Origin of the sequence: Exiguobacterium sp. ZOR0005 (assembly GCF_000798975.1) — a bacterium.
GTDB lineage: Bacteria > Bacillota > Bacilli > Exiguobacteriales > Exiguobacteriaceae > Exiguobacterium > Exiguobacterium aurantiacum.
Genome location: NZ_JTLB01000025.1, coordinates 1 through 57671 on the forward strand (window position 1 = coordinate 1; position 57671 = coordinate 57671).

57 protein-coding genes and 1 pseudogene are annotated in these 57671 nt (G+C 53.1%); 32 read left to right on the forward strand and 26 right to left on the reverse strand.

What is annotated here, in order from left to right; all coding sequences use genetic code 11:
* Together L971_RS11500 and L971_RS11505 are read right to left on the reverse strand one after the other, a co-directional pair.
* Window positions 1–2866: dynamin family protein (locus L971_RS11500; protein WP_369793383.1), on the reverse strand; the 2866-nt coding region annotated here is incomplete at its 3' end.
* 13 nt (window positions 2867–2879) lie between these two features.
* A complete protein-coding gene (locus L971_RS11505; RefSeq protein WP_047375923.1) occupies window positions 2880–3503 on the reverse strand; it encodes an NAD(P)-dependent oxidoreductase in 624 nt (207 codons plus the stop codon).
* A 223-nt stretch (window positions 3504–3726) separates the two neighbouring features.
* Here L971_RS11505 and L971_RS11510 point away from each other — a divergent pair, with 223 nt between their 5' ends.
* From L971_RS11510 to L971_RS11585, 16 genes are all read left to right on the forward strand, one after another.
* Entirely contained in the window at window positions 3727–4770 is a 1044-nt protein-coding gene (locus L971_RS11510; RefSeq protein ID WP_231557606.1) for an aromatic acid exporter family protein, read from the forward strand.
* Between the two features lie 59 nt (window positions 4771–4829).
* Window positions 4830–5501 (forward strand): WGR domain-containing protein, encoded by a 672-nt coding sequence (locus L971_RS11515; protein WP_052200377.1) that lies wholly within the window; start codon window positions 4830–4832, stop codon window positions 5499–5501.
* A 74-nt stretch (window positions 5502–5575) separates the two neighbouring features.
* The gene (locus L971_RS11520) at window positions 5576–6082 is read left to right on the forward strand and encodes a PH domain-containing protein (protein ID WP_047375925.1); all 507 of its coding nucleotides are present in this window, start codon (window positions 5576–5578) and stop codon (window positions 6080–6082) included.
* Window positions 6079–7584 carry a PH domain-containing protein gene (locus L971_RS11525; protein WP_047375927.1) on the forward strand — a complete coding sequence of 502 codons (1506 nt, stop codon included), beginning with the start codon at window positions 6079–6081 and terminating at the stop codon, window positions 7582–7584. The genes L971_RS11520 and L971_RS11525 overlap by 4 nt, the downstream gene beginning before the upstream one ends.
* Before the next feature lie 622 nt (window positions 7585–8206).
* Window positions 8207–9469, forward strand: coding sequence for an NCS2 family permease (locus tag L971_RS11530; protein WP_024370381.1), 1263 nt, complete (start codon window positions 8207–8209; stop codon window positions 9467–9469).
* Window positions 9470–9580: 111 nt separating this feature from the next.
* The gene (locus L971_RS11535) at window positions 9581–10624 is read left to right on the forward strand and encodes a DUF2332 domain-containing protein (protein ID WP_047375929.1); all 1044 of its coding nucleotides are present in this window, start codon (window positions 9581–9583) and stop codon (window positions 10622–10624) included.
* Entirely contained in the window at window positions 10621–11118 is a 498-nt protein-coding gene (locus tag L971_RS11540) for a hypothetical protein (protein WP_047375931.1), read from the forward strand. Before L971_RS11535 ends, L971_RS11540 begins: the two co-directional genes overlap by 4 nt.
* Window positions 11119–11172: 54 nt before the next feature.
* Window positions 11173–11661, forward strand: a complete 489-nt coding sequence (locus L971_RS11545) for a DinB family protein (RefSeq protein ID WP_047375934.1) — start codon at window positions 11173–11175, stop codon at window positions 11659–11661.
* Complete coding sequence (locus tag L971_RS11550) at window positions 11658–12149, forward strand: DUF3916 domain-containing protein (protein ID WP_081977087.1); 492 nt, start codon at window positions 11658–11660, stop codon at window positions 12147–12149. Before L971_RS11545 ends, L971_RS11550 begins: the two co-directional genes overlap by 4 nt.
* Window positions 12150–12475: 326 nt before the next feature.
* On the forward strand, window positions 12476–13084 hold the full coding sequence (locus tag L971_RS11555; RefSeq protein ID WP_231557601.1) for a hypothetical protein: 609 nt from the start codon (window positions 12476–12478) through the stop codon (window positions 13082–13084).
* On the forward strand, window positions 13081–14004 hold the full coding sequence (locus L971_RS11560) for a MoxR family ATPase (RefSeq protein WP_047375938.1): 924 nt from the start codon (window positions 13081–13083) through the stop codon (window positions 14002–14004). Before L971_RS11555 ends, L971_RS11560 begins: the two co-directional genes overlap by 4 nt.
* A gap of 2 nt (window positions 14005–14006) precedes the next feature.
* The gene (locus tag L971_RS11565) at window positions 14007–15068 is read left to right on the forward strand and encodes a DUF58 domain-containing protein (RefSeq protein WP_231557602.1); all 1062 of its coding nucleotides are present in this window, start codon (window positions 14007–14009) and stop codon (window positions 15066–15068) included.
* A 13-nt stretch (window positions 15069–15081) separates the two neighbouring features.
* Entirely contained in the window at window positions 15082–15786 is a 705-nt protein-coding gene (locus tag L971_RS11570; RefSeq protein ID WP_047375940.1) for a hypothetical protein, read from the forward strand.
* Entirely contained in the window at window positions 15783–17156 is a 1374-nt protein-coding gene (locus tag L971_RS14985; protein ID WP_231557603.1) for a barstar family protein, read from the forward strand. The genes L971_RS11570 and L971_RS14985 overlap by 4 nt, the downstream gene beginning before the upstream one ends.
* A gap of 26 nt (window positions 17157–17182) precedes the next feature.
* Entirely contained in the window at window positions 17183–17644 is a 462-nt protein-coding gene (locus L971_RS11580) for an NUDIX hydrolase (protein WP_052200380.1), read from the forward strand.
* A gap of 27 nt (window positions 17645–17671) precedes the next feature.
* Complete coding sequence (locus L971_RS11585; RefSeq protein WP_047375942.1) at window positions 17672–18226, forward strand: suppressor of fused domain protein; 555 nt, start codon at window positions 17672–17674, stop codon at window positions 18224–18226.
* Between the two features lie 45 nt (window positions 18227–18271).
* Here the strand turns inward: L971_RS11585 and L971_RS11590 are convergent, their stop codons facing one another.
* The gene (locus tag L971_RS11590) at window positions 18272–18982 is read right to left on the reverse strand and encodes a GntR family transcriptional regulator (RefSeq protein ID WP_047375945.1); all 711 of its coding nucleotides are present in this window, start codon (window positions 18980–18982) and stop codon (window positions 18272–18274) included.
* A gap of 161 nt (window positions 18983–19143) precedes the next feature.
* On the opposite strand from L971_RS11590, the gene L971_RS11595 reads away from it, so the two are divergent.
* From L971_RS11595 to L971_RS11615, 5 genes and pseudogenes are all read left to right on the forward strand, one after another.
* Complete coding sequence (locus tag L971_RS11595) at window positions 19144–21033, forward strand: beta-glucoside-specific PTS transporter subunit IIABC (RefSeq protein WP_047375947.1); 1890 nt, start codon at window positions 19144–19146, stop codon at window positions 21031–21033.
* Window positions 21034–21045: 12 nt separating this feature from the next.
* The gene (gene bglA / locus L971_RS11600) at window positions 21046–22500 is read left to right on the forward strand and encodes a 6-phospho-beta-glucosidase BglA (protein ID WP_024370395.1); all 1455 of its coding nucleotides are present in this window, start codon (window positions 21046–21048) and stop codon (window positions 22498–22500) included.
* Window positions 22501–22584: 84 nt separating this feature from the next.
* Window positions 22585–23364: a hypothetical protein gene (locus tag L971_RS11605; protein ID WP_047375949.1), complete on the forward strand. Its 780-nt coding sequence runs from the start codon at window positions 22585–22587 to the stop codon at window positions 23362–23364.
* Window positions 23365–23704: 340 nt separating this feature from the next.
* On the forward strand, window positions 23705–24103 hold the full coding sequence (tnpA, locus tag L971_RS11610; RefSeq protein WP_047375951.1) for an IS200/IS605 family transposase: 399 nt from the start codon (window positions 23705–23707) through the stop codon (window positions 24101–24103).
* Between the two features lie 5 nt (window positions 24104–24108).
* Window positions 24109–25157, forward strand: a pseudogene (locus L971_RS11615) (RNA-guided endonuclease TnpB family protein).
* A gap of 148 nt (window positions 25158–25305) precedes the next feature.
* On the opposite strand, the gene L971_RS11620 reads toward L971_RS11615, so the two are convergent.
* A complete protein-coding gene (locus L971_RS11620) occupies window positions 25306–25521 on the reverse strand; it encodes a hypothetical protein (RefSeq protein ID WP_024371885.1) in 216 nt (71 codons plus the stop codon).
* Between the two features lie 243 nt (window positions 25522–25764).
* On the opposite strand from L971_RS11620, the gene L971_RS11625 reads away from it, so the two are divergent.
* On the forward strand, window positions 25765–25980 hold the full coding sequence (locus tag L971_RS11625) for an excalibur calcium-binding domain-containing protein (protein ID WP_369793386.1): 216 nt from the start codon (window positions 25765–25767) through the stop codon (window positions 25978–25980).
* A 32-nt stretch (window positions 25981–26012) separates the two neighbouring features.
* Here the strand turns inward: L971_RS11625 and L971_RS11630 are convergent, their stop codons facing one another.
* Window positions 26013–26843 (reverse strand): alpha/beta fold hydrolase, encoded by an 831-nt coding sequence (locus tag L971_RS11630; RefSeq protein ID WP_047375953.1) that lies wholly within the window; start codon window positions 26841–26843, stop codon window positions 26013–26015.
* A gap of 193 nt (window positions 26844–27036) precedes the next feature.
* Between L971_RS11630 and L971_RS11635 the strand changes: the two genes are divergently transcribed.
* The gene (locus L971_RS11635) at window positions 27037–27795 is read left to right on the forward strand and encodes a glucose 1-dehydrogenase (RefSeq protein WP_047375956.1); all 759 of its coding nucleotides are present in this window, start codon (window positions 27037–27039) and stop codon (window positions 27793–27795) included.
* A 33-nt stretch (window positions 27796–27828) separates the two neighbouring features.
* On the opposite strand, the gene L971_RS14865 is transcribed toward L971_RS11635, so the two are convergent.
* Both L971_RS14865 and L971_RS11645 read right to left on the reverse strand, forming a co-directional pair.
* Complete coding sequence (locus tag L971_RS14865) at window positions 27829–28644, reverse strand: AraC family transcriptional regulator (protein ID WP_052200381.1); 816 nt, start codon at window positions 28642–28644, stop codon at window positions 27829–27831.
* A 144-nt stretch (window positions 28645–28788) separates the two neighbouring features.
* Window positions 28789–29049, reverse strand: a complete 261-nt coding sequence (locus L971_RS11645) for a DUF1294 domain-containing protein (protein ID WP_024371890.1) — start codon at window positions 29047–29049, stop codon at window positions 28789–28791.
* Window positions 29050–29257: 208 nt separating this feature from the next.
* On the opposite strand from L971_RS11645, the gene L971_RS11650 reads away from it, so the two are divergent.
* Together L971_RS11650 and cls are read left to right on the forward strand one after the other, a co-directional pair.
* Complete coding sequence (locus L971_RS11650) at window positions 29258–30040, forward strand: LysM peptidoglycan-binding and 3D domain-containing protein (RefSeq protein WP_034816633.1); 783 nt, start codon at window positions 29258–29260, stop codon at window positions 30038–30040.
* A 122-nt stretch (window positions 30041–30162) separates the two neighbouring features.
* Window positions 30163–31629: a cardiolipin synthase gene (gene cls, locus L971_RS11655; RefSeq protein WP_029335024.1), complete on the forward strand. Its 1467-nt coding sequence runs from the start codon at window positions 30163–30165 to the stop codon at window positions 31627–31629.
* A gap of 37 nt (window positions 31630–31666) precedes the next feature.
* On the opposite strand, the gene L971_RS11660 is transcribed toward cls, so the two are convergent.
* The 5 genes from L971_RS11660 to L971_RS11680 all read right to left on the reverse strand — a co-directional run bounded on the left by L971_RS11660 (window position 31667) and on the right by L971_RS11680 (window position 36220).
* Entirely contained in the window at window positions 31667–32644 is a 978-nt protein-coding gene (locus L971_RS11660; RefSeq protein WP_047375959.1) for a hypothetical protein, read from the reverse strand.
* A complete protein-coding gene (locus tag L971_RS11665) occupies window positions 32641–33669 on the reverse strand; it encodes a DUF58 domain-containing protein (protein WP_024371894.1) in 1029 nt (342 codons plus the stop codon). The genes L971_RS11660 and L971_RS11665 overlap by 4 nt, the downstream gene beginning before the upstream one ends.
* 1 nt (window position 33670) lies before the next feature.
* Complete coding sequence (locus tag L971_RS11670) at window positions 33671–34579, reverse strand: MoxR family ATPase (protein ID WP_029335021.1); 909 nt, start codon at window positions 34577–34579, stop codon at window positions 33671–33673.
* Window positions 34580–34673: 94 nt separating this feature from the next.
* Window positions 34674–35369 carry an amino acid ABC transporter permease gene (locus tag L971_RS11675; protein ID WP_024371896.1) on the reverse strand — a complete coding sequence of 232 codons (696 nt, stop codon included), beginning with the start codon at window positions 35367–35369 and terminating at the stop codon, window positions 34674–34676.
* Between the two features lie 2 nt (window positions 35370–35371).
* The gene (locus L971_RS11680) at window positions 35372–36220 is read right to left on the reverse strand and encodes a transporter substrate-binding domain-containing protein (protein ID WP_024371897.1); all 849 of its coding nucleotides are present in this window, start codon (window positions 36218–36220) and stop codon (window positions 35372–35374) included.
* 599 nt (window positions 36221–36819) lie between these two features.
* Between L971_RS11680 and L971_RS11685 the strand changes: the two genes are divergently transcribed.
* The gene (locus L971_RS11685) at window positions 36820–37215 is read left to right on the forward strand and encodes a hypothetical protein (protein ID WP_047375961.1); all 396 of its coding nucleotides are present in this window, start codon (window positions 36820–36822) and stop codon (window positions 37213–37215) included.
* A gap of 61 nt (window positions 37216–37276) precedes the next feature.
* The gene (locus tag L971_RS11690) at window positions 37277–37819 is read left to right on the forward strand and encodes a GNAT family N-acetyltransferase (protein ID WP_047375963.1); all 543 of its coding nucleotides are present in this window, start codon (window positions 37277–37279) and stop codon (window positions 37817–37819) included.
* A gap of 156 nt (window positions 37820–37975) precedes the next feature.
* Here the strand turns inward: L971_RS11690 and L971_RS11695 are convergent, their stop codons facing one another.
* Genes L971_RS11695 through L971_RS11705 form a run of 3 tightly spaced genes read right to left on the reverse strand, consistent with a single transcriptional unit; the run spans window position 37976 to window position 39786 of the window.
* Complete coding sequence (locus L971_RS11695; protein ID WP_231557604.1) at window positions 37976–38428, reverse strand: N-acetyltransferase; 453 nt, start codon at window positions 38426–38428, stop codon at window positions 37976–37978.
* Window positions 38429–38443: 15 nt separating this feature from the next.
* A complete protein-coding gene (locus tag L971_RS11700; protein ID WP_047375965.1) occupies window positions 38444–39160 on the reverse strand; it encodes an MBL fold metallo-hydrolase in 717 nt (238 codons plus the stop codon).
* Window positions 39161–39174: 14 nt separating this feature from the next.
* A complete protein-coding gene (locus L971_RS11705; RefSeq protein WP_047375967.1) occupies window positions 39175–39786 on the reverse strand; it encodes an NUDIX hydrolase in 612 nt (203 codons plus the stop codon).
* Window positions 39787–39952: 166 nt separating this feature from the next.
* Here L971_RS11705 and L971_RS11710 point away from each other — a divergent pair, with 166 nt between their 5' ends.
* Window positions 39953–40237 (forward strand): hypothetical protein, encoded by a 285-nt coding sequence (locus L971_RS11710; protein ID WP_024371903.1) that lies wholly within the window; start codon window positions 39953–39955, stop codon window positions 40235–40237.
* A gap of 68 nt (window positions 40238–40305) precedes the next feature.
* Here L971_RS11710 and L971_RS11715 read toward each other — a convergent pair whose 3' ends face one another.
* The 4 genes from L971_RS11715 to L971_RS11730 form a co-directional block, all read right to left on the reverse strand.
* Entirely contained in the window at window positions 40306–40974 is a 669-nt protein-coding gene (locus tag L971_RS11715; protein WP_047375970.1) for a hypothetical protein, read from the reverse strand.
* 108 nt (window positions 40975–41082) lie between these two features.
* Window positions 41083–43488, reverse strand: coding sequence for a DNA topoisomerase IV subunit A (parC, locus tag L971_RS11720; protein WP_047375972.1), 2406 nt, complete (start codon window positions 43486–43488; stop codon window positions 41083–41085).
* A 2-nt stretch (window positions 43489–43490) separates the two neighbouring features.
* Window positions 43491–45458: a DNA topoisomerase IV subunit B gene (parE, locus tag L971_RS11725; RefSeq protein WP_047376024.1), complete on the reverse strand. Its 1968-nt coding sequence runs from the start codon at window positions 45456–45458 to the stop codon at window positions 43491–43493.
* A gap of 129 nt (window positions 45459–45587) precedes the next feature.
* Window positions 45588–45992, reverse strand: coding sequence for a CoA-binding protein (locus L971_RS11730; protein WP_047375974.1), 405 nt, complete (start codon window positions 45990–45992; stop codon window positions 45588–45590).
* Between the two features lie 352 nt (window positions 45993–46344).
* Between L971_RS11730 and L971_RS11735 the strand changes: the two genes are divergently transcribed.
* Both L971_RS11735 and L971_RS11740 read left to right on the forward strand, forming a co-directional pair.
* Window positions 46345–47406: a GGDEF domain-containing protein gene (locus L971_RS11735; RefSeq protein WP_047375976.1), complete on the forward strand. Its 1062-nt coding sequence runs from the start codon at window positions 46345–46347 to the stop codon at window positions 47404–47406.
* A gap of 14 nt (window positions 47407–47420) precedes the next feature.
* Window positions 47421–48431, forward strand: a complete 1011-nt coding sequence (locus L971_RS11740) for a tyrosine-type recombinase/integrase (protein ID WP_024371909.1) — start codon at window positions 47421–47423, stop codon at window positions 48429–48431.
* A gap of 60 nt (window positions 48432–48491) precedes the next feature.
* Here the strand turns inward: L971_RS11740 and L971_RS11745 are convergent, their stop codons facing one another.
* The 3 genes from L971_RS11745 to L971_RS11755 all read right to left on the reverse strand — a co-directional run bounded on the left by L971_RS11745 (window position 48492) and on the right by L971_RS11755 (window position 52094).
* The gene (locus tag L971_RS11745; protein ID WP_047375977.1) at window positions 48492–49631 is read right to left on the reverse strand and encodes a hypothetical protein; all 1140 of its coding nucleotides are present in this window, start codon (window positions 49629–49631) and stop codon (window positions 48492–48494) included.
* Window positions 49628–50839 carry a hypothetical protein gene (locus tag L971_RS11750; protein ID WP_047375978.1) on the reverse strand — a complete coding sequence of 404 codons (1212 nt, stop codon included), beginning with the start codon at window positions 50837–50839 and terminating at the stop codon, window positions 49628–49630. Before L971_RS11750 ends, L971_RS11745 begins: the two co-directional genes overlap by 4 nt.
* A gap of 64 nt (window positions 50840–50903) precedes the next feature.
* On the reverse strand, window positions 50904–52094 hold the full coding sequence (locus L971_RS11755; RefSeq protein ID WP_052200383.1) for a MalY/PatB family protein: 1191 nt from the start codon (window positions 52092–52094) through the stop codon (window positions 50904–50906).
* A gap of 118 nt (window positions 52095–52212) precedes the next feature.
* Between L971_RS11755 and L971_RS11760 the strand changes: the two genes are divergently transcribed.
* Window positions 52213–52869 (forward strand): M48 family metallopeptidase, encoded by a 657-nt coding sequence (locus L971_RS11760; RefSeq protein WP_047375979.1) that lies wholly within the window; start codon window positions 52213–52215, stop codon window positions 52867–52869.
* Window positions 52870–52909: 40 nt separating this feature from the next.
* Here the strand turns inward: L971_RS11760 and L971_RS11765 are convergent, their stop codons facing one another.
* From L971_RS11765 to L971_RS11780, 4 genes are all read right to left on the reverse strand, one after another.
* Window positions 52910–53815: a methyl-accepting chemotaxis protein gene (locus L971_RS11765; RefSeq protein ID WP_047375981.1), complete on the reverse strand. Its 906-nt coding sequence runs from the start codon at window positions 53813–53815 to the stop codon at window positions 52910–52912.
* A 247-nt stretch (window positions 53816–54062) separates the two neighbouring features.
* Entirely contained in the window at window positions 54063–55307 is a 1245-nt protein-coding gene (locus tag L971_RS11770) for a hypothetical protein (RefSeq protein ID WP_047375983.1), read from the reverse strand.
* Window positions 55308–55318: 11 nt separating this feature from the next.
* The gene (locus L971_RS11775) at window positions 55319–56605 is read right to left on the reverse strand and encodes a hypothetical protein (RefSeq protein WP_047375986.1); all 1287 of its coding nucleotides are present in this window, start codon (window positions 56603–56605) and stop codon (window positions 55319–55321) included.
* A gap of 92 nt (window positions 56606–56697) precedes the next feature.
* Window positions 56698–57081 carry a DUF302 domain-containing protein gene (locus tag L971_RS11780; protein WP_047375989.1) on the reverse strand — a complete coding sequence of 128 codons (384 nt, stop codon included), beginning with the start codon at window positions 57079–57081 and terminating at the stop codon, window positions 56698–56700.
* 172 nt (window positions 57082–57253) lie between these two features.
* On the opposite strand from L971_RS11780, the gene L971_RS11785 reads away from it, so the two are divergent.
* Window positions 57254–57649, forward strand: coding sequence for a Spx/MgsR family RNA polymerase-binding regulatory protein (locus tag L971_RS11785; RefSeq protein ID WP_024371918.1), 396 nt, complete (start codon window positions 57254–57256; stop codon window positions 57647–57649).
* Window positions 57650–57671 lie beyond the last annotated feature (22 nt).

A 57671-nucleotide genomic window follows, 5' to 3' on the forward strand; every position in this document is an offset into this window, starting at 1 on the left:
GGACGAGGGCGCGTTCTAGACTCGCCTTCGATCCGTCCACTTCGACCGGGTGGAACGTCTCCTTGACGAAGTCCGACAAGCGCAGGAGCGACCGCGTCTCGAGGTGGGCGAGCAGTTCCTTCGCTTCCCGGGCGAACGGTGCGTCAAGCGACGTGACCGGGAGCGCTTGTCCGTCCTGTAACCGTTCGAGCCGCTCGCGGCGTCTTGCTTTGACGCTCGCATCGGCGTCCGCTTCCCGGATGACCTCATCGAACGAGGCGAGGAGCGCGGCCGTCTCTTCCTTGATGCGAAGCGCGTTCGCTCGGCGGAGGTCGTGGTCGACGAACTGAGCGAGCCGTTCTGCGAAGCGGTCGAACCCAACGTCCTTTCCATGGATGGCGTTTCGGCTCGAGATTGGTAACACGGAAGGGTGTCTCACGCCGAGCTTCGTCAATTGCTGGGCCACGTAGTCGGACACGGCATCCCGTTCTGTCTCGTCCGCTGCTAAGTCAGAGGCGTTGACGAGGAAGAACATCTGATGGTCGCCCGTCCCTTGGACACGTCCGAGCTGGATGACGAGTTCACGGTCGGCTTCGGTGAAGGCGTGGTTGTAATACGTCACGAACAAGACGGCATCGGCGTCACGCATATAACCGAATTGGACCTCGCTATGTCGGTTGAACTGCGAGTCGGCGCCCGGCGTGTCGACGAAGATGATGCCGCGCTCGGCCCAAGGGGAATCGACGTACAGCTCAATCTCTTTGACGATGCAGCTCTTCGTCTCTTCCGTGACGAACGAGGCGAACGTGTCGTAATCGACCGTCTCCGTCGTCCCGAGATGGTGGAGTGGGGCGTGTTTCAAAGCGTTCACGAACGGATGGTCGAGCGCGAGCGAATCGAGTGTCGTCCCGTAACCGTCGAGTTCCGTCTCGAGCTCGTCACGCGATTTGAACGTGATCGTGGCGCTCTTGTGCGTTCGTCCGTTCGGCGGGACGATCTTCGTGATCGAGGCGGTGAGCGGGTTCGGTGACGTCGGCAACACCGTCTCGCCGAGTAGAGCGTTCAACGTCGACGATTTACCGGAAGAGAACGCACCGAAGATGGCGAGCGTGAATGTCTCGGCTTCGGCTCGTTCGAGTTTGCGTCGGAGCGACCTCACTCGGGACGTGAATAACGGATGACTTTCTAATATTTCACATACCGCATATTCATATGAAAAATCAGACAAAAAAGCGGTCAAATTATCATCCAAGACTGTCGTCAGTGCAACTTCTTTCTGTTGCTGGGCGACTTGTTGCTTCGGTAAATGCTCGACATCGACATAGTGACGGACTTCGAGCGCCTCGATGCGTTCCGGCGTCAAGGATTGTTCCGTATAGGCTTGAAGTGCAGTCTGTCGTTCTAGCAGGCGACGTCTCGTACCGAGCGTGTCCAACATGTCGTAAAGCGAGTTTTGTTCGGTCGTGATTTGGTCAAGCCGATCCGCACCGTCTGTCTCGAGATACGTTTCGACCGACGCCACCCACGGGTCGGACGCTTTCGTCACCCAGGCGGCGAGGGCGGACTCGATGTCGCGGCTGAACTGAAGGACCGTATCCCCGCTGAGCGAGGCACCGCTTTTCACTTGGTCGGTGATGAGTGTGGCCGGCGCTTCTGGCAACGCATCCGGTCGGGCAAGTGCCGTTTCAGGTAACTTCAAGTCACGGATGATGTCTTCCGCGTATTTGATTAGGTGCGGTCGCAAGTTCGTGTCGAGCAGGCGATTGAATTCTTTGACGGCAATCTCTTCACGACGCGACCGTTCTTGCCGCGTCTTGTCTTTCGAGAAGAAGAGGCCGACCTTGAACGTCGGGGAGCAGCTTTCCAAATAGTCCCGCAGCAGTTCGCGGAACTCATAGTTCATGATCGGGGCGCTGGCGACGATCGGGGCCTGGTGGCGGAAGAACTCGCGGCGGAACGCACTGAGCCAGACGTGTTTTTTCTCGAGTCGCTGCAGGCGGGCCTGAATCTCGGTCGGGTGTTTCTCCACAGTCGGTAACTGCTCGAGTGAACGGGCGTACGTCTGTTCCGAACGCTCGAGGAGCGTGTTCGTCAACTGCTCGGCACTTTCAAAACGGTCATTCCTTGCTGTGGCGATGACGCGTTCGACGTATGATTGCAGCCGTGTCACTTCGTTTTCCACATGGTCGAGTTCACGGAGCGAGATATAGAACACGTCATCCGGCTCGATATTGTGGTGCGCGAACGCTGCCGCGAGCGTCTGCTTGAACGACGAGAACGACAGCTCGCTCTCCTCATGCTTGTCGATTTGGTTGATGATGATTGAATACGGACGACCCTCGGCGCTGAACTGCTTCATGAGCTGGATATTCTGTTCCGATTGGACGTGGTTGTAGTCCATCATGAAAAACAAATGGTCCGCGAGGAAGAGCGAGCGTTCTGTCGCCTGACGGTGGCGTTCGTCCGTCGAATCAATGCCCGGTGTGTCCATCAAGACGACGTCGTCGCCGAACGGGAAACGGGGTAGGGCGTATTCGACTTCTTTGATTTCTTCAATCTTGCAAAAGTCACTCAGACGTTCGAGTTCATCTGTCCCGAGCTGAATCCAGTCCGTATCGTTGACCGCGACCGAGGCGCCGGTCGCACCGCTTCGAAGTGTGACGATGTTGGCGCTCGTCGGAATCGGGCTCGTCGGTAAGACGCCGTCCCCGAGCCAGTTGTTGAGCAGTGTCGATTTTCCGGCAGAGAAGTGACCGCAGACGGCGATCCAAATCTCGTCACGGGTCACTTTGCGGAGTGCCGTCCGGGCGAGACGGGCCAGTTCGGTCTCGTCTTGCGTCTCAAACAGGTCGGTCAATTGCGCGAGGCGCATGTGTTGTTCGTTCAACTTCTTCATCCCCTCATCGTGACTCCGTCGTGATCCCGACGCGATGCCCTATATAGTTGTTTTCTTCCCACGCCTTGACGACGAGATCGGCGACGTCATCGCGTGAAATCGGGCCAGAATGAAGCGTCCCGAGTTCGTCTGGTGTGATGACGATGTCCCCATCTGACGGCTCGTCAATCAATTGCGTCGGGCAGACGACCGTATAGTCGAGATCTGAGTCGCGGAGTAACTCATACGCATGGGCGTGGTCCTCGGCCGCCGTCGTCATCGTCCGTTTCGACTCTCGTGTTTGGAAACGATACGCATCCGTGTCGTGTGCCTTTAAAATCCCGGCGGTCCCGACCGTGACGATGCGTGTGACCCCAACCTCTCGCATCGCCTCAATCACGAGTGGGGTGAAGCGCGACAAGACATTTTGTTTGTCGGTGCCGAGTGCTGAAAAAACGACGTCCGCATGCTGCACCGTCTCCTTGACTGCGGTCAGGTCGGTCGCATCCCCTAATATGACGGTGACGCCTTCTCGTGATTCGACTGGTCGGCGAGACACCAGTCTCACCTCATGACCGGCCTCTAACAATTTCTCGAGCAACCGCATCCCCGTGCGGCCGCTCCCTCCGAATAAAGCAATGGTTGACAAGTAAACCCCTCCCCATCAAGATGAAAGAAAATATCCACCGCCATCATACCACGGAAGCGCTCTCGAAACAGCGGTTAACGGCTTCGTTTGTTCGCATGTTTCAACCCGTGATAAGAAGGATACAAAAAAAAGAAGACGTGTACAAGGGAGGAAGACAGTTCGCTGTCGACACCGCATGAGATTTGGAGCTAGAACCATCAAAACCGGGATTTCGGTCGCCTTGGTGTTATTGATCGCCGAGGCGTTTCAGTTTCAACAAATCGTTGTACCGGCGCTCGCCGCCTCGCTCGCGTTACTTCCGTCCGTTTATCAGACGGGACTCCGGTTTTTAGAAGAGATGAAGGGGAACTTGATCGGGGCGCTACTTGCCGTCTTCTCGTTACTGTTGACGCCGAACCCGACCCCGATTGCCATCGGCGTCGTCATTATCATCGCCATCTCGATTCTTTTGTTCTTGAATCTCGAGTCGACGACACGGACCGTCATCTTGACGACGATCCTGATCATGGAAGGGGCGAGCCAATCGGACATGCCGATTTGGATGTTCGCCGGGGAACGATACTTACTCATCATGATGGGGATCACGGTCGCGCTTCTCGTCAACGCACTGTTGTTCCCGCCACGCTATGAACGGAAGCTCGAGGACGAGATCACGACGGTGTTCCAAATGGCCGTCCGCATCGCACGTCTATTCTCCGAGACGGACGGGGGACGTTCCTCGTTCGAGTCACTCGAAGAGACGAAGAAGAAACATCGCGGTTCGAAGACGACCTACGACTTCTTCGAGGAAGAGATTAAAGCGAATCGCTGGCTCGAGAAAAAGACGCCGATTTATCGCCGGGCCGTCTTGAAGTCGAAGATGATTGACACGAACAGTGCCGCCATCCACGTGCTCGACAAGCTGCATGACGATTTTCTGACGCTCGAACATTTGCCACCTCAGCTCGAAGAAGAACTGTTGCGACATGTACGCCATTTGCTCAGACGACATGAGCGCCTATTCTCAGCGTATGAACTCGAGAACGAGCATATCATCGATCGGGAAGAGGACCTCATCCATGAGAACTTCGACTTCGCCAAGCTGATGATTGAGAAGATGCGAGACGAAGAGGAAGACTTGATTTTGACCGTCGTCCCGCTCGTCGCGACGATGACGGACTGGGTCAAGGCGATGAACGAGCTTGAACGTTATCTTATCACCGAGATGAAGAAACATGGCGACAACTTGAAAGTAGAACCGCGCAAGAAGTGGTTCTTTGAAGACTAAACCGCTCTTGGGCGGTTTTTTTGTATACTTAAGCTATGTCGTTACATAAGGAGAACAAGATGCAGACCTACTTACAACACACCACAAAATTCTGGAACATCCGTGTCGGCACGGACGAGTTCGTCGTCCAATACGGAAAACGCGGCACAATCGGGAAAGTCCAGCTGAAATCGTTCGATACGGAAGAAGCGTGCAAGAAAGAAGCGGACAAGCTCGTCCGTCAAAAACTGAAAAAAGGGTACGTCGAGGTCGAGTACGACTGGGACACCCATCTTTACGTCGACGACCCGGAGATCGGGCCGCATCCGCTGACGGCCCACCCGGCGTTCATGCGACATTTCCAAGAAGACTTCTATTTGGATTGCACGGACGAATTCGCGCCGTTCGGGAGCGATGAAGGGGCCGACGTCCTCGACATGTTCGGAGAAGCGCTTCGGAAAGAACGAGACGTCGATTTTTTGGAAGGGGGGTATGCGATTCTATCGGACTGGCTTGAAGAAGACATCTCGACGCCCGAAGACTGGATGCAAAACGGGGACCGCTTCGCATGTGACGTCGTCATCCTCGCGAGTGCGTTCGCTTCAATCAAGCTGACCGGACGAATCACGGATGCGTTAAAACGTTCCGCTCACGAAGCGTTAACGACCATCGTCGACGAAGTCGAGCCTGAGTATGTGCACCGGTTTCAGTTAATCAACGAACAGCTTGCCGCTTTCACCGTGTCAGATTGAAACTTTTTTCAGAAAAACGGCGTATACTAAAGAGAGAGACGGACGAACGTCCGAACGGATAGGGGGAAACACCAATGTCAGAGAATGAAACAGCATCACCCATCAGCGGTACATTGCCAATCGAGGCGAGAACCGTATTCCGCTTATCGAGTGCCATCTTCTATGTGATCGGTTTGGTCATCACGGGTGCGCTCGTGTTCGCGGCCGTCTGGTTCGACTGGCCAGGTTGGCTCCAAGCCACAGCTTACGGGTTACTGGCGATTGCGGTCATCTATAGCCTAGTCGACATCATCGTCTTCCAGAAATGGAAACAGGAGCGCTTCACGTATCTCGTCCAACCTCTCGAGATCAGACTCCATCACGGCATCATCACGACACATGACGTCTTGATCCCGATGACGAAAGTGCAATACGTGCATGCGAAGCAAGGACCGCTTCTTCGAAAGTTCGGCCTTCAGACGATTACGATCGGCACAGCAGGCGGATCGCATGAGATTTATGCGATCGAAGAATCATTCGCGAAGACGCTCCGCGAGCAAATCGCCGTCTACGCCCGCATCGAAGAGGAGGATGTCGTATGACCGAAACGTCGCTCACGTGGCATCGGCTTCCGACACGGGTGCTCGTCCTGCGCATCGCCGACATGCTGAAGTCGTTCGCCATCCCGATCGTCATCTTGTTCGTCTTGAACAATGACTGGGAGACGACGTTTGGAATTATCCTTCGCGTCGGTGTACTCCTGTTTATCGGATTCGATTTGCTGCAAAAGTTTTTCGGATGGCGTAACTTCCGGTACGCCTTGGACGAGAAGACGATGTACGTCATCGAAGGGAACTGGATGAAGCAAGAGAAGTCGCTGCCGCTCTATAAGATTCAGAGCGTCCACTCGAACAGCCCGTTCTTTTATCGGTTGCTCGGCGTCGTTGAATTGACGTTCGATACGAACGCAAACAGTGATGACGCCTCGTTCAAACTCGCAGGCGTCTTCCCGGGTGAGGCGAAACGGCTCGAGGATGTGCTCGACCAGTCGAGACGTCGACGGCTTGACGCCTCGGCCGAATCGAGCGAAACGGAGGAAGGAAGCACGGAGAAGTCGGTGACGATCGAGAAACCGCCGGGCGTTCGGCTATATACACTATCGACCCGCGAGATTTTGATTGCCTCGCTCACATCGCTGTCCGTGTTCGCCATCTTCCCGGTCGCCTCGACGATCATCACGTACATCGACGACTTCATCAACCTCGATGGCACGTTCGACCAAATCGGGGACTGGGTCATCAGCGCCTCGGTGATTGCCATCGGCGTGCTCGTCCTCTCCATCTTGTTCTTGTCGGTCGTCATCGGGACGGTGATCAACTTCCTGAAGTATGGGAATTTCGTCCTCGAACGGAGGGGCGACCGCATCCGGGTCGAGAAAGGCTTACTGAACCGGTCGGCCAAAGAGATCCCGTATGAGAAGATTCAAGCGATTCGCATCAAGGAGACGTTCATCCGGCGCTGGTTCAACATCATCGGTGTCGAGCTCGTCGCGGCCGGGACGATGGACGAGTTGAAAGACGAGTCGTCGACTATACTCCCGTTCGTGAGACGCGACCGGGCGATGCGGGTCCTAAACGAACACTTCAGCCAGTTCGCCTGGGCCGACACGCTCCACCGTCTGCCGAAACGATCGCTTGGAATCAAGCTGATGCGCATCAGTTGGTTCGGCGTGATCGTCACCGGCATCGTCGTTTATTTCTTCCGCGAATACGCGTGGTGGCTCCTGCTGTTATGGACGCTCATCGTCGGCGGGCGTGTGCTCAGCTACTATACGACCCGCTATGCGCGGAACGGGGCGTTCATCCAACTGCGGACGGGCGCGTTCAATGTGCGCTCGTTCGTGACGGACAAACCGCGCATCGAACAGATTCACGTGACGCAGTCTTGGTTGCAACGACGCTTCGGTCTTTGTAACGTCGTCTTATCGACGCGCGGTGGTGTGTTGTCCATCGAGTCGATTGAGGATATCCCGAAACGTGAAGCGGACGCCATGCTTGACTGGTTCTCGCGCTACAACGGAGAAAACATGAAAACACCGGGCTGAAGATGGCCCGGTGTGTCCCATTTGTGCGATTCGATTCACAATTTTCGTGTTTCTGTTACTGAAAACCGGGAACAAATGTGGTATGATGCAAGTAGAAAGAGACCGGTGCTCGATACACCGGCCTCTGGCTTACAGGCTACCACTTCAAGAGTGGCCCAGCCGCCACAATGGTTAGTGAATCAGAAAGTGACCCATCTCATTGCGCCGAGGGGGTCATTTTTTTGTGCGTTCAGACGTTGCACGATTGGATGTTTGGTGGATTACCAAGTGAACGATAATCGGAGCGAGGATCGGGAGGATTACGTAATCACCGACCCAGGTCCATAGCTGTTCCATCCGCACCACCGCCTTCCTCCATTGTGGACTTGGCGGCTGACCCCACTATTGCTGCGTTAACCTGCTCCTTCATTATAGCAGATTCTCTTCAAAAAAGATGCTAAAAACAGGAACGTTTGTTCTTGTTTTATAAAATGAAGCTTTAGACGGAGCAGGTCTCACGGGTGGGTCGAAAGGTGGAATTGAGTCAACATTCGCTTGCATGTCAGAAGTCAGACAGGATATAATCAACCTCGTGTGTATAACCACATGGGTGGGTGAGGGTGCCAATAAAGGATTGATTCCTATGGCAAAACAAACAGAATGGAAAACAGAAACATACGGGGGCGTGCTGAACTTTCTGGCGACAGCATACATCCCGGCCGTGCACGCGGCAATCTTGACACAAGCCGGACTCCCGTTCGAGGGAGCGCTCGTCGGAGCGATTTTGACAAGCATCATCGGAACGTTCATCGCAGGGCTGTTCAACTTGCCACTGCTCCTGTTACCAGGGATGGGCATTAACGCGTTGTTCACGTACACGCTCGTCCTGCAGATGGGACTGAGCTGGCAAGGTGCGCTCGCCGTATCATTCGTCTCGGGGGCGCTCGTCGTCCTGCTGACGGTGACGAAGGTGGCGAGGAAACTCGCGAACGCGTTCCCACCGATCATTCATGACGGATTGACGGTCGGTCTCGGCCTGTTCCTCATCTTGATCGGGCTCGAGGCGGCGGGGATCGTCTCGGGCGGTGGCGGGGCGTTGCTTCACATCGGAGATCTCGGGGAACGGCCGGTGCAGGTCGCGTTCCTGACGCTTTTCGTCGCCATCCTTCTCTTTTTGAAGATGGGACCGAGCAGTTTCCTTTGGACCATCGCGTTCGGTGTCGGCTTGAGCGCCGTCATGGGCACGCTCGACTGGACCGGTGAGTTCGCGCTCACACCGTTCTTCGAGTCGTTCGGCACCGTGTTCGGGAGCGTCTCGTTCACCGAATCGATGTCGCCGCTCTTCCTCGTCGCCGTCGGCGTGTTGACGCTCGTCTTGCTGATTGAAAACATCAGCTTGATCCAGAATCAGACACGGGCGATCGGCAAAGATGCGGACGCACCGAAAGGGCTCGTCGCGCAAGGACTATCGACGATGGCCGGTGCCCTATTCGGCTCGAGCCCGACCGTCTCGACGGTCGAGGTCGCAGCCGGCATCTCGGTCGGGGCACGGGGCGGAATCGCCTCGTTCGTGACGTCAGGCCTTTATGTCGTCTCGCTCTTGTTGTTGCCGCTGTTCGCGATCATCCCGGTGACGGCGATCGCGCCAGTTTTGATCATCATCGGCATGATGATGTTCCAGAACGTGAAGCATCTCCCGCTCGACAATTGGGAGCATGCCTTCCCGGCGATTCTCGTCATCATCATGATCCCGTTCACGTATTCCATCGTCGACGGCATCGGGCTCGGCTTCATCGCCTATACGATGATCGTCTTGTTCAAGAAGGGCTATCGGTCGCTCAGTCCGGTCGTCGGTGTCTTGACCGTCTTGTTCCTCGTTTTCTTTTCTTTACCAGTCTGGCTGTAAGATAGGGCGGCATCGTGAATACGGTGCCGTTTTTTTGTATGGATAAAAAGGAGTCTCATGACTTACACGGGAAGTAGTATGCATGAAACACGTGTGAGGAGAGGATTTGATTTGACGACATCTAAATTGTCTCAAAAGTTTGCGACGTTTGCTGAGAGAGAATGCCGGGACTCGAGCCCGCTCTATGAATCGTTATCGCTTCACATCTCGCAGGACGACGAATTGCTTGAACTCTGTAACGTGGCGAGGGACGGTCAACCGGTCCCGAACTTATTGTTCGGTGCAGTCCATTACTTGCTGATGCAAGGGAACGACCACCCGCTAAAAGACTACTACCCGAGTATAGTGCGTGACGCTAAGCCCGTAACCGAATCGTTCGAGTCGTTCAAATCGTTTTGTCTCACGTATCGAAATGAAATCGAGTCTATCTTAAGTTCGAAACGCGTTCAGGCGAACGAAGTCCGAAGGTGTGCATACTTATATCCCGCTTTTGGTTACATTCATCATAAAACGAGAAAACCACTGGCATTGATTGAGATTGGGACAAGTGCCGGCTTACAACTGTTGTGGGACCAATATGCATATTCATATGGGACAGAGGAAGTGTTCGGAGAGGTGCAGTCCCGGCTACATATTCGTTCAGAATTCGTCGGAAAGCTGACACCGCCGCTCTCGTCAGCACCCGCTCCGGTCGTAGCACGTATCGGACTTGATTTGAACATCGTCGATTTAAATAATGAAGCAGAGCGGTTATGGCTCAAGTCGTTGATTTGGCCAGAGCATGAGGAACGTTTACAGATGTTCGAACGCGCGTCGAGTTATATCGGCGAGCAGCCGATTGACTTCATCGAAGGCGACGGGATCAGTCGATTGAGCGGCCTTGTCGGGAGTATTCCAGAAGGAAGCACCTTATGCATCTTCCACACGCACGTGGCCAACCAGATGACGATCGACATGAAAAAACACTTATTGAACGTGGTCGAAGAGATCGGCCAGACGAGAGACGTTTTTCATCTCTACAACAATATCCATGACAAAGACTTGCATCTGGACGAATACGTGAACGGTATCAAACGAGAGCAGACGATTGCGGAGACGGACGGGCACGGCAGATGGTTCAGATGGTTGTTAAAAGATGAGGCTGTATTGACATGAATACGATTATCGAGCGATTCGTTTCCATTCAAGAAGTCATGGATGCTCTCCGTTTACAAGTCGCCAACTATAATTGGTTGGTGACGGACCTCGACGCCGTAATCTCAAATGACTCGTTGAAGTATTTCGAAGAGATTCAAGAACTTGAGGAGGGAGCGGCCTACTGGATAAAAGGTGAACGTCTACTCGAACTTGTCCAACACACAAACCTATACGTCATTTGGGGAGTATTCACGGCGTTTGAACGAAAGACGTCCATCACGTTAAACGATCTAATCGTCCATCCGTTCGCAGACGGGAATAGTGATCTATGGATCGAGTCACCCCGTGTTCAGCATCCGGATGCTATGTGTGAATTAATCTTTTGGGACTCAACATTTGTTTTAATGCTGAGCCAAGTTGGGGACGTAAGCGAGCGATTCCGTCAAACATTCCCCGATTGGCGAAGTTTAGAGGAATATAATCGTACGGAAGGGTTATATGAAACGGAATAGATGAGATCGAATATGAGCGGATTCTTTACTTTATAAACCAAGGAGGACACTTTCATGACTAACACTTCAAACGTCATCGACGAGTTTGCATCCTATACCGCATGGCTAAACACGCTAACGGAATTGGATGAATCGGCGTGGGAGAAAACGATCGCGACCGACAAATGGTCAATCAAAGCAATCATCCTGCACATCGCCCATTGGGACAACCATCTGTTGAACGTCATCATCCCAGCCGTCAAGAACGGGGAAGGGATGATCTTCCCCGAGTTCGATTCGTTTAACGCGCGCGCGACCCAAAAAGCGAAACGTCTCTCTGGAGAAAAGGTGCTCCAGTTAGCCAAAGCGAGTCGGAGTTCACTTATAGAAGGGCTGACGTCACTTCGTCACGAGACGATGACGATGCACACGACGGCAAACGGGGCGACCCATTGCCCGCATCAAGGTGTTCCATACACACTTGCCTATATCGTCGCCGAGTTCACCGAACATGACCGCCACCATCAGCAGCAAGTCGACCGAGTTATAGGGATGAAACCGTGAAGAGAAGAACGAAAGTACGAGGTGTCAGACGAAGGTTGAAACGGTTGCGGTTGGATATCGCAGAACAGACCCATTCGTTTCCGACGACGTTCCATGGCGGGTATTGGCATAGCAAAATTCCGATCGATCAATCGTTCTTGCTGTCGATAAAGGAGAACAGCCGGATTCAACAAGCCGTCATCGAGGCGATGCTTGAAGGGGGAGCTCAGCTTGTGCGCCTCCGAGAACAGGAGAGTTACCGGGTCGTCGTCTTGATTGACCTGCCGACGCTCTGGCAGTCCGAACTTCTCGTATTCGAAAGCGACGCACGACTGAAGGCGTTCATGAAACGCGGTACGTCTGAGCAGACGTGGACGCGCTTGCCTATCGACTCTATGTGCTTACAACGGTTCAACCTTTCAACGGACGTCGAGGTACATCGGTTTCATGAGCGGATTCAAGACGAGGATGACACACATAGCGGGGAAGTATGGTTGCTCGTTCGATAAACGGGCAACTTTTTTATGAAAAAACTGAATATTCGATCAAACCCTATGCTATAATCCTTTCAAATCCATTTTCCATAATAAGGGTTAAGTGGAATCGATGAATGAAGGGAGCAGTGAGATCGAATGCAGTCGAATCAACAAATTCACAGACAAATCGATCCATGAGAAAGGCCAAAGCCCTTTTTGTATCCACGGTTTTGATTTCATTACTGGTTGTCGCACTCATTTCACTCTCAGGTCAAGTCGCGTATACATACTTCAAAGGATTGGACATTTCTGGGAGCCCTATCACGAGCTGGGTTACGGACTGTCACGACAAGCGAAAGTTGTTTGGGATTATCGAAGTGGTCGATACCGAGCGTTGGTGCGGAGGTGGCGCTGACGAAGATTCTGCGTCTAAGTCTTCTGGAAGCGGGCGCATTGTTGGACCATCGGATGAGGAAGGTGGTACACCGAGAGGAGATCCGGATGAGTTGTCTCCGTCATATGCGGAACCATCCAATGACGAAGCCGATCGCCTATCCCTGCTCCCATACATCCTCAGCGCACTCCTTCTGTTGATTGGCGCATGGTTGTGGCGCAGACAGCGTCTCAATAAAAAAGTGAATGGTTTCGTTCCGACAGAGGAAATGCCCCACTCAAAGCAAAACATAAATGAAAGGTTCGAGCAGCCCACACGCTCGATTCACCCGCTGCCGGATTCCCCGTTGCGGCAACATCTGATTCAATTCGAACAAGCGCTCCCGTCACAACAACGACGACGGCCGTTCGAGACGTTATCTGCCTGGGCGAACCGCATCCGGCTCGACGCCTCACTTTTGAGCTATTTAGAGACCCGTTATGACCAAGTCGAGATCACGCCACAACGGGAAGAAGCGTTCAAACAACAGCTTGATGCCCACTTACTTCGCTTAGAAAAGGAGCCACCCTTATGACGATCACACGCGTACTCGAACAGCTCGACCAAATCTATCTCGGAAAACCTGACATCACGCGCCTCTGTTGCACGGCGCTACTCGCGAACGGACACATCTTGCTAGAGGACGTCCCAGGCACGGGGAAGACGCTTCTCGCCAAAAGTATCGCAAAGAGCTTCGAGGCAGAGTTCACACGGATCCAGTTCACGGCCGACCTGCTTCCAAGTGATATCATCGGGGCTGACTTCTTCAACGTGCAGACGCAGGCGTTCGAGAATCGGACGGGTCCAATCTTCACGAATATCCTTTTGATTGACGAAGTCAACCGGGCCGTCCCCCGGACACAGTCGGCGTTACTTGAGGCGATGGAAGAGCGGCAAGTGTCGATTGGTGGGGTCACGTATCAACTGCCGGAACCGTTCTTCGTCATCGCGACACAAAATCCGATCGAGTCGGCAGGGACGTTCGCGTTGCCGGACGCACAACTCGACCGCTTCTTGATGTCGCTCCAAGTCGGCTATCCCGAGGCAAGGGAAGAGCGTCAACTGATTCTACAGACGATTTCGAAGACACGCCACGCCGTCCACGCCCTCATGTCGTCCGAGACGTTTTTAGCGGCACAGCGAGACGTCGAGGAGGTTCGCATCCATGAGGACGTCGTGACTTATTTGCTCGCCCTTATCCAAGAGACGCGGAACCATCCGCTCGTCGAAGTCGGGGCCAGCCCTCGTGCGACGCTTGCCCTCGTTAGAGCGTCTCAGGCGTATGCCTACATCGAGAATCGCCGCTTCGTGACGCCAGAGGATGTCCAAGCCGTCGCGACGCATGTCCTCGCGCATCGGTTGACGCTCACGCTCGAAGGAGACGTGAAATCGACGAAACGGGCCGTCCTCGCCGACATCTTGGAGCGCGTCGACGTTCCAGTCGAGAAGGTGTGAGGATGCGACAGGTCGAAGTCAGTACTCCGTCCCTTTTAGATGAAAAGCTTTGGCCAGCCTATACAGGGATACTCGTCTTCTTCGTTTGGTTCCCATACGTATGGCCGTTTGCTTACGTGGCTGGCGTGATTCTGGGGCTGATGCTCGCACGGAAATGGCTGACGAAACAAATCGTTGAGGCGACAGGCTTGTCGTTCCATCAAAAGGAGCAGTTGTTGTTCGTGAATGATCGCGTCTCGCTCAAGATGGACGTGACAGGCATCGAGCGACTTGAAACGCTCGGGATCCCGATTTCGGTCCGTTTGGTAACGGGACGCGGCTTGACGTTTGACGAAGATCAGTCCGTGCACACTTTACAACTTCGTCATGAATCGACCTATTTGCTTCCAATCCACGCGAAGCAACGCGGTCCCGTCCAAATCGATGAATGCACCCTTCAGTTCAAGCTCCCGTTTTGGCTCGGCACCATCTTCGTCACCGGTTTTACACTGCCGTCCTGGATTATCCTCCCGTGCATCACGAAACAGAACCGATTCGACTCACGCCTCGTCCGGATGGGAGACCGACTCGTCAAACATTCACCGCTCAATGACCCGTTGATGATGCAAAGCACAAAACGGTATGAGCAAGAGCCGGTCAAACAGATCGACTGGGTCGCGACAGCGAAGACAGGGAAGCTGCAGGCGAAAGTGTTTCAACGCCAAAACCTCGATACGTTCACACTCGCACTCGACTTGAGCGGTACGCTCGGGAATGGCCTCCACGCTCGTTACGAAGAGTTGATTCAACAAGCAGCTTATCTCGTGGCCTATTTGGTGAAAGAAGATTGTAAAGTCGAGCTGTTCATCAATCGGCTAGACGCCGATAATCAGATTGACCACCTGCGGATGAGTGATGGTCGTAAGCAGTTACGCCTCGCCCTCGTACGTTTGGCATGGATTTATGAATCCGATCGATTCGTCGCTTCGAAACGGTTCAATCAAATTATCGATCGACAGAAGCATCCGCATGCGGAAGTGATTCGGATTGACGTGTCACTGATGAACCGAATCGCTGTCGGTTGAAAGGAGTAAAGACATGTTCCGCCACCTCACGACATTCGCTTTAGCCGGGCTCTTCACGCTCGGTACGACGTCAGCCATTGCCGCGCCGACAGAACGGTCAGCAGAACAATTTGCTGAAACACATTTCGAGTCGATCGTCCTCGACCATATCGAAGGAGACGACCCGAGTAACTATCACTTGACGGAAAGTCGCACCATCTCGTTCGGTCCGCTGCACGAAGTGATGATGGCCGCACAATCCTGTTATTCGCCAGATGACGCGTGTACGTTCGTCTCAAGCAAAGAATACGTCTCGGCTGTCCTACAGGACGGAGAAGCAAGAAACGTCATCGGTACGTACGAGCAAGAGCCAGGCGTCTTTGCCTTCTCCACGCTCGGGTATGGCGACGAGTTGGCCATTGCCTTAGCTGATGTGTCCGGTACATTGGTCCATTCCGCGCGCGAGAACGCCTGGTTTGACTATGACGGGGAGACGTTGACCGCCTTGACGACCGATGCGAAACGGTTCATCGATGGAGACACGATTGCAATCGAGATGTATCAGAAACTCTTGGTCGAGACACATTCAAACGTTCAAGGTTCCGCGGAGGATGGTCTCGTGGGTGGGGCGGGGAAGGCTCAGGCGACAGAGTCAACATCGTATCGCATGCTTGGCCTCGCGTTGTTGGCGGGTCTCCCAATCGGTTATCTTTTATACAGGAGGCGAGGAAAAAGATGAATGTAAAACGTCCGTGGTTGCATGAGGTCGATGCGGCCACGGCTTTATTTGTGCGTCGACATGCAGTGCACACGGATGAGTTTGAACAAAAGACGGAACACTTATCAAGTTCAAGCGATGGGACGTTATGGAAAGTCGACCGTTATGAATTCGACCGCGTCTACGATCAAGCGCTTGATGACGTGTATCGCACGGTTCGTCGACAAGTTGCTGACATCTTCTCGTTTCATTCAGGTGATATACAAATCGATGAGGGTTTCACGGATGCAACGATGCTACGTTACCTCGTCTTGCATCCGTTCACCCGAGATGTCTACGTCGATGTCGCTCCATCTGGGGTCGTTGAGACGGTGTATGTCTGGATGCATCCGATCGAGGTGTGTCAACAGAGAGACCAAATCACTCGTGTGACGCTAGACGTCTCAAACATCGTGGAGGAAACCGAGTTACATAAACTATTAAGAGAACAGTTACAATTCCCTTCGCACTATGGCATGAACTGGGACGCATTTTGGGATGTGATTACCGATGAGAAAGGGTTGCCGGACATCGTGGAGTTGTACGGATGGACAGAGTTTGAGCAACGTTTGCCTGTGGCGGCGAACACGCTCGCAAAATGTTTTTTGGACTACGCGAACGAGCCGGACTTAAAACCGTGTCAAATCATCTATCATCAGATAGAGATGCTGATTTTACCGAGGCAGGCATTAAAAGAAGGAGAAGCAAATCGCCTAATTTTCCGACATCTCGCTGGCGCAACGTTCCCGTTACATGTGGAACGCAAGACGTCAGTACGGTTGCCGAAGCGACACCGTTTCTCGCTTGAACGCATAGAAGAGGAGTCTGTCCTATCAGGAATTGTTCGCAATCATGAGGAGATTGCCCCATGGTTGACACTTTCCATTGACGACCAGCGCCAAGACGTCGTCACGTTCTCACATGAAACGGATTGGCTCTTGAGCTATTACCGGGAGGGGTTGACACTCCAAGGGGAGAATATTGAATCCGTTGAATCAATTGACACAGCGGATTATGTGACGTTCTTTCACCACGTGACACGGGGGGCGTATCCAATCGAATTGACGTTCTGTTTCGGTGGTACAATTGCTCCAAGCGAAAAGGTGTATCGGTTGACGCTACATGACAAAGCATGGGAGAAATTGATTGAAGAAACGTTGTTACCTCAATTAGAGATTCCAAAAGCAAAAAGGTTTTGGCAGTCTTTTTCATCAACCACATCTCAACAGTCACTCGAGACGTTCTTAGGAGAATGTCATCCTCATATCTTTGGAAACTTCGTACTAGCGCATGATGCGGACGATGTATATCACTTTCTTGATCATGTGAACGGTTCAATCAAGCGGTTTTGAAATTCATATTGTAAAGGGGAAGTAGATTGAATTATATACAGGACATGCGGAACCTCATTGGAACTAATCTATTAATGACCGTCGGTTGTGGTGTCATCATCGAACACAATGATCAAATTCTGCTTCAACATCGTAAAGATCATGACGTTTGGGGAATCCCGGGTGGTGTGATGGAACCTGGTGAAACATTCAAGAGCGCTGCACAACGCGAAACGTTTGAAGAAACAGGTCTTACAGTCAATCAACTAAGCTTGTTTGGGCTCTATTCAGGAAAAGAAGGATATGCTTCTTATGAAAATGGAGATCAAGTCTTTAGTGTACAAGTCATCTTTCATGCGACGGCATTCTCAGGAGCACTCACGCAGGAAGGACAAGAGAGTCACGAGCATCTTTTTTTCTCACGCCATGAACTTCCAACATTGAACAGCCACCAAGAGAGGTTTATTATGGATTGGGTGCATCGAGAACAAACACCTATAGTAAAGTAAGAATCCATCAAGAAAGTTGGAAACATAATGAATTATTTAGAACACCTTGAATCCCATTGTGGAGAGTTCACGAATCAATTCGAAACGGACGATTTGTTAGAGCAGGCCGTGCAGTTCTTGCAGTTTGATGACAGCCCTATGACCGATACGTTTACCCTCTCGACGATAGGCCTTCATTGGCATACGCTGCAAAACGAGGACGGTACTCAGACACACCAAGAGCTCTTGGTGAGTTTCAAGCAAAAACGTTCGTATAAAGACGTGCTCGAGTTGTTGTGGCAATTAACGACGCATGCGCTCGAGACACATCACGCCTTCAAACTCGGTGAGTATTTTGAACTCCCCCCGAACGTTTTCAAACGATTGAACTTCTCAGCGATCTATGTGGCGACCCCGTTTTATTTTAATGAGTCGTTTCATGCATACGAAGGGGACGAACAAACCGTAGTCCCAGTCTGGTTCATTCCCATCTTCCCATCTGAAGAAGCGTTCATCGAAGCGCACGGGGTAGAACGGTTCAACGAATTGCTTTATAAAACGGATGATGCGCTACTCGATTTGAAACGTAAACCGCTCGTCTGAACCACACAAAAACACCGCTCCACGCCATCGCGTCGAGCGGTGTTTTCACATGTACGGCCCGTTCGCCTGGACAACGAACTGAGAATGATTGTAATGGTAGGTGATTCGTGAGTAGTCGAACGGCTTCCCGTTCGTCAGATGGAAAATCGTCTCGATGCGGAGCGTCGGGTCGTCCATCTTCAGGCCAAGATAACCGGCCTCCGTCTCGTTCAGTCGCCCGACCTGCATATACATATCGGAAAAACCGATCGTGACGCTGAGCGCACTTTGGACGTAGTCGAAAATCGAGTCGGCGACAATCTCCCGATTCAAATAGGGCACAATCGCCTTCACATAATACGATTCCTCGTAACAAAAAACTTCCCCATCGACGTAGCGGACGCGTTCAACGCGATACACGTCATCCGACACGTCAATCCCTAAGTTGTTGGCGACGTCTTCACTCGGCTTCGTGATTGACACATCGAGCACATCCGACGTCAAGACGCGGTCGCCGAGGTTGCTTTTAAATCCTTGCGTCGAGAACAGACTCATGTAGCCCGGGCGGTTGTGACGCCGGACGAAGATCCCGCTTCCCCGCAACTGAAAGATGACTCCACGACGTTCAAGCAACTCGAGCGCCTTCGTGACGGTGCTCTTACTGACGCCATATTGGCTCATCAACTGCTCGAGCACAGGCAACTTTTCCCCTTGTTTTAAATCCTGATCATTAATGTACTGCTCAATCTCTGCTGCAATCTGTTGGTATTTTAGCATCCTTGTCCCTCATCTACATTGTCATGATGTCTTTATTATATCACACGCCTGTTAGAAAAAAGATCACACACATTCTTTATATCGGTCTTGATTAATTGTACCGGTACAATTATAGTAAGAGTGTACAAAATGTAAGCGTTACATCAAAGGAGGGTTTTCAATTGAGTAAAGTTCGGGATTATTCAAAGCTCGCCCGTGACATTTTAGATGCGGTCGGTGGGGAAGAGAACGTCATCAATGCGGCGCGGTGTGCGACACGGCTTCGCCTTGTGTTGAAACGGTCGAATCCGCAAGCGAAAGAGAAAGTCATGGCGATGCCAGGGGTCATCACGGTCGTCGAGACGGGCGGACAATTCCAGGTCGTCATCGGGCAACACGTCGGGGAAGTGTTCGATGAGTTCTCGAAGCTCGTGAAGATGGAGACGAACGAGACGGAAGAGGGAAGTAAAGGGACAATCCTCAACCGCATCATCGCGACGATGTCTGCCGTGTTCGCTCCGTTCATCTATATTTTAGCTGCCGCGGGGATTCTGCAAGGGACGCTCATTATCACGACGCTTCTCTTTGAAGGGTTCGCCGAGACCGGGACGTACGAAGTGTTCAGCTTCATCTCGTGGGCGCCGTTCACGTTCTTACCGATCTTTATCGCCATCACCGCGTCGAAGCATTTCAAGACGAACACGTTCATCGCGGTGGCGGCGAGCGCGGCATTGGTCAGCCCGACATGGGCCGAGATGGCAGCACGCATCACGTCAGGGGAGACGATCAGCTTCCTCGGGCTCGCCTTATCGGGAACGACGTACACGTCGTCCGTCTTGCCACCGCTCTTCCTCGTCTGGATCTTATCTTACGTCGAGCGGTTCTTGAACCGACATATGAACGAGGTCATTCGTCCACTATTCGTCCCGTTCTTCAGTTTGGTACTCATGGTGCCGCTGACGATTCTCGTCATCGGACCGATCACGACGATGGGTGCGGTTGGGATCGCGAACGGATATAACTTCTTAGCAGAAAACGCGCCGATGCTCGCCGGTGCCATCATCGGTGGCCTGTGGCAAGTCGTCGTCATCTTCGGTGTCCATTGGGGCGTCACGCCGATGGTGCTCGCGAACTTTGATTTATACGGCCGCGACTCGTTCCAGGCGTATCAAACGATTGCCGTCATCGCCCAAGTCGGCGCCGTTCTTGGTGTCATCTTGAAAGCGAAGAGTCAAGAGACGAAAAAAGTCGGCGTCTCGGCTGGAATCACCGGTCTGTTCGGGATTACCGAGCCTGCCATTTATGGGGTCACGCTTCGTTTCAAAAAGCCGTTCATCTTTGGATGTATCTCAGGTGCGATTGGCGCCATCGTCGCCAGTTTCTTTAATCCATACTACTTCGCCTATGCCGGCCTTCCGGGTCCGCTCACGCTCGTGAACGGAATCAGTTCGGACGTCCCTTCGTCAATCTGGGGACTGTTGATCGGGACGGCAATCGCCATCATTCTCCCGGTCGTCTTGATTCAACTCTTCGGTTTTGGAGAAGATACGGCTAAACAAGTGACGGAAGCGACAGAAACACCGGCGACGGCAGAAGCGAGTGCAACGCTCGTTCAGGAAGAGACGATCGTCTCACCGGTGTCAGGGAAAGTCCTCGCGTTGAACGAGATTCCGGACGACGTGTTCGGCTCCGGGGCGATGGGGAAAGGTTACGCCGTCGAGCCAGACGGGAATAATGTCGTAGCACCGTTTGACGGGACGATCGTCATGGTCGCGCCGACAAAACATGCGATCGGGCTCCGCTCGAACTCAGGAATTGAGCTCTTGATTCATGTCGGGCTCGATACGGTGACGCTCGACGGGAAACCGTTCACCGTGCACGTGAAGGATGGGGATCGCTTCAAAGCGGGCGATGTGTTGACGACGTTCGACCGTGACATGATTGCAGCCCACAACGTCTCGACGATTACACCGGTCATCGTGACGAACAGTGCGACATACGCCGATGTGCTCGTTCAACCAAACCACAAGACAGACACAACACAAGTAATGCTCACGATTGTGAACAATTAAGGAGGAACTACAATGAAAACATTACCAAACGACTTTTTATGGGGTGGCGCACTCGCTGCTCACCAATTTGAAGGTGGCTGGGACGCCGACGGCAAAGGACCGAGCGTCGTCGACGTCTTGACGGCCGGTGCACACGGCGTCGCGCGTCGCATCACGGATAAGGTCGAGCCGAACGAGTTTTATCCGAACCATGAGGCAATCGATTTCTACCACCGCTATAAAGAGGATGTCGCCTTGTTCGCCGAGATGGGCTTGAAGTGTCTCCGCACCTCGATCGGCTGGAGCCGGATTTTCCCGAACGGAGACGACGCAGAGCCGAATGAGGCCGGTCTAAAGTTCTATGACGACTTGTTCGACGAGCTGTTGAAGCATGATATCGAGCCGATCATCACGTTGTCGCACTTCGAGATGCCACTCCACCTCGCACGCGAGTACGGTGGGTTCCGCAACCGTGCCGTCGTCGACCACTTCGTCCGCTTCGCGGAGGTCTGTTTCGACCGTTACAAAGACAAGGTCAAATACTGGATGACGTTCAATGAAATCAACAACAAGATGGACGTCAACAACCCGCTCTTCTTATGGACGAACTCAGGCGTCATCGTCGAAGAAGGGGAGAACGCGCGTGAGGTCATGTATCAGACGGGCCACCACGAGTTGATTGCGAGCGCCCTCGCCGTCGCGAAAGGGAAGGCGATCAACCCCGACTTCGAGATCGGGGCGATGGTCTCGCACGTTCCGATCTATCCGTACTCGTCGAACCCGGACGACGTCATGCTCGCTGAAGAGATGATGCGCCAGCGTTACTTCTTCCCGGACGTGCAAGTGCGCGGCGTCTATCCGAGCTACGCCTTGAACGAGTTCGAGCGTGAAGGCTATACGATCCCGTTCCTAGAAGGGGACGAGGAAATTTTGAAAAACGGGACCGTCGACTACCTCGGGTTCAGCTACTACATGTCGACGACCGTGAAGAGTGACATCGTCGCCGACAACAGCGGTGATATCGTCAACGGCGGTCTGCCGAACGGTGTCGAGAACCCGTATATCAAGTCAAGTGACTGGGGATGGGCAATCGATCCGGTCGGTCTCCGTTACGTGCTCAACCGGTTGTATGACCGCTATCAAATCCCGCTCTTCATCGTCGAGAACGGATTCGGTGCCGTCGATGAGATCGTTGACGGGAAGATTCATGATGCGGCCCGTATCGACTATTTGAAGGCACATATCGAGCAGCTGAAAGAGGCGGTCGTCTATGATGGCGTCGACTTGATCGGTTACACGCCGTGGGGCATCATCGATATCGTATCGTTCACGACGGGCGAGATGAAGAAACGCTACGGCATGATTTACGTCGACCGTGACAACGAAGGCAACGGCTCGATGGAGCGGATGAAAAAAGACTCGTTCGATTGGTACAAGCACGTGATCGAGACGAACGGGGAAGCGCTCACGTACGAACCGGTCAAGTAATCTCAGACTCCTTTTGATGATCTCGATGATCGTCAAAAGGAGTTTTTTGTATAATGGAGAAGTGAGAGAAATGAGGGGATAAAGATGAGTCATATTACCATTCGTTTATATTCGAGCGTAAACGCGCAGCGCGACCGGAACTGGGCAAAGAAACACATCACAGCGATTCATTCGTCATACGTTTTTGAAGAATTGTTATCACGTGCGTTGTCACGCTTCGTGGAGAGCGGGGACATTCGTTTCAAAGACCCTAATTTTGTAGGGATAAACCTTATCCATGCTGAAACAAATCATACATACAATACGCATACGTATGATGACACACATCATCAACTCGTGACGCACGAGTTCACGCATGAGACGTTCGATTATGAGACGTATGAGATGATGCTTGATGAGAAAGAGAAGTTTCAGCAGTTCGCGATAGTCATTCGGGACGTGCTCGTGCCTTTGTTAGAAGAACAGACGAGTAGCACAGAACGACCGATTTCTGACATGATCGAGCATTGCCTGAAGCAGATTGAAATGAACGACTATAAGTTGGTCGCCTTGCTGAATAAGACACCGAAATCGAACAAAAAACGCAATCGGATCGTGCTTTTCAAATTGAGCGTCTCGGTGACCGGTGCGTCGTTTTGGATTGAAGGGTACGAACGAGGTATAAGACTGTTTCAAAAGAAGGTGATTGAAGAGATTGCGAGCCCGTACGCGTTCTCGTTGTATTTCGGAACGAGTCGTTGGGAATCAGACGATGTGTTTATCATTCAATCTGACGTCCGGAACTGGAATGCACGCGTCGACTTCAGAAGTAGGGACATCGACATCTATAAACGCGTGCAAGACGAAGGAGAGAAAACACGATGAACAAAATTGAGTTGAAGTTCAATCGGGTCGTAAAGATGATTAAGAAGTACCCCGAAGTGTTCGAAGGCAGTCTAGGAGGTTAAGAAGCAATCGTTTGCCGACTTTTTTCTCTACATCATCACAGACACAATCGACATGCACCGTTGAACGATAAAAAAACCACCTGCGTCAGGACACTTGGTCTGAACAGGTGGTTTTTAACAATAGTAGGCGAGAATTCTCCCTCCTCTAAGCGTCTCGGGGCGAAGCCCAGCGTAGGTGGGAGATGAATCGCCTGTGTTAGCAAGATTGTATGTGCTTGGTATAATGGATGTAACCAATCAAAAGGACTGAACTATCAATGAAAATGGATACATACAAACATTCAGTCTTTCTTCTGAATTACCATCTCGTCTTGGTGGTCAAATACAGACGCAAGGTGATTGATGACGCCATCTCGGGGTTCGCGAGACAGACGTTCGAACGGATCGGCGCGTCATACCATATCACACTGACCGAATGGAATCATGACGGTGATCATATCCATGTGTTGTTCAAGGCTAACCCGAACACAGCGATGTCGAAGTTTCTGAACGCCTACAAGAGCGCCAGCAGCAGACTGATCAAACGGGACTTTCCACACGTCAAGAGACGACTGTGGAAAGAAATGTTCTGGTCTCGGAGCTACTGCCTCGTGACGACCGGCGGTGCGACGATCGACGTCATCAGGCAATACATCGAAAAACAAGGAAGGGAGTGATCACTTTGTTGAAGGCATATAAGTTTCGACTATACCCGACAAAGCTACAACAAGAATACTTCATGAAGACGTTCGGTTGCGTCCGTTTCGTCTACAACAAGATGCTCGAGGAACGTATCCGGTTATATGAAGAGTCGAGGCTGAACCCTGACGCAAAGCAGAAGCTCCCGACCCCGGCGAAGTATAAGCCCGAATTCCCTTTCTTGAAAGAGGTCGATAGCTTGTCTCTGGCGAACGCCCAGATGGACTTGAACAAGGCATATGCCAACTTCTTCCGCGACAAGTCTGTCGGGTTTCCGAAGTTCAAATCGAAGCACGGCGACCGCGCCTCCTACACGACCAACAATCAGAACGGGAGCGTCCGGATCGAGGACGGGAAGGTGAAACTCCCTAAGATCGGCTTCGTGAAGTTCAAACAATGACGAAGACAGGCAAGTTCTTCATCTCCATCCTTGTCAATCAGGATGACGAACAATGGATTCCCGTTAAAAACAAAGTAGGTATCGATCTCGGTTTGGAGCACTTCGCCATCATGACGAATGACGAGATGCTTTCAAATAAGATTGATAATCCTCGCTTTCTTCACAAGTCAGAAGAGAAGGTCAAGAAGGCGCAGCGCGCTCTGTCACGTAAGAAGATCGGAAACAAGAACCGAGAGAAAGCCAAACTGATCCTCGCCAAGAAACACGAGAAAATCGCAAACCAACGTAAAGACTTTATTCATAAGTTGTCGAAACAAATCGTTGACGAGAACCAAGTCATCGTCGTGGAGACATTGAAATCGAAGAACATGATGAAGAACCACAAGGTCGCCAAATCGATCGCCGACGTCAGTTGGTATGAGTTCGTCCGACAGCTAGAATACAAGTGTAAGTTCTACGGACGGACGCTCATCAAGGCCGATCAATGGTACGCATCGACGCAAATCTGCTCTTCCTGCGGCGAAAAAGGCGAGAAGAAAACAGTGGATGTACGCGAATGGACGTGTACGTGTGGCGCTCATCATGACCGCGACATCAATGCGAGCATCAACCTGTTGATGTTAGCTGACTAAAAAAACCTTCAGGGCAGGGACTTGCCCGACGAGCTTGGTAAACAACCGTGGCTAGTAAAAGTGCGGTCTTCCCAAGAAGCTCCCACTTCAATTTGCGAAGCAAATAAGTGGCGAGTAGTTCACTACCGGATATACTGGCTATTTTAGATCAGTCGTTATAGCCGATCAGTACTGTGAACGTCATGAGAATTGTAGCTGTGAGCACGAGAGCGATTGCAAGTGTAGTAGCGGAAACCAAGAAGACGTTTGAGTAGTGACTGCGTTTCTTCCAGATCGCTATCAAAAAGGCGAAGTTCAATAATACAAATAGCGTGAGGACGAGTAAAGGGACTGCACGTTGTTGTATCAAATTGATAAAATCCATGATTAACCTTCTCTCTTGTCGATTATAATACTGATATTTGGATGCTATTCGTTTGTAGGGAAGACATGTATTGAAATGCATAATCAACGTACGTCTCTAAACATTGAACTTTTGTGAAAGAAGGTAAATCTCTCATAACCGGACGTATAATAATCACAACTGTTTGTTGTTACGTATAATAAGGGAGGACTACCTATGAAACGATTACTCCATGCCTCGATCGCTGGAATTGCATTGTTCACGATGAGCGTGACGCCGACATCATCCGTCGATGCTGCGGCTAAGAAATTCAAAAACTGCACTGAGTTGAATAAGACGTATAAAGGCGGTGTTGCGAAAAACAAGACCGTCAAAAACGTAGGTGGAAAAACAAAATACAAGCCACACGTCGATGCCGCGCTGTATCAAGCGAACATTACGAAAGATCGGGACAAAGACGGCATCGCTTGTGAACGTTAACAGATTGGGGATTCGTCCTCAATCTGTTTTTTTTAAAATTGTCGCACCTGTTCAATCGGGAACGCCGGATTCCAATGAACGAAGTGGCCACCCGTGACACGTATGTAAGTGATGGGTAGCTCATGCCGCTGCATATCTATAATGGCCGATTGCGTCAACCGGGCCCCTTTATCGTCGAGTCCGACAAAATCCCCATAAAGAAGTAACGTCGGGACCTGAAGCGACCGCGTGAGCTTTGGCACGTCAAGGCGATAGAAGCCGAACAACAGATTCAATCCGCCTTGTCCGAGCTTGGCCGGTGCATCCAATGCGCGTCGAATCTCATCTCGTTCGGTTAGACCGGTCTTCGTACAAAACATTTGGAACCGTTCGTCTGAGATGGGCTGTGCTCGTTCGTCTGAGACCATCTTTCTTTCAATTCGTTCTACAACCCGAGGGCCTAGCAGGCGAGAAATCCCGCTCAGGAGCGGGACGAGAAGTCCAAAAATACCATATTCTTTTAACGGGACGCGCGGGAACGCCTTGTGTCCTTGATCGAGTAATACGAGTCGCTTCACTTGCTCGGGATAATGAACGGCAAAAGCGAGTGCGACCGCACCTCCGAGGGAGTGTCCAATCACATGAACCGACCCGAGTCGGTGTGTCACGACGTAATCGTTGACCCAATCCGCCATCTGTTTGGCATCGACGACTTGTCTAATCCCTTCACTTCGTCCGAATCCGGGCAAATCGAGCAAATGGACCTCAAAGTCGTCGCGTAGCTTTTCAGCGAGCGAGCGGCCTTCTTCTCCAGTGAATCCCCCGGCCGGTAAAAATAAAATCGGTGTCCCACTTCCGATCACTTCTGCATAATAACCACTCAATCAAACCCCACCTTTTAACTCCCAATATCTGTATCTTTCCATTGTACGTGACGAACTACTTGAACAGAAGCATATTCTTCCAAACAGAGATACGTTTTCCTCCAAATCCGGGTATAGACTAATGACACGTGAGCAACATGCACATGTCGTTTTCTCTGTCGCTGTTGATTGTCTCAACAAGGAGGAATGCGGTGTGAAATTATCGGGTAAAACGGCGCTCGTCACCGGGGCCGGGTCAGGAATGGGGCGCGCCATCGCCAAACTGTTTGCCGAGGAAGGGGCGCGCATCGTCGCCGTCGACATGAACGGGGATACAGTCGAGGCAGTCGTCTCAGAGATTAAAGCGAGTGGCGGGGAAGCTGTCGGTGTTTCGGGGAACGTCACGAAACAAGAAGATATCGATAAAATGATCGATACGGCGACGAGCACGTTCGGTTCGCTCGATATCTTGGTCAACAACGCCGGCATTATGGACAACTTTTTGACTGTCGGCGAAGTGCCCGACGAGGTGTGGGACCGGGTCCTCGCCGTCAATTTGACCGGACCGATGAAACTGGCCCGGGCCGCGATTCAGATTATGGACAAACAAGAGTCAGGCGGCGTTATCATTAATAACGCCTCGGTCGGCGGGTTGTTCGGGACACGGGGCGGTGCCTCCTACGTCGCCTCGAAGCACGCACTGATCGGATTGACGAAAAACATCGCCGCGACATACGGCACGTTCAATAAGATTCGGGCGAACGCCATCGCACCGGGCGGGGTCAATACGAATATCGGTGCCACGATCACCGCGCCGAGCGAGCTCGGGATGCGGGCCATCCAAGGGGCAGGGGAGGCGCCGATCGGTGAACCGGAGCAAATCGCCAAGGTTGCGCTCTTCCTCGCGTCGGATGATTCAAGTTTCGTCAATGGCGACGTTTTGAAGGCTGACGGCGGTTGGACAGCTCGTTAAACACAGTAAAAGCCGACAAACGCTTGTCGGCTTTTAGTTTGCCCTCTTTCCTTTACGGTAGGCGAGAGGCGTGACCTTATGTACTTTCTTGAACGTTTGAACGAAATGGCTGACGCTCGAGTAGCCGAAGTCCTCTGCGACCTTAGCGATCGGATCGCCCGTCCCCCGCAACTGACGGGCCGCCGCTTCCATGCGGACGTCACATACGTACGCGAGCGGGGTCGTCGCACACCATTTCATGAAATAGCGACAACATTCCGCGCGACTCAAGCCGCCGGCAGCGGCGATTTGCTCGAGGGTCAGGCGCTCCGTCACGTGATCATGGATATGAGCGATCATCGCCGTCATCCGATCTTGCCCCGTCACTCGTCTCGGTTCATCGGTTGGTTGTTGAATCCAATAACGCCAGAGCACGGTCGATTGTAGTACGGCATCAAGACGGGAGAACGGTGTATCAGATTTGAGCGTCCGTGCCGTCTTATCAATCGTATCCAGTACCGCCTTTTCGTGACGGTTCGTCGGTGACAACTGCTTTCTCGTCAAACGTGGCATGTTCAAGAAAGGAGTCACATACTGTTGCGCCATGACGGGGGCGAATAGATCATAAGGGTCGACCTTGATTTCAACGAGACGAGTCTGATCGGCCGATCCGGTGCGTTTTATCAATTGCCCCGGCGCGACGAGGAGCCCCGTTCCTGATTCAAGCCGAATCTTTTCTCCATTGACCAGCAAATCGACGCGACCTTGCCTGACGACGTACGCATGGAAATGCGTCGTCACGTCTATCCCGACCGTCGTGACGTGTTCGTCGGACCATTCCATATAAAAAATCGTCTGTGTGTCTCTCATTCTCATCCCACCTCAACAATAGAACATTTCTTTCTGATTTCCACCGTCCCGATAATTCGATTCTGCCTAAACAGACGACGAATCAGACATTTTATGTCCGACTGCGTAAATATTCCCATACCGAGTTTCTTCTATATAACGGCGTCAGAAGATGAAATACGCCGTGATGCCGGCATGGACCAAGATGGCGATTGGCACGCCGAGTCGAAAGGCGGGCTTCAACGTCTTGTGACGGAACAGCCTCATCGCGATATACGCCCCGAACGCCCCGCCGATCCAGACGAGCGTCAACAACGTTTTTTCCGAAATTCGCCACGCGTTCGCTTTTGCCCGTCGTTTATCAACGAAGAATGTCATAAAAGCTAGGAAATTAGTCACAATGTAATATAGCAGTAATAGTTCCAAAGACTATCCGCTCCTTTCTTCTTCGTTTAGTATACCGTGAAACGGCTCAACAAAGCCATTTGTATCCGTTTTGTAAGAATCTCTTCCTTGACTTATCGCCAATAACCTTCTGTAACTGAACTGATATCACTCTCATATCGCGCTGTAATCGCAGTGAAATATAGAGGTGTTACAGTTAGGGAGCGTTAGAAAAGGGAGGAATATTCTTATGAAAAAACCACTATTGACACTAACGGCACTCGCTGGCCTTAGTTTAGGAGTCGCTGCTCCAGCTTCGGCAGCATCAACACACACAGTTCAGTCTGGAGATACATTGTATCGTATCGCCGTGAACAACAACGTCTCTGTAAACGACATTAAACAAGCGAACGGCTTAAACTCTAATATGATTTTCCCGAACCAAGTATTGAAACTTGGCAAGGCAGAAGCAAAAGCTTCGAACTCATCTAAAACGTATACAGTTAAAGCAGGCGACACGTTGTATCGAATCGCGACTAACAACGGCGTCACTGTCAACCAATTGATGACATGGAACGGTCTTAAATCAGATCTTATCTTCCCAGGTCAACAATTCGCAGTGAAAGGCGCAGCCGCTGCATCAGTAGCGAACGACGCTCCTGCAGCGAAGCCGAAAGCTTCAACATCTACACCTGTGACGAAACAGTCTACGTCGACAACGCAAACCCAAGCTCCGGCTTCGGGTAAGACGATGACAGTTGAAGCCACAGCCTATACACCATACTGTGCAGGATGCTCAGGTATCACAGCTACAGGAATCGACGTCCGTTCAAACCCGAACCAAAAAGTCATCGCGGTTGACCCATCAGTCATCCCACTCGGCTCTAAAGTTTATGTTGAAGGATACGGCGAAGCCATCGCTGGAGACACTGGCGGCGCAATCAAAGGGAACAAAATCGACCTCTTGATGCCGACACAAGAACAAGCAATCCAATTTGGTCGTCAATCTGTTCAAATCACAATCTTAAACTAATTCGTACGACCCCAAAAACACCGCAGGCGCGGTGTTTTTTTGTGTTCTCCTCGTCGAAAGCGGCTATGATGGCGACTGAATGGTGAGAACGGGTATGAAAGGAAGAGAAGGGGGAAGCGATCATGATCACAACCGAAGTCATCATCAGTGTGTTTGGAATCCTGTTACTCATTTTGAACATGACGTTCGCCATCACGATCATCTTTTTCGAACGACGGGACATCGGCTCGACGTGGGCATGGCTTCTCGTCTTATTCTTTTTACCGCTCGTCGGTTTCTTCATCTACATCTTCTTCGGCCGCTTGATCAAGTCGAACAATTTTTATCAAGTCGACGAAGAGCGAAGGATCGAATACGCCCATCACGTCCAAGATCAGCTCGACGAATTAGACGCACGGCAAGACTTGTTCACGAGCGACCCGCTCCTCTCCAAATATCGACGTCTCGCCCGGCTGAATTTACTGTCGACGAACGCCCTCGTGACGTATCATAACGCCATTCAAGTCATTCATGACGGGGAACAGAAGTTTGAGGCGCTGTTTCACGACATCGAGTCGGCAACGCGTGAAATCAACATCCAGTACTATATCATTCAAAACGACTCGCTCGGCCAAGCGCTCATCGCCGCCCTCACAGAACGGGCCAAACAAGGCGTGCGCGTTCGTCTCCTGTACGACGCGGTCGGGTCACGCGGCTTGCGGCGCCATCATTTCAAACAACTGCTCGCCTATGGCGGTGAGGTCAAATCGTTCTTCCCGTCACGTCTCGGCATCAATTTCCGTGTCAACAACCGCAATCACCGAAAGTTGTGCGTCATCGACGGAGAGATCGGCTATATCGGTGGTTTCAATGTCGGGAACGAGTACCTCGGGACGAATCGACAATTCGGCTACTGGCGCGACGTGCACTTGCGCATACGAGGCGAAGCCGTTCGCGAGCTGCTCGAACGTTTCCTCCTTGACTGGAACCGTTCTGTCCCGACAAGGCAGAAGACCGAGAAGGAAGCGCTCGTCTGGCCACAAGCGACGCTCGATCCGTTCGCGACGCCGGTCCAAATCGTTACGTCGGGCCCGAATTCGACGACCGAGCATTTGAAGAACATGCTCGTCAAGATGATCACCGAGGCGAAAGACAGCATCTACATCCAGACGCCTTACTTCATCCCGGACGCGAGTTTCTTAGACGCCTGCCGGATCGCACTCATGTCCGGTACGAAAATCCATTTGATGATCCCGAACAAACCGGACCATATGTTTGTCTACTGGGCGACGTACGCCAACGCGGCCGAACTCGTCCGTTACGGGGCGGACGTATATACGTACGAGGGTGGCTTCTTGCACGCGAAGACGCTCGTCATCGATGGCGAGGTCGCCTCGATCGGGACGACGAACATCGACGCCCGAAGTTTTCATTTAAACTTCGAGATCTCGGCCCTTGTCTATGACGAGACGGTCGCCCGTTCGGTCATCGAGGCGTTTGAACGAGACAAAACCTGCGCTGAGCGACTGACGATCGAACGCTATGAGACACGGACGAAATGGATCCGCTTCAAAGAGAGCGTCTCGCGGTTGCTCAGCCCGATTTTATAACAAAAGACCAGCGTAACCCCTAGAGGTCACGCTGGTCTTATTGTTTGAGTACTTGTTTAACATGTTGTTCGAACGCCTCAACGATTGGACCCGGCGCGTCTTTCTCCCCGTATTCGGCCGCCTCGAGCCAGGAGGCAAACAGTGGGGCGTCCGTGAACCGGATGCGCGTCAGCCAATCGGAGGCCGTCTCTTCTCGATGACGCGGATGAGCCTTCTCAAGACGTCTCCCGGCATCGAGGAGTTGTACATGTTTCGGTGTCCGCACGGCACGTGACGCCCGTGTATGCGGCGTGTGGGCGTGTCTCGGGACGACCGCGTCCTCTTGCACCTCGTTCCGCTTTCGTAGATAGAAGAATAGTGCGATTCCAGCGATTAGCAAGATGATGAAGAATCCGAGGACGAGCATCGACTGGTTCGACACCGTCTCGAAAAACGTCTCGTTCGTCATCGTCTCTGCGTCGAGGTTCGGATTGTCCGGCACCATGAAACGGTTCACCCGATCCGATGGGTCGAGGGTGATGCCGTCGAACCAACCGCCGAGCCACATGAGGAACGGACTGACCCATGCGACCAAGTCCCCGAACAAGAGCTCTTTCACCGTTCGGAGAAGCAGGGCGAGGACGAGACCGACGGTGAGCCCGATGAAGAGCATCGACAACATCCGTTTGTAATCCCGTCGGTAATAGAGGCTCCGTTGCCAGAACAAGAACAGGAACGGAAACGCAATCATCGCGAGCGGTTGCGACGCCGGTGGGAACAACCAATCGACGATGAGGAACAGAACGCTCGCGATCGCGTAGCGGTCCGTCCAGTCGAGCGTCCGGATGAAGGCATGGACATACGTGAATAACAATAAAGTAATGCTCATCTCATACGAGAAGAACAATGCCGCGACGCTGAGCGCCGTCTGGGTAACGAGCTGCCAATTACGAGGCAGGCGAAGGGTGAACAGATAGACGAGCGGAAACACGTGACCGACGTAAAACGCGGCAAACACCCACCATAACCATTTCATCGACCATCACCTCCGAGCCGGAGTATGGACTGGCTGCCCCCGTATTTCGCGACTTTCCGTTCGAATAATGACCGCGCGAGCGGGAAGTCCCGCTCCGATAGACAAGCGAGTGTTGTCATCACTTTGCGGAAATGTGTCTCACCGCTCCCCGGGGCGAGGTCATACGTGATCCCGTCCTTCGTGAGCGTCGGCACGATCAGTCCATAACTCGCATTCTCTTTCTCAAAGTCGCGACATAGCGCTGCTGCCTGTGAGATCAATCGTTCCATCTGATGGGTGAGGGCGCGTCCGTCTTTCGTCAACAAGTCAAGGACGACGACGTATTCATTCGCCTGAACCGGTTGCTCGGTCCGGGCGAGCAGTTCGCCCGTCTTCGCATACGCCGACCAATACAGTTGACGCATCGGCTGGCCGTGATACGGCGCCACTGATTGAAACGTCTCTGGATCCCGGTAGGCGCTATGGCGCACCATCTCTTCTCCGGGCAACGTCGGAGGCCGTTTCGGGATCGGGTACGGTAAGAATTCTGGGAATACGTAGCCGATCCGGTCGAGCGGTTCTTCTTTATAGAGCGAGAACATGCGGAGCGGGTCTCGGATTTCCATGCCGATCGCCTCGATTCGGATCGGTCCGCGTTTGATCGCCTTGAGCGGGAGCGTATAGGCGACTTCCGCCTCGCGGCCGACATAGTTCTCTTGGCGCCAAAACGCATGGTCTTCCGAATCGACGGTCGGATGCAAGTAACCGGACAACCGGACGACGCCGAGTGGCACTGGGGCCGTCGACAGAAGCTTGATCGTATACGTCTCCTCGTCACCCGGGAACAGCTTCAACTCGTCGGTCACATCGACATGCACGTGATCGGCGAGACGGAACAACAGCTCCGGCATGATGAGCGCATAGAGGCTGAAGCCGAGAATCGCACTCGCGAGGAAGACGTTGCCGTACAAGGCGATGAACACCCCGACGACGAACAAGAGCCACATATACCCGGACTCGAGGTAGCGAGGGCTGACGAGTTGCATGTCACACCTCTGATGGGACCGCGATGGTCTCAAGGACAGATTTGATCAGCTTCGACGGTTTCGTCTTCAGTGATGCCTCGACTGTCAAGACGACGCGGTGGCCAAGAATCGGCATGGCGAGCGCCCGAATGTCTTCTGGTGACACGTAATCGCGTCCGTCCATAAATGCATGGGCCCGGGCCGCCATCGTGTAAGCGAGCGTCGCCCGCGGGCTCGGCCCGACCTCGATGTCCCGGTGATGGCGGAGTGCTTCGACGAAATCAAGAAGGTAATCCTCTATCGCCTCGTGGAACGTCACGTCACGGACCGCTTGTTGCATCTCGGCGAGCTCGTCTTGCTTCAACGTGAACGGCGCCGCGCTCAAATGTTCATTCCGCAGCAACCGGCGCTCGGACTCGCGAGATAACGGTGCGAGTGACAGCTTGAACAAGAAACGGTCGAGCTGGGCTTGCGGGAGCGGGAACGTGCCTTGCCCGTCGAACGGGTTTTGTGTCGCGATGACAAAAAACGGGTCCGGCAGACGAAGTGACACTTCGCCGAGCGTCACTTGGCGTTCCTGCATCGCCTCAAGGAGTGCGGATTGCGTCCGGGGCGTCGTCCGGTTGATCTCATCGACGAGCAAGATCGATGTGAAGATTGGTCCGGTCCGGCGCTCGAACGAGCCGGTCGTCGGATTGAACAGCTCCATCCCTAATATATCGCTCGGAAGCGTGTCCGGCGTACATTGCACCCGTTGGAAGGCAGCAGACACGGAAGAGGCGAGGCTTCTCGCGAGTGTCGTCTTTCCGGTCCCCGGCCGGTCTTCAAGCAGTACGTGTCCGCCAGAAAGGAGGGCGATCGTCGACAGCTTGATGGCTTTCGACTGTCCGATCACCTGGTCGTTCAAATATGTGGTCCATGGTTGTATCATTTGTAGTTCCCCCGTCTTTTTCTGAATATTTAAGAAAATCATAGCACATTCAAACGCTCGTATGATACGAAAAGAAAAAACGATGACAGCAGCGTCATCGTTTCGGTGAATCCAAATAGCGTTCAAAATGCCGTTCGAGCCAGTCTTGGAAGAACGACATGAACGTGCAGATGCCCCAATAGATGAGGGCGACGACCAAGTAGACCGTCATATAGTCAAATTCTCGCCCCCCGACGATCTTCGCCTTGTTGAAGATCTCAGGGACGGTGATCATGGCCGCGAGCGAACTCGCTTTGATCAAGTCGAGAAACACGTTCGAGAGCGGGGGAAGCGCGATCCGTGTCGCTTGTGGCAAGATGACACCTTTGAGCGTCAGCCACTTGTTCATCCCGAGCGAGCGGGCCGCTTCGATTTGTCCGTTATCCACTGCCCGGATCGAGGCCCGGATGATCTCGGCGATATAGGCGGCCGAGTTCAAACTGAACCCGATGATCGCCGCCGTCAACGCCGCAAACTGAATCCCGATGAACGGGAATCCTGAATATAAGATAAACAAAATGATCAAAATCGGCACACCGCGCATAAACGAGATATAAAACGTCGACGGGAAACGCAACAAACGCGACGGTGACAGCTTACCGAGGGCAAGGATGAGCCCGAGCACGAGTCCGAAAAACATGCTGACGAATGAGATCCAGAGCGTATTCGGCAGTCCACCGAGAAGATACGGGAACGAGCGGATGGCCAAGTCGGCGTCAAAAATCGCCTCCCATTTCACTCCTTCGAACATGCTCAGTCCAATTCGACGATCGTCGCATCGACGTCCGGCTCGACCGAGACGTCCGCGCCGTTATAGAACTGCTCCGACAATTCTTTCACCGTACCGTCTTCAAGCATCTCAGCGAGAACGCGGTCGATGTTTTGTTGCAACTCATCGTTCTCTTTTTCCATGAGGAACGCGACTTCTTGCGGGTTGTAGGCGATATCCGGGTGGATGGCGATATCAAACTCCGGGAAGAAGGCGAGGGCGAGCGTCTGCAAGTAGTAGTCGTTCAAGATGACATCAGTGCGCCCAGTTGAGACGTCACGAAGATACTGATCGTTCGTCGCGTTATCATAGATCACTTCTTCTGCTCCGTACTGACGGGCCACTTCCATGAAGACGGTCGTCGCTTCACCAGCGGCTCTCTTGCCTTTCAAGTCCTCGAGCGAGTCAATGCCTGAGAGGTCACTCTTTCGGACGATGGCCGTCCCGTACGTGTACTTATACGGCGTCGAGAACGCGAATTTTTCTTTGCGGTCTTCTGTGACCGAAATATCGTTCGCCGCGACGTCGACCTGCCCGTTCTGGACACTCGTCAACATGTTGTCGAAAGCCATCTCTTTGAACTGCACCTCGAGGTCAAGCCGTTGCCCGATCTCTTTCATCAACTCGACATCGAATCCTGTCAACTCGTCGCTCTCTTCAGCCCGGAACGAAGCAGGGTAGAGCGTACCGGCCGTCCCGACCGTGAGCGTACCGCTCTCTTGAATCTCGTCCCAGCGCGAAGTCTCGGCCTGATCGGTGCTAGAATCACCACACGCCGCGAGCGGGACAGCGAGTAATAGGGATGCTGCCAAACCTTTTGTCATACGTTTCATTCAAGTTCCTCCTTAAGTTATCATCTGTCTAAAAATAGCATGACACTAGTCCTGTGGCAACTCCTAAACACTTTGAAACAGGCGTTAAATTATATTTGAAACATAAACACATAAAGCGCTAACACGTCCTTGAATGAACGATTCAGTTAAGTGACACAGTTTATCCATATAAACGAAACAGATATGAATCGGTATAAAAAGGATTTGAGCGGGTGGGTACTAACTACGTTCAAAAATGAACAAAATTGAGTCACCAAACCGTTAATATTGGTTATGACTTATTCTAAAGAAACTATAAAAAGAGGATTTTCATACGGATATAGCAAATCATGTAAAATGCGAGTGGTATGTAGCTACCTTTGAATCCAATTAAAATAAGCTAGCTCCGGAGGATGGACCAACCATGACATTTATGACTATGTTCGTCGTTTTAATAATCGGCTTACTCACACTTTTGATTGGACTATTCATGAAGAAAAGATGGGTTACCATCTTATCCCTCATTCCGCTCGGATTATCGCTTTGGAATTTCATGACCCTATTCTTTATGGGTATGTAATGTGCGTGAGAGACGATCACAATAAAAGAAGGGGATGCGAATGGCGAAATGGGAAAGATGGAGCGTGAATAAAGAGGTGCCGGCTAAACTAGAATTGCAGGCTCTAATTGATGATAAAGACGGATTAAAACTCGTGTTTACTGATGCGGATGAGAACATATATACATTCTTATTTGACGGACTTGTGTTTTCGTATCGAAATACAGACGAAGGAACGCTTTTAAAAACGCTAGACCATCTATATAAACATTATGACACGAATTATTTTGGCGAGTGGACACTCTTCCGAGTGACCGATTCAAACTATTTGGAATGGCTAGCTGAAGAGGCAGACAACATTTACGAAAAAATCTATGATATTCACCATTATGTGTTCTTGACATCACATGATGTAGTCGAAGTATTGTCAACTGAACCTCCAAGTTTGATTTCATAACCGCCACTGTATGGCTAGTCTGATGAGACGATATAGGAGCGTCCGAAAGGAGAAAGATCCAATGAGAGGATTCCTAGATATCTCGATTCAAACGTTAAATGAGGATTCCATCAGCGTCGTGAACGAGGCAAATGATTCATTTCCAATCATCGGAAAAATCATTCCGAGCTATAGAGACGGAGTTTGGATGTATGAGGAACAGTTATATGAGAAAGTTTATGAGACGAGATTCCCGGACGATTCACTGGACTGGTCTGAGTACATCAATCGTGAGGACAAACAAGTATTCTTGGCATTCGACGAGACGACTTGTATCGGACAAATCCGTGTCGCAAGAGACTGGAACCGTTTTGCATATATCGAGAACATCGCTGTGCAGAAAGCGTATCGAAACAGCGGGCTCGGTCATTTGTTAATCGGTGTTGCAGAGACGTGGGCAAAAGAGCAATCGTTGCTCGGATTGTCACTCGAAGCGCAGAACGATAACGTGATCGCGTGTCGATTTTATGCGAAAGAAGGGTTCGCGCTCGGCGGTGTCGATACACTCAAACAAACCGGCAATCCGAACATCGACATGACGTTGTATTGGTACAAGATTTTCTGAGTTGCAGCTGAGAGGAGAGACGTCACATCTGACATCGATTTTCTCTGCTTTTTCCATTAGTTTACATAACATATATTATCAGTGAAAATAAAACTCCGTCTCAATTCTTTAGTATACTTAAAGAAGTGAGACGGAATGTGAAAGTTGAGCCAGGATTCACGTCCGAGTAAATCGAATCAACGTGACACCCGGTTCAGGCTCAAACTCGGCGCTCGGTTCGAACCCGAGTTTCGTATACAATCGTTTCGCCGGTCCGTTATGTTTTCCGGTATGGACGTAGACGAGTTTATCTTCGTGCAAGCTGAGCACGTGTTCGAGCAATGTCGTCGCGAGCCTCGCCCTGAAATACGTTGGGTCAATGCATAATTTCGTGACCTCGACCGTATTTTCGGCCGCTTCAATGGTAATAAATCCGATCATCCGCTCGTCGTTATACAAGCCATAACTCGTGCCCGGCAAGTTTTGGATCACTTCGACCGTCTCATATCGGGCCGGGATCTCATCAAACCCGATCAATTCCGCCTCGACCGCATAGGCGTTTCGCTGAATCTCGAGCATTTGCTCCGCGGAACGATAATGTGTTGTCTGAATCTCTCGCAGTTCCATCATCCTACACCTCCGGCATCATCTTGCGAACAACCGTGCTTGCTTGCGTTTGGCGCGTTTGAGCGCCCGGTACAATCGATGCGTCCCGGCGATCTCAGGTCCGTGACCGACGAACGTATGCCGCGGCGCCAAATCAATCAACCGTTCGGCGTTCTCGACCGCTGCCCGCTTGTCCCATGTCGCCATCCCCGGGAGCGGAAAGAGCGGTCTGACATCCCCTGCCACCGCGACTCCCCCATGGGATTGAAACGCGTCACCAGCGAACAATATACGGTGGGCCTCGTCAAAATAAGCGATAGACCCCGGCGTATGGCCTGCCGCAGGATAAACACGCAGACCAAACAGACGCTCCCCCGGATCTAGCAACTTATCAGGCAAGGAATGGATCATCGGGAGAGAACCTTTCACTTTCAAGTTCCGCTCGTCCGGGTCCAACGTTCGGTCCCCATCGAGCAACCGGGCGTCCCGGCGTGAGACGTATAGCTCCGCATGGGGATGGGCCTTCAAAATCGCATCGACGCCCCCGACATGGTCTCCATGGGCGTGTGTCAACAGAATCGCGAGAAGCGGCTGTCCAAGCGACTCGATATATGCGAGGATATCTTCCGCGTTCCGCTCCAAGGCGGTATCGATCAAGACGAGCCCAAGTTCTTTCTCAATCAACTGCACGTTGATCGGTAAGATTGGTGCATAAAACGTCAGCTGGTGAACATGTTCTAGACGTGTGACCTTCAAGTCATCCCCTCCCCTTAATCGAACACGGTGACCCAGTCGTCTTGCCAACGGGCCGCAAAACACATATGGAGCTGTTCAGGCGTATTGCGGGCAAGCGAGAGCGGCGGTAAATCGTCCCGGGTGAAGAAGCCGACGTCACTCGTCTCTTGACTCGCCTGCGCCTCGCCCCCGATCACTTCGCATTCGATGAACAGTTTATAATAGTGTTGGGACAAAGGCGGGTGCGGATGGTGATGCATATCAAACAAAGCGACGAGACGGATTGGCACGACATCGAAACCAGCCTCTTCCTCGATCTCCTTGACGATGTTCTCTGCTGGGGACAGTCCGACCTCGCAGAAACCACCAGGGAGCGTCCAACGACCGTCTGAGCGTTCTTTGACGAGCAACAAGCGGTCCTCTTGGAACACGACACCACGTACGTCGAGCTTCGGTGTCGGATAACCGTCAACGTGCGTCAACTCCGTAATCTCTTGAAGCGCGAGGTTGGATTGCCGCTCGAACATCTCGGTCGCGATCTGTTGCAATTCTAGATAGCGTTCCCGGTCGAACTCGTCTTTCGTGAATGTCAATCCTGCCTGTGACAACGCGTGTAGCCGTTTGGCCCAACTGAGCCATTCTGACATATACATCCCTCCATCGTTTGTCCTGCTTATCCATTTCGCCAAAGGAAGTTCTCGTTCCTGTATATGAATACCCGCTCCTCGGAGAATTTAATGTCGCCGTCGTTTGAAAATCTCGTCTCTGGCCCCCGTGTCATACTGGACAAAGACAAAACGAAGGAGGTCGGACATGGCGGACTCAGCGTTATACCAGTTCAAAGCAGACTTGAACGGTTACACCGAACGGCAACTGCGCTACGAGGCAGCAGCGGGCGTCTGGTCAATCGGGCAGATGTACGACCATATCATCGCAGTGGCTTTAGAGTATGCAGATGAAATCGAGCGTTGTCCAGCCTCTACTGAATCACAACCGCTCGTCCGCTCGCCGAACCTTGACGTCAAAGCTCTCCATGGCGGTTTTACGACCTCATCGAGATGCATACCCGGCATCATTTGCGGCAACAGGCCGACTTGAAGCGCTATTTGATGGAGGCTGGAATCTAAAATGCAATCAGCAAAAGGCGCCCTTGAGCGTCTTTTAATTTACTCCTCATAATAATAGCTTTCCGTGAACGGATAATTTCGTTCGTTCCGTTCACACCAGTCGAGAAAGCTTTCGTCTTTTGACTCTGTCTGAGTGTAGGTCACCCAATCCGCCAGCAAGTCGCTATAGTAACTAAGTTCTGCCTCATATTCCACTTGCTTTTCTTCACTCAATACAGACTCGTTCAGCTGTCTCGCTTCCATGATGATACCTCTGTCCTCATCGACCTCCCCGAGATAGAGATCTTCGTTAATGTGATGAAACGCGAACCAAAGTGCATGGATTTTTTTATCCATAAGCGCTTGGACCGCAATCTGTTCGGTCACTCCACCGAGCGCGAAAGCCTGTTCATACTCTTGCAGCCAGCGATGTGGGCGAGGGTCGTTTGGAAAGCGCTGCTTCCACTCGATCAGCGTCGGCCGTAGCACGTTCGTGACGAGCGAATGCACGAACACATTATAGGAGTCGGATCGCTCGGACGATTCGTCATGCGTGTATAGCCAGCTCACGAATTCCTGTCGTTGTTCAAAACTCCATGTCTCCACCGTTTTAAGAAACGGGGTCATGGCAGCGAGTGCCTGTTTTCGTAATCCTAGACTTTTCAATTCACAGAACGTGCGGAACTCTGGATAGTTGTTCATGTATGGATCGTTCAGCAATTCTTGCAAGGAATCATCTCCTTAATTCATCTTGGTTTCTATAAGTTCCAATTATGCTTTAGTTCAGTATAGCGGAACGAAAAAACCCTGCACAACGTCTGTTGTACAGGGTCATCCTTAATCGAGATACACGTCCTCAATCTCTCCGAACGTCTCTTCATCAAACACGAACGAGCCGTTGGCGTAACGGTCAAGGAGTGTCAATTGCTTCGCTTTGACTGTCTTCGCTTTCTCTTTGCCGACGATGTGGATCGTCTCATCCCCATGCACCGGCAACACACGACGGATCTGGTGTGGTTTTGACTTGACCTCGCGGATGAGCATCGTCCCGCGCAAGTTGCGGTTCGTGCAGTCGAACTGGTCCTCGAGCTTCATCTTCTTGACCGCTCCACGCTGCGTCACGAGGACGAACAGTGGCGGAGTGAAGAAGGCGAACGCATCGGCGACCACGTCTCCGTCCTTCAAGTTCATCGCCTTGACGCCGGCGGCACGTTGGCCGACGACGGGTACGTCATCTTCCTTGAACCAGAGGCCATAGCCACGCTCAGAGACGAGGAACAGTTGTCCTGGACCGTCACTGATGCCGGCAAAGACGACCTCGTCGTCACCCTTCAGTTTGAGCGCCATGAGCGCCTTCGACTTGCGCTGGGCGTCATAGTCACGGAGCGGCGTCCGTTTGACCATCCCTTCACGCGTGACGAACAGACAGTGCGCTTCCGTCTCGAACGTCGAGACGACATCGGCCGAGACGACTTGTTCGCCTTCGATCGGAACGAGGTTGGCCACGTGTTGTCCGGCATCTTTCCACTTCGACTCCGGGATCTGATGGACCGGAATGAGCAAGTAGCTGCCTTTGTTCGTCCAGACGAGCAAGTGGTCCGTCGTCATCGCCTGGGTGACGAGGACAGGACGGTCTTTCTGCTTCATCTCCGGCATTTCTTCGCTGGAGGCGCCGTATGAGCGCATCGAAGAGCGTTTGACGTAGCCGTCGCGGCTGACGAACACCATCGTCTCTTCGACGGCAATCATGACCTCGGTCTTCAGTTTCAACTCTTCGACCTCGGACTCGATGACCGAGCGTCGCGCATCGCCGAACTCGTCACGGAGCGCCGTGAGTTCTTTCGAGATGAGCTTCCGTTTCGTCGCGTCGACGTTCAAGATGTTGGCGAGACGGGCGATCTCTTTTTGGAGCGCCTGCGCTTCTTTTTGGAGCTCGACGATATCCGTGTTCGTCAACCGATAAAGTTGGAGCATGACGACCGCTTCGGCTTGACGGTCCGAGAACGAGAACCGCGCCATGAGCTTCTGTTTCGCCTCGGCCTTGTCTTTTGCCGAACGGATAAGTTCGAGCGTCTCGTCCAAGACCGAGATGGCCTGTTCGAGCGCGTCGACGATCTCGGCGCGTTTCTTCGCCTGGTCGAGCTCGAACGTCGTGCGACGGGTGACGACCTCTTCGACGTGTTTCAAGTACGCGTCAATGATCGGAAGCAGACCCATCTGTTTCGGCGTTCGGTTGACGATTGAGACCATGTTGTAGTTATAGGCGAGCTGCAGGTCAGTGTGCTTCAAGAAGAAGTGGAGCACCCCTTCCGCATCGGCCTCTTTCTTCAACTCGATGACGACTCGGACACCGGTCCGGTCGGTCTCGTCACGGACTTCGGCGACGCCTTCGACTTTCTTGTCGAGGCGGAGCTCTTCCATCTTCTTGACGAGGTTCGCCTTGTTCACCTCATACGGGAGCTCGGTGATCGTGATCTGTTCACGGCCGCCCTTGAGCGGCTCGACGACCGATTTGGCACGGATGATGACTTTGCCTTTCCCGGTCTCGAACGCCTTCAAGATGCCGTCGCGTCCCATGACGATCCCGCCGGACGGGAAGTCCGGTCCTTGCATGTACTCGAGCGCTTCCGTCGCCGTCTGAACCTGACCTTTCAGACGAGCGATGGCGAGGTTGAGCACCTCGGTCAAGTTGTGCGGCGGGATCTCGGTGGCGTAACCGGCGGAAATCCCGGTCGTCCCGTTCATGAGCAGGTTCGGGAGGAGCGACGGCAAGACGAGCGGCTCCTCGGTCGAATCATCGAAGTTCGGCGTATAGTCGACCGTGTTTTTCGAGATCGACGTCAGCATGACGCCGGCGATCTTCGACAGCCGGGCCTCGGTATACCGCATCGCGGCAGCCGAGTCGCCGTCCATCGAGCCGTTATTCCCGTGCATATCGATGAGCGGGTAGCGCAACTTCCAGTCCTGCGATAGGCGTACCATCGCCTCGTAGACGGAACTGTCACCGTGCGGGTGGTAGTTCCCGATAACGTTCCCGACCGTCTTGGCCGATTTCCGATACGGTTTCTCGTTCGTGTTGCCTTCATGGTGCATCGCATACAGGATGCGGCGCTGAACGGGTTTGAGCCCGTCGCGCGCGTCCGGGAGGGCCCGGTCCTGGATGATATATTTCGAGTAACGCCCGAAACGGTCACCGACGACCTGTTCGAGCGACAAGTTTAAAATGTGTTGAATCGTCGACATCGTTACATCACTTCCTCAATCGCTTTAGTCACGTGTTCATTGGCGATGATCGAATCATCTTCCTGGAGGCCGAAGGCGACGTTCTCCTCGATCCACTCCCGGCGATGGGCGACATTGTCCCCCATGAGCACCGAGACGCGCTTGTCGGCGACGGCGGCGTCGTCGACCGTGACACGGATGAGCGTCCGTGTGTCCGGGTTCATCGTAGTCTCCCAGAGCTGGTCGGCGTTCATCTCACCGAGACCTTTGTAGCGCTGGAGGATATAGCCCTTCTTGTACACTTTGACGAGCTTCTCGAGCGCCTCTTCGTCCCAGGCGTACTCGAACTGTTCCGACTTGCCTTTCCCTTTCGAGATGCGATAGAGCGGCGGCAAGGCGACGAACACTTTGCCGGCCTCGACGAGCGGGCGCATATAACGGAAGAAGAACGTCAACAGGAGCACTTGGATATGAGCCCCGTCCGTATCGGCGTCGGTCATGATGATGATTTTGTCGAAGTTGCAGTCCTCGAGGTCGAAGTCGTGGCCGACCCCGGCACCGATTGCGTGGATGATCGTGTTGATCTCCTCGTTCTTCATGATGTCCTGGAGTTTCGACTTCTCCGAGTTGATGACTTTCCCGCGCAGCGGCAGGATCGCTTGGAACGTCCGGTCACGGCCCTGTTTGGCCGAACCGCCGGCCGAGTCACCCTCGACGAGGAACAGTTCGTTCTTGGCGGCGTTCTTCGACGTCGCCGGTGTCAGTTTCCCGTTCAAGATGCTCGAACGTTTCTTCTTCTTGCCGTTACGCGCCTCTTCCCGCGCTTTGCGAGCGGCTTCGCGGGCCTGAGCGGCACGGATCGCTTTCTTGATGAGCATCGTCGCCATCTGCGGATTCTCCTCGAGGAAGATTGTCAGTTGCTTCGCCATGACACCATCGGCGCTCGTACGGGCCTCGGGCGAGCCGAGTTTCGACTTCGTCTGCCCCTCGAACTGGAGGAACTCTTCCGGGATCCGCACCGAGACGATGAGCGTCAAGCCTTCACGGACGTCACCGCCGTCAAGGTTCTTATCTTTCTCTTTCAACAGACCGTTCTTGCGGGCGTATTCGTTCACGATTCGGGTCATCGCCGTCTTGGCACCGACTTCGTGCGTACCGCCATCGCGCGTGCGGACGTTATTGACGAACGAGAGGACGTTTTCTGAGTAGGCGTCCGTGAACTGGAAGGCGAGTTCGAGCTCGATGTCGTTCTCGGTCCCTTCGAAGTAGACGATCGGGTGGAGCGTCGCCTTGTCATCGTTCAAATACTGAACGAATTCGGCGATCCCTTCCTCGTAATGGAACGTCTCTTCTTTACCAGAACGCTCGTCCGTCAGCGTGATCGTCAATCCTTTCAACAGGAAAGCCGATTCCCGCAACCGTTCGGCGAGCGTGTCGTAATTGTACGTCGTCGTCGAGAAGATGCTTGCATCCGGTTTAAAAGTGACGCTCGTCCCAGTCTGGCGTGTCTTCCCGGTCTCGAGGAGCGTCGTCTGCGGGATCCCACCGTCAGCAAACGTCTGCTCGAACACCTTGCCGTCACGATAGATCGTGACGAGTACCTTGCTCGAGAGTGCGTTCACGACCGAGGCGCCGACACCGTGGAGTCCACCTGACGTCTTGTAGCCGCCTTGACCGAACTTACCGCCGGCGTGGAGGACGGTGAAGATGACCTCTGGTGTCGGTTTACCCGAGGCGTGCATCCCCGTCGGCATGCCGCGCCCGTGGTCGCGCACCGTGATGGCGTCATCTTGATGGATCGTCACGTCGATTTGGCCGCCGAAGCCGGCGAGCGCCTCATCGATCGCGTTATCGACGATCTCATAGACGAGGTGGTGCAGACCGCGATGGTCGGTCGAGCCGATATACATCCCCGGACGTTTTCGGACAGCGGTCAATCCTTCGAGCACCTGAATGGCGTCTTCGTTGTAATTAAATAAGTCTGTTGACATCTTCGTCACCTCAATTTCGAACACACGTTCGTTTTTCTACCCTATTGTATAGCTGTTTTCGGATTCTGGCAAGCCTACCTCCACGCGCGAGACACGTGAAAAAAAGGAGACCTGCCAAGGAGGCAGGTCTTAACCGATCAAGCGGGCGTGCTCGACATAGATGCATCGGTTCTCGACGTAATCGATCCCGGCTTCGCGGGCGATCCGTTCCGCGTCAGCGCTCGAGAGGCCGAGCTGGTTGAAGATGAGACCGACATCCCCGTGCCGGACGGCATCCTCTGCGACCCCGGCCAAATACTCGCTGCGACGGAACACGTCGACGATATCGATATGGCCCGGGATGCTCTCGACGGTCGGATATACCTTGCGGCCGTTCCACGTCTCGAGTGACGGGTTGACCGGGATGACCGTGTAGCCTTGTAGCAGCAGATAGTCCGCGATCTGGTTGGCCGTCTTGTTCGGATTCGAGGAGATCCCGACGACGGCGATCGTCTTCGCTTCCTCGAGCAATTGTTTCAAATGCTTGTCGTCCATTCCAGTAGCCCCCTTTTGTTTACGTTCTCAGTGTACCGTTCCCCTAATCGTGGTTCAAGGTTTATTTTCGATTTACATACAACTGTAACTCTTTCCTTTTTTTAAAACAAATCAATTGGTTCACTATAAAATATTATGTAAACCGTGTTAAGCGGTTTATTATTTCACTTCCAGATAACTACTGTCGTTACGAGATCAATCACGCTTTTGAAAAACGTTGCGTGAAATATCTATTTCACGCAATCATAAGACTGTTCCAAAGCGGTTCTAGCTATCAAGATTGATGTGATTTCATGAACATGCATGGGCAAACAAGGGAGAGTTCGGTATACTGGTAAAAGGAGGTGTTCACGTGGGAACTGCCTATGAGGAACGTCGCGGGACGTTATACAACTACCGCATCACTTTGTACGGGAACGCGCTCGCCTGGTTGATTCACGTCGTGTTCTTGATCACATTTTGGCGACTAGACGTTGGCCTGCTCACCTGGTCGAACGTCGCGAGTGTCATCTACTACACGATTTCTTTTTACTTCGTACATAAGCGCTACTATCGCATGTTCTTCACCGGCCTGTTCGTCGAGGTCGTCTATAACGCGGTCATCTCGACGATCGTCCTTGGCTGGGACGCGAACGTGCATTATTTCATCATCATGGCCGCTTACGGCGTGTTCTTCATGCCTAACGTCAGTCGGCTCGTCCGCATCGCGACGACGGGCGTCGCCATGGCCATCTACGGTTTCCTGTACGTGAATGCGACGACCGGGACCGAACCGCTCGCGCCGTCGCTCGAGCAAACACTCGGCCTCTTTTGCCTCTTGTCGACGATCGGCCTCATCGCGGGGCTCTCGTTCATCTTCGAAGGGTCTGTCGTCGAGGTGACGTCCGAGCTCGAACGGACGAACGACCGCCTGCATACGCTCGCTTCGCGCGACGGTCTCACCGGTCTATACAATCGCATGACCGGATCGGCCCATATCGCGACGGCGATCGAGCGGTCCGTCGCGGCGGGTCGGCCGTACGCCGTCGCCCTCGCTGACATCGACCACTTCAAAGCGTTCAATGAACGGTACGGGCACGACTGCGGCGACCTCGTCTTGAAGCGCGTCGCCGCCACCTTGACGTGGACTGATGCCATCTGCGTCCGTTGGGGCGGTGAGGAGTTCCTCTTGTTCATCGCCGGCCAATCGGAAGAGGAAGTCACGAAGACCCTCGACGAGCTGCGCACCCGTATCAAATCCAACGAGACAATCTATGAAGGGTCGCGGTTACACGTGACGATGACGTTCGGCGTCTCTTATCGCGACGGCACCACGGAAGAGTACGTCGAGACGCTCGTCAAAGAGGCCGATGACCGGCTCCGGGCTGGGAAACAGGCCGGAAAAGACCGGGTCATCACGTCGATTAGTTCATGAAGGAGTGATTTCTATTGAGTTTGTTTCGTCAACTCGGCCAAGCGCCGGCACAAGCCGCTTCACGCCGTTTTGACTTGAACGGATACGAGCGGATGCCCGGTTTCATCCAACGATTTTTGAACCATATGGCGGCCAAGCACTATTCGCAACAGACCGCCCAACGCTATTTATACGACTTTTTGGACTTCTTCCGATGGGTCGAGATGGCGAGCGCGGCAGAAGTCGACCCTTCCACCGTCGAGGCCGAGTCGTTCATCGAGTTCGACCACGCCGGTGCCGACGCGTACGCGACTTACCTCGCCCTCGAACTCGACAACGCACCGAGCGTGATCAACCGGAAGTTGTCCTCGATGCAGTCGCTCTTCAACTTTTTGATCGAGAGCGGCGTCACGACGACGAACCCGTTCCAAGCCGTGGAGCGGCCGAAACGCGCCAAGCGCAACCCGGTCTATTTGACCGAGCAGGAATGGCTCGACTTCTCGACGCTCGTCCGCAGCAACGTCGGCATGTCCGACCGCGAGGCGGCTTGGTTCGAACGGAACCGGGACCGGGATTTCCTCATCATCCAACTGCTCGGACTCACCGGGATGCGCGTCTCAGAGCTCACCGGTCTCGATTGGAGCGATATCGATCTGACGACCGGGACGATCCGTGTCATCGGGAAAGGCGATAAGGAACGACTCCTTCCGCTCGCGGCCCCGTTGATCGCTCTGCTTGAACAGTCGCCAGGCCCGCGCGTCGGACCGTTACTCCAGTCGGAATCCGGGAAACGGATCGCCGTGCGGACGGTGCAGCATATGTTGAAGGGCCATATCGATCGGTTGAAATCGTATTTGCCTTTCCTCGTCCATAAACAAGTGACCCCGCACAAACTTCGCCATACGTTCGCCTCGCGCTTGGCGATGGCCGGTGTCGACGTTTTGACGATTCAACAGCTGCTCGGCCACGAATCGGTCGCGACGACACAAGTGTATGCCCATATCGGGGATGAGAAGAAAAAACAAGCGATAACAGGTTTACGATAACTTATTATGTAAACCACATTCAAAAGACACGATTCCTATGTTTCAAGGAACCGTGTCTTTTTACAATTGTCGCGTCGACAAGATGACGATTGTGTCATCGAGCACCGTATAATATGCGTCTTCGAACGTTTGCCGTTCGTTCGTCTCGAGATGGAAGATGCTGACACCCCCGCGTTCACCGTCTGCCGACTCGTGAATGAAATATGTCTCGTCGAGCACCCGTTCGAACGGTGCCGTGTCCAAAAAGCGTGCGCCGGTCGTCGCATCGATGAGCTCCGTATGATCTGCCGACTCTTCGACTTTGATGAAGATGGTCGAACCGACATCGTCGTATGTGAAGTCGATCGGTTCGTACGCTCCCCAGTCGACGACCCCGACTTCACGTAACACGTCGGGTGCGGTCAGCTCATAGATCGTCTCCTCGTTCGCCTCATCGATGAACGCCGCGAACCGGACATGCCCGTCTTTCTCCCCAAGGTACTGCACGGTGTCCCCTTCCCCGTGTAGCCGAAGCAAGTCCTCGAACGGTACTTCCTCCGCTTTGGCCCAAATCGATTCGACGGCCTCGTCAAGGGAACAGACGAGGATCGCCTCGGAATGGTCGACTGGGTCGTCCGGGGAGACCCAGCCCGATTCAAGTGCATCATAATAATCGAACTCGTCGAGACGGGCGTTACAGACGACATGCGGGACCCCTTCGAACTCGGTCGCGAACAAATATAGCTCCCGGAAGCGTCCGGCCTGCCCGATGAGACGCTCATCGCGAATCCGTTCTTGGCGGGCCGTCTCGGCATCGAAGAGCCACGCCTCGTCTGTCGACTCATAGTTCGTCAGAAAAAGGAAGTAACGATCCCCGAGCACCCAATAGAGTGTGCTGTTTCCCCGTTTCTCGAACGTAGCGAGGACTTCTTCACGCCCGGAGCGATAGTCGAGGGCGACGAGTTCTGTCCGGACGACGCCTGACCGGTCTGGCGTCTCGTTCAAGAAATAGACACGGCCGTTGCTGATGAACAGCTTCGAAATCCCGTAGTCCTCATAAGGGCGTCGGTTGATCTTGGTGACGGCCCCATCAACCTCATCAAAACGATAGATGGAGAAACTCGTCTCCCCCGTCTTCTCTCGATAGTAGACGGACGAATCAGTGACGGCGATCAGATCCTCATGGCTGATCGGCATCGCTCTAGCATCGACAATTCTCATAAGGCACCTCTTTCATAGGGAGACTCGATTGGCTCGACGGTGACAAGGCCAGGCGGCCGTTTCGGGAACGAGACGCGTAAATGCGCGTATTCGATGACCGACTGATGGGGGTCGGTCTTCTCGATCCACCGGACACGTTTTTGGTTGGCGAGCGCATGTCCGATTTTCTCTTCGATTTGAAATTTGGAAATACCGCGGTACGCCACTTCCTGTATATACGTGGCCTCGTCCGACTCGAACTGTTGCCAAATCCCCATCACGAGTTGGCCGAGCGCTGAGACACGATCGTCCGGTAGTCGTACCGTCCGTAACGTCTGTTCGACCTCGTTCAAGCAAGCATTCGGTTCATCGGCGACGGCGAACAAGCGCTTGGCAGAGTTGTTCATGACGCGATAGCGGCGCTTGCCACTCTCGAGCCGAAGCACTTGGGCATATGGCTCGACCGGCACGCCGTGGAAGAACGTCTCCGTCCCGCCCCAGGCAAAACCGAACGAAGGATCGAATTTCCGGATCGTCCGCATGAAGGCGAGCATGAAGTCCTCGACTTCCCGCCGCTCGAGCCGGAGCCATTCCGCGAGTGCGAGCGGCCCTCGTTCTTTTGAGATGCGATCGACCGGGAAGAATAAATCCCCTTCACTAAGCCGGTGGGGCCGAAGCTCGGTCCCATCAGCCCGGTAGTCCGTCGCCGGTCGCCCGCTCCGCCCGGCGTAGACGATCCACTCATCATCCGTGCTCTCGAACGCGTACGCCTGGTGGGCCCATGGCGGCGTCACGTACAAGGCCGGATACTCCTCGTACGTCTCGAGATGCAAATAGGAGCGGTCGTTCCATACTTGGGCGAGCAGACGGACGATTTCTCCTGTCTCCGAGTCTTGCGGGGCGATATAGTTGCCGGTGTTGCCGATATAAGTCAACAAGTGGAAGCCGTAGGCATGGTACAAGTGCCGGACGATTCGTTCGAACACGGCGGCGACCATGCGTTCGAACAACGGATGCTCTTCGCTCCGGTCGACGGTCGTCGCGTCGACGGTGCACATAAGCCAGCCCATCCGTTCATAAAGCCGGACCCGGAGCGGATAGAAGATGAGCGGAGACGAGGACGCGTGGATCTCGGTCAGCCCGAGATTGGCCATGTTTTCGACCTGGAGCGTGAAGCCGCTCCGTCTCAGCTGCTCCTCCATCTTTTTCTTCCAATTGATCGTCTCCATCGTCTCACCTGCTTTCTAACGCCATGTTCATTGGCTCGTTGTGAAATTTTTCCCGTTTCTCGTTTCATACAAACGCGTTTCCTGCGCGTTGTTCGTTCCCGTCACCTTGACGGATCAACCGCTCGAGCGCCTCGTCGACGAGGGCGCGACGCGTCCCGAAGTTCAAGCGTTCGAACGTGCGCCCGGATTCACCGAACGGCGTCCCTGGCGAGAGGAAGATGCGTACGTCGTCCTGTAACCACTTCTTCCGGGCGTCCGGTTCGAGACCGAGCGCTTCAAAGTCGATCCAAAGCAGATAGCTCGCCTCCGGCATGAAACAAGTCAGATACGGCATCGACTCGCGGAAGCGACCGACGACATATTGCGCCTGCTCCTCGAGCTCGGCCGTCAACTGATCGAGCCACCGCTCGGCTCGAGGATCCGTGTACGCAGCGATGATGGCCGTATTGGCGAACGGCGTCGGCAGGACGTGATGTTTGTTCTGGACTTGGATGATGCGCTTGCGCCAGGCGTCATCCGGACAGATGATGTACGAGGCGAACAATCCTGCGATGTTGAACGCTTTTGAGGGCGCACTCACCGTGATGACTTGTTCATCGAGCTTTCCGATCGCAACGTGCTGTTGGGACGGATAGGTCAAGTCGGCGTGAATCTCATCGGCGACGATGATGACGTCATGACGTCGCGCCAACTCGATGACACGAGCGAGCTCGGACTCCGTCCACACGCGTCCGACCGGATTGTGCGGCGAGCAGAGTAAGAACAGTTTCGCTTGGCGCATCGCCGCCTCAAGGGCGTCAAAGTCCATTTCGTAACGACCATTGACTTGGATGAGCGGGGCGTCGAGCAGTTCACGCTTCAATCCTGTCACGAGTTCATGGAACGGAGGATAGACGGGTGACTGGATGACGACCCCGTCCCCTTCTTCGGTCAACGCCTCGACGATATGGGTCAGCCCGGGGACGACACCGCTTGAGAACAAGACATGGTTCGGGTCGAACTTGACGTCATGACGACGACTGTACCAGTCACTGACCGCTCGTTGTGCATCACGGGAGAAGAGTGTATACCCAAACTCCCCCGTCGCTGCCCGTGCCGTGAGTGCCTCGCTGATGGCGGGTGCGGTGCGGACATCGATATCCGCCACCCATAAAGGGAGCACATCCGATTTCAAATGGAACCAGCGCTCAAGTCCATCCCATTTCACCGAGTCGGTGCCGGTCCGGTCGAGCGTTTGATGTAAGATTGATTTCATGTTCATCCCTCCTCTTCTTACTGTAACAAAAATGAAGAGGTCCTTGTCGGCAAAAGCGTGGCAGATTTTCGAGACGTGGTCTATAATCGAGCAAGACAAAGACATGGAGGTGAGAACGATGACCGTGACCGTCATCCGCCATAAGCGGCGAAAACGGGCCGCATTTTATGTGACGACAGAAGGCGTCGAGCTCCGTATCCCGGCCCGGCTCCCGCAACGGGTAGTCGATGCCATCTTGCGCGACCACGCGGACTGGATCGAGACGCGGCTTGCTGCCATACCGCAAGTGAGCCCGTTGCCGGAAAATCGTCTCTTCTACCGGGGCGACATGTTACCTCTCATCCGTTCAAGCTCCACCCGTTCGTTTACATATGACGGGGAGAAGTTCCTCTGCCCAGGCCACTGGGACGAGCCGACGTTACGAGACGCGTACGAGCGCTGGCTCCGCGAGGAGGCGCTGCGGCATGTCACGGAACGCGCGGCGCGTTACGAGCGGTTGCTCGGGGTGCGTGCGACAAACATTCGGATCGGCCACCAAAAGACGCGTTGGGGCTCCTGCAGCTCAACAGGCACCATCTCGATCAACGTCCGCCTCATGCTCGCCCCACCTGAAGTGCTCGATTATGTGATTGCGCACGAGTGGGCGCATCTCGTCCATTTCGATCATTCAAAATCTTTTTGGTCGACCGTCGAATCGGTCTATCCGAACGTGGCATGGGCGAAGGATTGGCTCCGACAAAATGGACATACGCTTCGCATCAAAAAAACCAATTGAACGAGGGCGTTTCCTGCCCCGGACGATTGGTTTTAATTCTTCAGATGACCGTGGTGAACTGCTCGGTCGCGCCGTTCAACGATTCGGCCGATTGTTCGATGCTCTCGAACCGACGCAATGTCTCTTCCATGATGGTCACGCTGGCGTGGATGTCCTCGTTCGATCGTGATACCCCGTCGACGATCGAGGCGAGCTCTTTGTTCATCCCGTCCGTATTGGCGCGCACTTCGATGACGGCACGTTCGACGAGACGGGATAGGTTGCGTACTTCTGTCGCGACGACGTTAAACCCGTTCCCGTGCTCCCCGGCCCGGGCCGCTTCGATCGCCGCATTGAGCGACAATAAATTTGTCTGCGCGGCGATTTCTTTAATCGTGCTCGCGATTTTCGTAATCTCACTGGCTTGCTCTTGCAGCTTCCCGAGCGTCGACAAGTTGACGTGGGCGTCCCGCTCAAGGCGCTCGATCGTCTTCTTCAAATGATGGCTCTCTTCCATACCGCTCTGAGCCCGCGCGTCCAAGTCTTCTGCCAAGTCCCGGAATGAGCGCGCATAACGTTCGATCGTCAACTGACGTTCGGTAATGTCCGAAGCGATTTTCACGACACCAACGACCTCGTCCCCTTCGAAGATTGGCATATACGTCGCCTCGAGCCAGATCGATTCGCCGCGGGCGTCGATGCGCTCGATCTTGTCGGATGCACTGAAGCCGCTGAACAGTTTGTTCCAAAACGCCTGATAATCGGAACTGCCGACGAATTGCGGCGTGCAGAACAAATGGTGTTGCATGCCGATCATCTCATCACGGCGATATTTCATCGTCTTGGCGAACAAGTCGTTCACGTCGACGACGCGGCGCTGACGGTCGAAACGGATCATCGCCATATTGGCGGCGATTGTAGTCAAGACGTCCGGTGCTGCGAGCGTACGATTGCTAAGTTGTGTCATTCCGATTAATCCCACCTTAGTTACATGAATTGTATTAGGACTTTATCCCTTTAATGTGTTGGAATTTCAGTTTACCGTGTGAGAAAAGTCCCGCCTAGTGAGGATTTGTACAGATGGTCAATATCTTGAGTTTGAAGTATTTACCAGTTGTTTACTGCTCATCACAATAAAAGAACGCCCGAAGTTCAGGCGTTCCTGAGGCATGCTATTCAATCCATAAATCTGGAGTACCGATTGTTTTCCCCGGTCATTCGAACGCCTGCGGGAACAACTCCTTGAACGTCTCCGCCCCGACGCTCGACAGTTTGAACCCCGCACCGGTCTTCATGTCTTTCACAAAGACGTCGACTTTTTTCGACCGCTGTTGGTAACTCACCTCGAACTGTTGCCCGAGATTCCCATGTAGCATCGTCAAATGCTCATAGTCTTTCGTTTCACCGCTTTTTGTCGAAGGGGTTGCGGTCTCGAGCGCTCGGACTAATCGTTCATACGCTTCTCCGCTCACGCTGACGGCGTCCGGAAACGGGAGCGGCACATCCGAGTGGTAAGGATATTTGTGAAAATACGCGACCGATCTCTCATTTGGATCGTCCGCACCGGTACCCGGCAGACTCGGACGATAACGTATCGACACGGTCTTCGAGCTCTTCTGTCTACCCGTGTCGATCGTAAGGTCGTACAGCGGAATCAATGCCATTGATTCCATATCCCCTTCTTTGAATAGGGGACGGACAGAAAGATAGTCTGCACCGTTGAGGAGGATGTCGCTATCTTTCATGACGCTCGTACTGTAGTGAACACCGTCATGGGATAACAAAAAATGAGGAAGATTCGTCAAAGCATCGTAGCCTAATGCCACGAACTTCCGTTGCTCGCCGAACTGTGGATTGAAGTCGAGGGATGGGAAGTCGACAATCTTGTCCCCGATCTTAAACTCGATTGTGCCGCTCAATCCGGGTGAGATGGTCATGAGCGTGTCAGGATATACGCGAATATCGTGTCCTTCCTGATAGAAGGCATCCGGTTCCTCTAACGCGTCTCGCTCTCTCTCGGTCGCGAGATGGACGGTCGGAAGAAGTGAGATCTCCATTCCGACTTCGTCTTTAAAATAAGGAGGCCGGTCCTCGAGCTTGGCGGCGCGGTATCCTTCCATTTCATTCGACCGACAGAGCGCATAGACCGCGTCTCCTTCGACGTACGTCACTTCGGTAAAGGCGTATCCATCATAGTCGTCGGTTACAAACGGGGCACGCGTCGCATACGCCATCCCGAGCACTGAAAACGTCTGACCGTCTAGTTCCGACAAGCGTTCATCGTCTTCACATAGGTGTAATAACGCTTCCGCATCGACATGTTGATCTCGTGCGTTTAGTTTAAACTGTTCGGCTTGCCAGTGCTCCTCGATATGGCCATAGCGGACGACGTCCACATCTTCCGAACAACCCGCAGTGACCAACAATAGCGAGAGTGTCGCTAACGTCCGCTTCTTCATGTTCCCCCCACTCATTTCTTTTTCAGATCCGGGAAGTACGAGAAGAACGTCTCGGCCCCTGCGCTCGTCAATTTATACGTCCGGTCCGTCAACTGGTCCGTCACGTACACGTCACGCTTCTTCGACCGTTGTTTGAACGAAATGGCGAACTGCTGTCCTTTCAATCCGTCCACGATCGTCAACAGTGGGTACTCACCCGTATCGCCGCCCCGTTTGACGGGCTCGGCTAGCTCGATCGCCTCGATCAGCTCGTCCATATCGGTGCCTGCCGCCTTGAGAACGTCCGGATAGGCGAGTGTCTCATCAAAATTGAACGGTTTCTTATGGACGTATACATACGGCTCCGACCTCCGATTCGCCAACTGCTCGTCTGCGAATTGCTGCCTCAAGTCCCGGTCTTCTTCTGTGCTGAACGTCCCTTCCCGATACGTCAACGTCAATTCAGACGTCTCACGCTTCCCGTCCTTTTTATAATGAAATGCAAAGATCGGGTACGAAACGTCCGGGATGAGGACGTCCGTATCGATCGGCAACCGTTCGACCTCGAGTGACTCGAAGCGAGGGGCCGCCTCCGTCGCATCGAACGTCACCTCGAGGGGTTGGGAAGAGATGTGTACGTCCCCGTACCGCATCAAGATGTAAGGCAACGACTCGCTCTCGCTCGACGCGAACATCATCTGGAAATTACCGACCCCTGCGGACGCCGGTTCAAACATATGAAGCGGGAACAACGGCGGCCATCCGTCGATCGCAATCTCGATTTCACCGTAAAACGGCTGTGAGTAAGAGAATACGGCATCACGGAACGGTTCGAGCTTGAACGGATGGTCCTGCAACAGATCCGCTTCGAGGAACGTTTCCTTGTCCGATGCTGAGACCGGTAACACGACTGGCGCCCGGTCGACCGGTTGAGCAGTGACGACTTGTTCAGGGAACGATGGAACGACTTCCGCCTGAAGATACGGCGAGACCATGTCCCGGCAGACCGCGTACAGTTGATCCCCTTCCACATACGTGACCGCCTTGTACATGAAGTCATCACCCGCGTTCGTGAACGGGGGACGGCTCACGACAATCGTGTCGTGTACAGTCAGTTCGCCCTCGAGTTCCGTCGTCAATTCCCCCGTACACGCCTCGAGCACCGTTCCGACGTCAGTCATCGACTTCTTATCTGTCGTATAATGGCCGACAATCCAATGTTCATCGATGTAATCTAATTTCAGTGCGCTGTCCCGCTCGCTCCCACACCCTGAGAGGATGAGCAGACTCGTCGCGATCGCAATCATCTTCGGCTTCAATCGTCCCGCCCCTTTTTATTTGATAATCCAATTTTACCATTTTCTTACTAACGATGACATAAAAAAACCCGCCATGTCAGCGGGTGTCCCGTTCAGATGCTGTTATCGATCGCACGTGTCAGTCTCGTCTCGACGTCTTGGGCGATCGACTGGAGCGACTCGTCCTCGATCAATTGAATCAGTTTCGTCGGCTTCGGCATGCCGACATGCGTCGCCCCGTCTTTCGTGAACACGGCGAGTTTGCAAGGTAGGAAGTAACCGCCTTCCCGGTGCGCCGTCAACACTTTCTTCGCTTCCTTCGGATTGCACACTTCGAGGATGCGATAGTCCCCATCGATCGCCTGCCCTTTTTCCTCGAGCGTCTCACTCAAATTGAAGTCCCAGAGCACGCCAAACTCTTCTTCTTTGAGCGTCCCTTTTAATTTTTCGACGACATCCGCCACCGATTGGTCCGTCTTCACTGTGTAGTCGAACATGTGTTTCCCTCCTTAGTTGTAGTGTCCCTCGTCATGTACCCGAACTCGTCCGAAACGAATCACGCTGTCCGAATAAAAAAGTCTATGTGATTTGAAACATATTCGCTGTCCGTCACGTATGGATGAGAGAAAATAAAACTATCCAACTTGACGCAAAGGAGAAGTGGTTGTGGTGACGGTCACCGTATTCACACATACTAGTTGCAGTTCTTCCCGCAAGACGATCGATTGGTTACGTGAACAGAACATCCCGTTCGTTGAGAAAAAATTGACCGATCAAGGGATGTCATTCAGCGAGTTCAAAGATATGCTCCGGCTCACCGAGAACGGGACGACCGACCTGTTGTCCGTCCAAAAGAGTGTGTACAAACAGGCGGCGGACCAGCTCGATGAGATGTCGCTCCGTGAATTGTACAGTTTCGTCGCATCGCATCCCCAGATTTTGAAAAGCCCGATTGTCGTCGACGACAACCGGATTCAAATCGGGTTCAGCGAGAAAGAGATCCGTACGTTCATCCCGCGACATGACCGAATCGCCGAGCTGAAACGCTTGCTCGACAATAAGTAAGAGCCCTGCCGAATGATATGCT

Coding starts and splice junctions, on each gene's coding strand:
- L971_RS11515 (WP_052200377.1), top strand. CDS start 4,830: ATGCAGACCTACTTACAACACACCACAAAATTCTGGAACATCCGTGTC.
- L971_RS11520 (WP_047375925.1), top strand. CDS start 5,576: ATGTCAGAGAATGAAACAGCATCACCCATCAGCGGTACATTGCCAATC.
- L971_RS11525 (WP_047375927.1), top strand. CDS start 6,079: ATGACCGAAACGTCGCTCACGTGGCATCGGCTTCCGACACGGGTGCTC.
- L971_RS11530 (WP_024370381.1), top strand. CDS start 8,207: ATGGCAAAACAAACAGAATGGAAAACAGAAACATACGGGGGCGTGCTG.
- L971_RS11540 (WP_047375931.1), top strand. CDS start 10,621: ATGAATACGATTATCGAGCGATTCGTTTCCATTCAAGAAGTCATGGAT.
- L971_RS11545 (WP_047375934.1), top strand. CDS start 11,173: ATGACTAACACTTCAAACGTCATCGACGAGTTTGCATCCTATACCGCA.
- L971_RS11560 (WP_047375938.1), top strand. CDS start 13,081: ATGACGATCACACGCGTACTCGAACAGCTCGACCAAATCTATCTCGGA.
- L971_RS11565 (WP_231557602.1), top strand. CDS start 14,007: ATGCGACAGGTCGAAGTCAGTACTCCGTCCCTTTTAGATGAAAAGCTT.
- L971_RS11570 (WP_047375940.1), top strand. CDS start 15,082: ATGTTCCGCCACCTCACGACATTCGCTTTAGCCGGGCTCTTCACGCTC.
- L971_RS14985 (WP_231557603.1), top strand. CDS start 15,783: ATGAATGTAAAACGTCCGTGGTTGCATGAGGTCGATGCGGCCACGGCT.
- L971_RS11585 (WP_047375942.1), top strand. CDS start 17,672: ATGAATTATTTAGAACACCTTGAATCCCATTGTGGAGAGTTCACGAAT.
- L971_RS11590 (WP_047375945.1), bottom strand. CDS start 18,982: ATGCTAAAATACCAACAGATTGCAGCAGAGATTGAGCAGTACATTAAT.
- bglA (WP_024370395.1), top strand. CDS start 21,046: ATGAAAACATTACCAAACGACTTTTTATGGGGTGGCGCACTCGCTGCT.
- L971_RS11605 (WP_047375949.1), top strand. CDS start 22,585: ATGAGTCATATTACCATTCGTTTATATTCGAGCGTAAACGCGCAGCGC.
- tnpA (WP_047375951.1), top strand. CDS start 23,705: ATGAAAATGGATACATACAAACATTCAGTCTTTCTTCTGAATTACCAT.
- L971_RS11620 (WP_024371885.1), bottom strand. CDS start 25,521: ATGGATTTTATCAATTTGATACAACAACGTGCAGTCCCTTTACTCGTC.
- L971_RS11625 (WP_369793386.1), top strand. CDS start 25,765: ATGAGCGTGACGCCGACATCATCCGTCGATGCTGCGGCTAAGAAATTC.
- L971_RS14865 (WP_052200381.1), bottom strand. CDS start 28,644: ATGAGAGACACACAGACGATTTTTTATATGGAATGGTCCGACGAACAC.
- L971_RS11650 (WP_034816633.1), top strand. CDS start 29,258: ATGAAAAAACCACTATTGACACTAACGGCACTCGCTGGCCTTAGTTTA.
- cls (WP_029335024.1), top strand. CDS start 30,163: ATGATCACAACCGAAGTCATCATCAGTGTGTTTGGAATCCTGTTACTC.
- L971_RS11660 (WP_047375959.1), bottom strand. CDS start 32,644: ATGAAATGGTTATGGTGGGTGTTTGCCGCGTTTTACGTCGGTCACGTG.
- L971_RS11665 (WP_024371894.1), bottom strand. CDS start 33,669: ATGCAACTCGTCAGCCCTCGCTACCTCGAGTCCGGGTATATGTGGCTC.
- L971_RS11670 (WP_029335021.1), bottom strand. CDS start 34,579: ATGATACAACCATGGACCACATATTTGAACGACCAGGTGATCGGACAG.
- L971_RS11675 (WP_024371896.1), bottom strand. CDS start 35,369: ATGTTCGAAGGAGTGAAATGGGAGGCGATTTTTGACGCCGACTTGGCC.
- L971_RS11680 (WP_024371897.1), bottom strand. CDS start 36,220: ATGAAACGTATGACAAAAGGTTTGGCAGCATCCCTATTACTCGCTGTC.
- L971_RS11685 (WP_047375961.1), top strand. CDS start 36,820: ATGGCGAAATGGGAAAGATGGAGCGTGAATAAAGAGGTGCCGGCTAAA.
- L971_RS11690 (WP_047375963.1), top strand. CDS start 37,277: ATGAGAGGATTCCTAGATATCTCGATTCAAACGTTAAATGAGGATTCC.
- L971_RS11695 (WP_231557604.1), bottom strand. CDS start 38,428: ATGATGGAACTGCGAGAGATTCAGACAACACATTATCGTTCCGCGGAG.
- L971_RS11705 (WP_047375967.1), bottom strand. CDS start 39,786: ATGTCAGAATGGCTCAGTTGGGCCAAACGGCTACACGCGTTGTCACAG.
- L971_RS11710 (WP_024371903.1), top strand. CDS start 39,953: ATGGCGGACTCAGCGTTATACCAGTTCAAAGCAGACTTGAACGGTTAC.
- parC (WP_047375972.1), bottom strand. CDS start 43,488: ATGTCGACGATTCAACACATTTTAAACTTGTCGCTCGAACAGGTCGTC.
- parE (WP_047376024.1), bottom strand. CDS start 45,458: ATGTCAACAGACTTATTTAATTACAACGAAGACGCCATTCAGGTGCTC.
- L971_RS11730 (WP_047375974.1), bottom strand. CDS start 45,992: ATGGACGACAAGCATTTGAAACAATTGCTCGAGGAAGCGAAGACGATC.
- L971_RS11745 (WP_047375977.1), bottom strand. CDS start 49,631: ATGAGAATTGTCGATGCTAGAGCGATGCCGATCAGCCATGAGGATCTG.
- L971_RS11750 (WP_047375978.1), bottom strand. CDS start 50,839: ATGGAGACGATCAATTGGAAGAAAAAGATGGAGGAGCAGCTGAGACGG.
- L971_RS11755 (WP_052200383.1), bottom strand. CDS start 52,094: ATGAAATCAATCTTACATCAAACGCTCGACCGGACCGGCACCGACTCG.
- L971_RS11760 (WP_047375979.1), top strand. CDS start 52,213: ATGACCGTGACCGTCATCCGCCATAAGCGGCGAAAACGGGCCGCATTT.
- L971_RS11765 (WP_047375981.1), bottom strand. CDS start 53,815: ATGACACAACTTAGCAATCGTACGCTCGCAGCACCGGACGTCTTGACT.
- L971_RS11770 (WP_047375983.1), bottom strand. CDS start 55,307: ATGAAGAAGCGGACGTTAGCGACACTCTCGCTATTGTTGGTCACTGCG.
- L971_RS11780 (WP_047375989.1), bottom strand. CDS start 57,081: ATGTTCGACTACACAGTGAAGACGGACCAATCGGTGGCGGATGTCGTC.